Annotated in this window: 57 protein-coding genes (2 of these 57 running past the window's edge); 39 read left to right on the plus strand and 18 right to left on the minus strand. The window is 68.7% G+C overall.

The genetic code is table 11. The features are described 5' to 3' along the window. The 4 genes from rplU to proB all read left to right on the plus strand — a co-directional run. Nucleotides 1–248: the 3' portion of a 50S ribosomal protein L21 gene (gene rplU / locus QM841_RS22380; protein ID WP_005248081.1), read on the plus strand. Its footprint begins 64 nt before the window's first position; only the last 248 of its 312 coding nucleotides appear in the window; its start codon lies off the left edge, out of view; it ends in the stop codon at nt 246–248. A 42-nt stretch (nt 249–290) separates the two neighbouring features. Then, nucleotides 291–554 carry a 50S ribosomal protein L27 gene (gene rpmA / locus QM841_RS22385; protein WP_005248077.1) on the plus strand — a complete coding sequence of 88 codons (264 nt, stop codon included), beginning with the start codon at nt 291–293 and terminating at the stop codon, nt 552–554. A 143-nt stretch (nt 555–697) separates the two neighbouring features. Continuing rightward, the gene (gene obgE, locus QM841_RS22390; protein WP_280782391.1) at nt 698–2158 is read left to right on the plus strand and encodes a GTPase ObgE; all 1461 of its coding nucleotides are present in this window, start codon (nt 698–700) and stop codon (nt 2156–2158) included. Continuing rightward, nucleotides 2155–3255: a glutamate 5-kinase gene (proB, locus tag QM841_RS22395; RefSeq protein WP_105415002.1), complete on the plus strand. Its 1101-nt coding sequence runs from the start codon at nt 2155–2157 to the stop codon at nt 3253–3255. Before obgE ends, proB begins: the two co-directional genes overlap by 4 nt. 3 nt (nt 3256–3258) lie before the next feature. Here the strand turns inward: proB and QM841_RS22400 are convergent, their stop codons facing one another. The 9 genes from QM841_RS22400 to QM841_RS22440 all read right to left on the minus strand — a co-directional run bounded on the left by QM841_RS22400 (nt 3259) and on the right by QM841_RS22440 (nt 13273). Next, complete coding sequence (locus tag QM841_RS22400) at nt 3259–4086, minus strand: NAD-dependent protein deacetylase (protein ID WP_280782392.1); 828 nt, start codon at nt 4084–4086, stop codon at nt 3259–3261. 21 nt (nt 4087–4107) lie between these two features. Then, entirely contained in the window at nt 4108–5043 is a 936-nt protein-coding gene (locus QM841_RS22405; RefSeq protein WP_105415006.1) for a D-isomer specific 2-hydroxyacid dehydrogenase family protein, read from the minus strand. Between the two features lie 10 nt (nt 5044–5053). After that, nucleotides 5054–5452: an ectoine synthase gene (locus QM841_RS22410; RefSeq protein ID WP_005248060.1), complete on the minus strand. Its 399-nt coding sequence runs from the start codon at nt 5450–5452 to the stop codon at nt 5054–5056. Between the two features lie 19 nt (nt 5453–5471). Next, complete coding sequence (gene ectB / locus QM841_RS22415) at nt 5472–6734, minus strand: diaminobutyrate--2-oxoglutarate transaminase (protein WP_283333612.1); 1263 nt, start codon at nt 6732–6734, stop codon at nt 5472–5474. 27 nt (nt 6735–6761) lie between these two features. Next, the gene (ectA, locus tag QM841_RS22420; RefSeq protein ID WP_009474013.1) at nt 6762–7274 is read right to left on the minus strand and encodes a diaminobutyrate acetyltransferase; all 513 of its coding nucleotides are present in this window, start codon (nt 7272–7274) and stop codon (nt 6762–6764) included. Between the two features lie 151 nt (nt 7275–7425). Continuing rightward, nucleotides 7426–9525: a RecQ family ATP-dependent DNA helicase gene (locus QM841_RS22425; protein WP_283333613.1), complete on the minus strand. Its 2100-nt coding sequence runs from the start codon at nt 9523–9525 to the stop codon at nt 7426–7428. A 58-nt stretch (nt 9526–9583) separates the two neighbouring features. After that, complete coding sequence (locus QM841_RS22430; protein ID WP_283333614.1) at nt 9584–10450, minus strand: ribokinase; 867 nt, start codon at nt 10448–10450, stop codon at nt 9584–9586. Between the two features lie 9 nt (nt 10451–10459). Further along, on the minus strand, nt 10460–11929 hold the full coding sequence (locus tag QM841_RS22435) for an MFS transporter (RefSeq protein WP_283333615.1): 1470 nt from the start codon (nt 11927–11929) through the stop codon (nt 10460–10462). 243 nt (nt 11930–12172) lie between these two features. Further along, nucleotides 12173–13273, minus strand: coding sequence for an NADH:flavin oxidoreductase/NADH oxidase (locus QM841_RS22440; protein WP_283333616.1), 1101 nt, complete (start codon nt 13271–13273; stop codon nt 12173–12175). A gap of 114 nt (nt 13274–13387) precedes the next feature. Between QM841_RS22440 and QM841_RS22445 the strand changes: the two genes are divergently transcribed. The 12 genes from QM841_RS22445 to QM841_RS22500 all read left to right on the plus strand — a co-directional run bounded on the left by QM841_RS22445 (nt 13388) and on the right by QM841_RS22500 (nt 24446). After that, complete coding sequence (locus QM841_RS22445) at nt 13388–14668, plus strand: glutamate-5-semialdehyde dehydrogenase (RefSeq protein ID WP_283333617.1); 1281 nt, start codon at nt 13388–13390, stop codon at nt 14666–14668. Between the two features lie 63 nt (nt 14669–14731). Next, on the plus strand, nt 14732–15613 hold the full coding sequence (locus QM841_RS22450; RefSeq protein WP_005261286.1) for an AAA family ATPase: 882 nt from the start codon (nt 14732–14734) through the stop codon (nt 15611–15613). Nucleotides 15614–15624: 11 nt separating this feature from the next. Next, on the plus strand, nt 15625–17085 hold the full coding sequence (locus QM841_RS22455; protein ID WP_283333618.1) for a vWA domain-containing protein: 1461 nt from the start codon (nt 15625–15627) through the stop codon (nt 17083–17085). 64 nt (nt 17086–17149) lie between these two features. Beyond that, nucleotides 17150–17800, plus strand: a complete 651-nt coding sequence (nadD, locus tag QM841_RS22460; protein ID WP_005261284.1) for a nicotinate-nucleotide adenylyltransferase — start codon at nt 17150–17152, stop codon at nt 17798–17800. A 35-nt stretch (nt 17801–17835) separates the two neighbouring features. Continuing rightward, nucleotides 17836–18261 carry a ribosome silencing factor gene (gene rsfS / locus QM841_RS22465; protein WP_105415022.1) on the plus strand — a complete coding sequence of 142 codons (426 nt, stop codon included), beginning with the start codon at nt 17836–17838 and terminating at the stop codon, nt 18259–18261. Further along, nucleotides 18258–18917 carry a histidine phosphatase family protein gene (locus tag QM841_RS22470; protein WP_280782402.1) on the plus strand — a complete coding sequence of 220 codons (660 nt, stop codon included), beginning with the start codon at nt 18258–18260 and terminating at the stop codon, nt 18915–18917. The genes rsfS and QM841_RS22470 overlap by 4 nt, the downstream gene beginning before the upstream one ends. Beyond that, complete coding sequence (gene octT / locus QM841_RS22475) at nt 18904–19701, plus strand: diglucosylglycerate octanoyltransferase (RefSeq protein WP_283333619.1); 798 nt, start codon at nt 18904–18906, stop codon at nt 19699–19701. The genes QM841_RS22470 and octT overlap by 14 nt, the downstream gene beginning before the upstream one ends. Before the next feature lie 4 nt (nt 19702–19705). Then, nucleotides 19706–20572, plus strand: coding sequence for a DegV family protein (locus tag QM841_RS22480; RefSeq protein WP_283333620.1), 867 nt, complete (start codon nt 19706–19708; stop codon nt 20570–20572). A 70-nt stretch (nt 20573–20642) separates the two neighbouring features. Continuing rightward, a complete protein-coding gene (locus QM841_RS22485) occupies nt 20643–21503 on the plus strand; it encodes a ComEA family DNA-binding protein (protein ID WP_283333621.1) in 861 nt (286 codons plus the stop codon). Next, nucleotides 21503–23062 (plus strand): ComEC/Rec2 family competence protein, encoded by a 1560-nt coding sequence (locus QM841_RS22490; RefSeq protein ID WP_283333622.1) that lies wholly within the window; start codon nt 21503–21505, stop codon nt 23060–23062. The genes QM841_RS22485 and QM841_RS22490 overlap by 1 nt, the downstream gene beginning before the upstream one ends. A gap of 52 nt (nt 23063–23114) precedes the next feature. Further along, nucleotides 23115–24080, plus strand: coding sequence for an LLM class F420-dependent oxidoreductase (locus tag QM841_RS22495; RefSeq protein WP_283333623.1), 966 nt, complete (start codon nt 23115–23117; stop codon nt 24078–24080). A gap of 195 nt (nt 24081–24275) precedes the next feature. After that, nucleotides 24276–24446 (plus strand): hypothetical protein, encoded by a 171-nt coding sequence (locus QM841_RS22500; protein ID WP_198602055.1) that lies wholly within the window; start codon nt 24276–24278, stop codon nt 24444–24446. A gap of 6 nt (nt 24447–24452) precedes the next feature. Here the strand turns inward: QM841_RS22500 and QM841_RS22505 are convergent, their stop codons facing one another. Further along, nucleotides 24453–25181, minus strand: coding sequence for a GAF and ANTAR domain-containing protein (locus tag QM841_RS22505; protein ID WP_283333624.1), 729 nt, complete (start codon nt 25179–25181; stop codon nt 24453–24455). A gap of 133 nt (nt 25182–25314) precedes the next feature. Between QM841_RS22505 and QM841_RS22510 the strand changes: the two genes are divergently transcribed. Both QM841_RS22510 and QM841_RS22515 read left to right on the plus strand, forming a co-directional pair. Further along, complete coding sequence (locus QM841_RS22510; protein WP_283333625.1) at nt 25315–26865, plus strand: carboxylesterase/lipase family protein; 1551 nt, start codon at nt 25315–25317, stop codon at nt 26863–26865. Nucleotides 26866–26914: 49 nt separating this feature from the next. After that, nucleotides 26915–28024, plus strand: a complete 1110-nt coding sequence (locus tag QM841_RS22515) for a carboxylate-amine ligase (RefSeq protein WP_283333626.1) — start codon at nt 26915–26917, stop codon at nt 28022–28024. Here QM841_RS22515 and QM841_RS22520 read toward each other — a convergent pair. After that, entirely contained in the window at nt 28017–28772 is a 756-nt protein-coding gene (locus tag QM841_RS22520) for a hypothetical protein (RefSeq protein ID WP_280782411.1), read from the minus strand. The genes QM841_RS22515 and QM841_RS22520 overlap by 8 nt on opposite strands. A gap of 118 nt (nt 28773–28890) precedes the next feature. Here QM841_RS22520 and holA point away from each other — a divergent pair, with 118 nt between their 5' ends. Further along, on the plus strand, nt 28891–29868 hold the full coding sequence (gene holA / locus QM841_RS22525; RefSeq protein WP_280782412.1) for a DNA polymerase III subunit delta: 978 nt from the start codon (nt 28891–28893) through the stop codon (nt 29866–29868). A gap of 72 nt (nt 29869–29940) precedes the next feature. Here holA and rpsT read toward each other — a convergent pair whose 3' ends face one another. Then, the gene (rpsT, locus tag QM841_RS22530; RefSeq protein ID WP_005248015.1) at nt 29941–30201 is read right to left on the minus strand and encodes a 30S ribosomal protein S20; all 261 of its coding nucleotides are present in this window, start codon (nt 30199–30201) and stop codon (nt 29941–29943) included. A gap of 305 nt (nt 30202–30506) precedes the next feature. Between rpsT and QM841_RS22535 the strand changes: the two genes are divergently transcribed. The 5 genes from QM841_RS22535 to QM841_RS22555 all read left to right on the plus strand — a co-directional run bounded on the left by QM841_RS22535 (nt 30507) and on the right by QM841_RS22555 (nt 35664). Next, nucleotides 30507–32123 (plus strand): circularly permuted type 2 ATP-grasp protein, encoded by a 1617-nt coding sequence (locus QM841_RS22535; protein ID WP_283333627.1) that lies wholly within the window; start codon nt 30507–30509, stop codon nt 32121–32123. Beyond that, nucleotides 32123–33094 carry an alpha-E domain-containing protein gene (locus QM841_RS22540; RefSeq protein ID WP_283333628.1) on the plus strand — a complete coding sequence of 324 codons (972 nt, stop codon included), beginning with the start codon at nt 32123–32125 and terminating at the stop codon, nt 33092–33094. The genes QM841_RS22535 and QM841_RS22540 overlap by 1 nt, the downstream gene beginning before the upstream one ends. Nucleotides 33095–33102: 8 nt before the next feature. Beyond that, nucleotides 33103–33933: a transglutaminase family protein gene (locus QM841_RS22545; RefSeq protein WP_280782415.1), complete on the plus strand. Its 831-nt coding sequence runs from the start codon at nt 33103–33105 to the stop codon at nt 33931–33933. 64 nt (nt 33934–33997) lie between these two features. After that, on the plus strand, nt 33998–34771 hold the full coding sequence (locus QM841_RS22550; RefSeq protein ID WP_011594352.1) for an aquaporin: 774 nt from the start codon (nt 33998–34000) through the stop codon (nt 34769–34771). 131 nt (nt 34772–34902) lie between these two features. Then, nucleotides 34903–35664 carry an SGNH/GDSL hydrolase family protein gene (locus tag QM841_RS22555; RefSeq protein ID WP_283333629.1) on the plus strand — a complete coding sequence of 254 codons (762 nt, stop codon included), beginning with the start codon at nt 34903–34905 and terminating at the stop codon, nt 35662–35664. 5 nt (nt 35665–35669) lie between these two features. Here the strand turns inward: QM841_RS22555 and QM841_RS22560 are convergent, their stop codons facing one another. Then, nucleotides 35670–36233 (minus strand): type II toxin-antitoxin system PemK/MazF family toxin, encoded by a 564-nt coding sequence (locus tag QM841_RS22560; RefSeq protein ID WP_283333630.1) that lies wholly within the window; start codon nt 36231–36233, stop codon nt 35670–35672. Nucleotides 36234–36298: 65 nt separating this feature from the next. Here QM841_RS22560 and lepA point away from each other — a divergent pair, with 65 nt between their 5' ends. Beyond that, nucleotides 36299–38191 (plus strand): translation elongation factor 4, encoded by a 1893-nt coding sequence (lepA, locus tag QM841_RS22565; protein WP_283333631.1) that lies wholly within the window; start codon nt 36299–36301, stop codon nt 38189–38191. 57 nt (nt 38192–38248) lie between these two features. Continuing rightward, entirely contained in the window at nt 38249–39184 is a 936-nt protein-coding gene (locus tag QM841_RS22570) for an NAD(P)H-dependent flavin oxidoreductase (RefSeq protein ID WP_283333632.1), read from the plus strand. A gap of 25 nt (nt 39185–39209) precedes the next feature. Here QM841_RS22570 and QM841_RS22575 read toward each other — a convergent pair whose 3' ends face one another. Beyond that, nucleotides 39210–41165 (minus strand): glycoside hydrolase family 15 protein, encoded by a 1956-nt coding sequence (locus QM841_RS22575; protein ID WP_283333633.1) that lies wholly within the window; start codon nt 41163–41165, stop codon nt 39210–39212. 86 nt (nt 41166–41251) lie between these two features. Here QM841_RS22575 and QM841_RS22580 point away from each other — a divergent pair, with 86 nt between their 5' ends. From QM841_RS22580 to QM841_RS22610, 8 genes are all read left to right on the plus strand, one after another. After that, the gene (locus QM841_RS22580) at nt 41252–41434 is read left to right on the plus strand and encodes a hypothetical protein (RefSeq protein WP_005247996.1); all 183 of its coding nucleotides are present in this window, start codon (nt 41252–41254) and stop codon (nt 41432–41434) included. 87 nt (nt 41435–41521) lie between these two features. After that, the gene (locus tag QM841_RS43440) at nt 41522–41650 is read left to right on the plus strand and encodes an Ms4533A family Cys-rich leader peptide (RefSeq protein ID WP_368681004.1); all 129 of its coding nucleotides are present in this window, start codon (nt 41522–41524) and stop codon (nt 41648–41650) included. 181 nt (nt 41651–41831) lie between these two features. Continuing rightward, on the plus strand, nt 41832–42863 hold the full coding sequence (locus tag QM841_RS22585) for a sulfate ABC transporter substrate-binding protein (protein ID WP_283333634.1): 1032 nt from the start codon (nt 41832–41834) through the stop codon (nt 42861–42863). A 49-nt stretch (nt 42864–42912) separates the two neighbouring features. Next, nucleotides 42913–43752, plus strand: a complete 840-nt coding sequence (gene cysT, locus QM841_RS22590) for a sulfate ABC transporter permease subunit CysT (RefSeq protein WP_280782465.1) — start codon at nt 42913–42915, stop codon at nt 43750–43752. After that, a complete protein-coding gene (gene cysW / locus QM841_RS22595) occupies nt 43749–44555 on the plus strand; it encodes a sulfate ABC transporter permease subunit CysW (RefSeq protein WP_009473976.1) in 807 nt (268 codons plus the stop codon). Before cysT ends, cysW begins: the two co-directional genes overlap by 4 nt. Continuing rightward, nucleotides 44552–45565, plus strand: a complete 1014-nt coding sequence (locus tag QM841_RS22600) for a sulfate/molybdate ABC transporter ATP-binding protein (RefSeq protein WP_009473975.1) — start codon at nt 44552–44554, stop codon at nt 45563–45565. The genes cysW and QM841_RS22600 overlap by 4 nt, the downstream gene beginning before the upstream one ends. A gap of 25 nt (nt 45566–45590) precedes the next feature. Next, complete coding sequence (locus QM841_RS22605; RefSeq protein ID WP_283333635.1) at nt 45591–46970, plus strand: sulfatase family protein; 1380 nt, start codon at nt 45591–45593, stop codon at nt 46968–46970. Between the two features lie 56 nt (nt 46971–47026). Further along, nucleotides 47027–48520: a UDP-N-acetylmuramoyl-L-alanyl-D-glutamate--2,6-diaminopimelate ligase gene (locus QM841_RS22610; RefSeq protein WP_283333636.1), complete on the plus strand. Its 1494-nt coding sequence runs from the start codon at nt 47027–47029 to the stop codon at nt 48518–48520. On the opposite strand, the gene cysC is transcribed toward QM841_RS22610, so the two are convergent. From cysC to QM841_RS22630, 4 genes are all read right to left on the minus strand, one after another. Then, entirely contained in the window at nt 48517–50400 is a 1884-nt protein-coding gene (gene cysC / locus QM841_RS22615) for an adenylyl-sulfate kinase (RefSeq protein WP_283333638.1), read from the minus strand. The two genes, QM841_RS22610 and cysC, sit on opposite strands and share 4 nt — an antisense overlap. After that, complete coding sequence (cysD, locus tag QM841_RS22620) at nt 50400–51338, minus strand: sulfate adenylyltransferase subunit CysD (protein ID WP_280782425.1); 939 nt, start codon at nt 51336–51338, stop codon at nt 50400–50402. Before cysD ends, cysC begins: the two co-directional genes overlap by 1 nt. Beyond that, the gene (gene stf0, locus QM841_RS22625) at nt 51335–52138 is read right to left on the minus strand and encodes a trehalose 2-sulfotransferase (RefSeq protein ID WP_283333639.1); all 804 of its coding nucleotides are present in this window, start codon (nt 52136–52138) and stop codon (nt 51335–51337) included. Before stf0 ends, cysD begins: the two co-directional genes overlap by 4 nt. A gap of 247 nt (nt 52139–52385) precedes the next feature. Further along, entirely contained in the window at nt 52386–53246 is an 861-nt protein-coding gene (locus QM841_RS22630) for a universal stress protein (protein WP_283333640.1), read from the minus strand. Between the two features lie 182 nt (nt 53247–53428). On the opposite strand from QM841_RS22630, the gene QM841_RS22635 reads away from it, so the two are divergent. From QM841_RS22635 to QM841_RS22655, 5 genes are all read left to right on the plus strand, one after another. Further along, a complete protein-coding gene (locus QM841_RS22635) occupies nt 53429–53830 on the plus strand; it encodes a DUF1801 domain-containing protein (RefSeq protein WP_280782428.1) in 402 nt (133 codons plus the stop codon). Nucleotides 53831–53951: 121 nt separating this feature from the next. Continuing rightward, complete coding sequence (locus tag QM841_RS22640; RefSeq protein WP_280782429.1) at nt 53952–54458, plus strand: sigma-70 family RNA polymerase sigma factor; 507 nt, start codon at nt 53952–53954, stop codon at nt 54456–54458. Continuing rightward, the gene (locus QM841_RS22645) at nt 54455–55207 is read left to right on the plus strand and encodes an anti-sigma factor family protein (protein ID WP_283333641.1); all 753 of its coding nucleotides are present in this window, start codon (nt 54455–54457) and stop codon (nt 55205–55207) included. The genes QM841_RS22640 and QM841_RS22645 overlap by 4 nt, the downstream gene beginning before the upstream one ends. A 187-nt stretch (nt 55208–55394) precedes the next feature. Further along, entirely contained in the window at nt 55395–57107 is a 1713-nt protein-coding gene (locus QM841_RS22650) for a thiamine pyrophosphate-binding protein (RefSeq protein ID WP_283333643.1), read from the plus strand. Further along, on the plus strand, nt 57104–57671 hold the 5' portion of the coding sequence (locus QM841_RS22655) for an SRPBCC family protein (RefSeq protein ID WP_280782432.1). The gene runs 92 nt beyond the window's last position; only the first 568 of its 660 coding nucleotides appear in the window; it begins with the start codon at nt 57104–57106; its stop codon lies off the right edge, out of view. Before QM841_RS22650 ends, QM841_RS22655 begins: the two co-directional genes overlap by 4 nt.

Genomic DNA, 57671 nt, shown 5'->3' on the forward strand with positions numbered 1-57671 from the left:
TCAAGGTCGAGAAGATCGAGGGTGAGCCCGGCACTGCTGTCTCGCTTGCTCCCGTTCTCGTCGTCGACGGATCCGATCTGACGACCGACGCCGACAAGCTGGCCAAGATCTCGGTCACGGGTGAGGTCGTCGAGCACACCAAGGGCCCGAAGATCCGGATCCACAAGTTCAAGAACAAGACCGGCTACCACAAGCGTCAGGGCCACAGGCAGAAGCTGACGGTCCTCAAGGTCACCGGCATCAAGTAGCTAGAGCTTCAGAGCTGATTTCACCCGAGGAGGGTCAAGAACATGGCACATAAGAAGGGTGCATCCAGCTCCCGTAACGGTCGCGATTCAAATGCTCAGCGACTCGGCGTGAAGCGTTTCGGCGGCCAGTCCGTCAGCGCCGGCGAGATCCTGGTGCGTCAGCGCGGAACCCACTTCCACCCCGGCGTCAACGTCGGTCGTGGCGGCGACGACACGCTCTTCGCGCTCTCTGCCGGTGCCGTCGAGTTCGGCACCAAGCGTGGACGCAAGACCGTGAACATCGTTCCGGCGGCGGCAGAGGCCTAGTCCTGCCGCGAGTATGCATCGTCCCGTGAGGGACGTTTCAAGCTCCCAATAGGGGCGGACCTGGGTCGTGATACCCGGTCCGCCCCTATTGTTTTTTTCACGAGTGAGATCAACACAATTGACTGAGGAAGGATCCGGCAGTCATGTCCCGATTCATTGACCGCGTCGTGCTGCACGTCAGCGCCGGAAAAGGCGGCAATGGCTGCGCCTCCGTACACCGGGAGAAGTTCAAACCGCTCGGTGGCCCGGACGGCGGCAACGGCGGGCGTGGCGGTGACGTCGTGCTCGAGGTGGACGGCAACGTCCACACCCTCCTCGACTTCCATTTCCACCCCCACGCGAAGGCCACCAACGGCAAGCAGGGGATGGGTAGCAACCGTGACGGCGCCCAGGGCGACGACCTGATACTGAGGGTCCCCGACGGCACCGTCGTCCTCGACGAGGACGGCCGGATTCTCGCCGACCTCATCGGTGTCGGCACCCGCTTCGAAGCCGCCCAGGGTGGCCGCGGCGGACTCGGCAACGCGGCCCTGTCCTCGAAGGCGCGCAAGGCGCCGGGTTTCGCGCTCCTCGGTGAGGACGGCGTCGAGCGGGAACTGGTCCTCGAACTGAAGTCCGTGGCCGATGTCGGGCTGGTCGGGTTCCCGTCGGCGGGCAAGTCCTCGCTCGTGTCGGTGCTGTCGGCGGCGAAGCCGAAGATCGCCGACTACCCGTTCACGACCCTCGTGCCGAACCTCGGTGTGGTGTCGAGCGGCGACACCACGTTCACGGTGGCCGACGTGCCCGGGTTGATCCCCGGCGCGAGCGACGGCCGCGGGCTCGGACTGGACTTCCTGCGCCACCTCGAGCGGTGCGCCGTGCTGGCGCACGTCGTCGACTGCGCGACGCTCGACCCGGGCCGCGACCCGATCTCCGACATCGACGCACTCGAGGCGGAACTCGCCGCGTACAAGGGCGCGCTGTCCGGCGACGCCGGGCTCGGTGACCTCGCGGACCGGCCGCGCATCGTGATTCTGAACAAGGCGGACGTGCCGGAGGCGGCCGAGCTGGCCGAGATGGTCACCCCCGACCTCGAGGCCCGCGGCTGGCCGGTCTTCACGATCTCGGCCGTCAGCCGAGAGGGATTGCGCCCGTTGACGTTCGCGCTCGCGAAGCTGGTTGCGGACTACCGTGAGGCGCACCCGAAGGCCGAGCCGAAGCGTCAGGTGATCCGCCCGGTGATCTCGAACGAGAACAGCTTCAGCGTCGTCGCCGACCCCGAGATTCCCGGTGGGTTCATCGTCCGCGGCACACGGCCGGAGCGCTGGGTGCGGCAGACGCAGTTCGACAACGACGAGGCCGTGGGTTACCTCGCCGACCGCCTCGCGCGGCTCGGTGTGGAAACCGAGCTCGTCAAGCAGGGTGCGGAGCCGGGCGCGTCCGTCACGATCGGCAACGTGAGCTTCGACTGGGAGCCCCAGACACCGGCCGGCGTCGATCTCACCCGCACCGGTCGCGGCACCGACCCGCGTCTGGATCAGGTCGAGCGCATCGGCGCGACCGAACGCAAGCACGCATCCAGGGTCCGTCGCGGTCTCGAAGGCCTCGACCCCGAAGACCAGTGAGCGCCACCCGGCGCACGATCGCGTCGGCGGGCAGCATTGTCGTGAAGATCGGATCGTCCGCGCTGACCAGCCTGGTCGGCGGGCTCGACGTCGGTCGACTCGACGCGCTGGCCGATGCGATCGAGGAACGGATGCGTGCCGGTTCCGATGTGGTCGTCGTGTCGTCCGGGGCCGTGGGTGCGGGTCTGGCCCCGCTGGGGCTGACGAAGCGGCCACGGGACCTGGCGACGAAGCAGGCCGCCGCGAGCGTGGGCCAGCTGGCGCTGGCCCACGCCTGGGGCACGTCGTTCGCCCGGTACGGCCGGACCGTCGGGCAGGTGCTGCTCACCGCGGACGACATCGCCCGCCGCGCGCAGCACCGCAACGCGCAACGCACCCTCGACCGTCTGCGCGCGCTGCACGCGGTCGCGATCGTCAACGAGAACGACACCGTCGCCACGGCGGAGTTGCGATTCGGTGACAACGACCGGCTCGCGGCGCTCGTCGCGCACCTGGTCGGCGCCGATGCCCTGGTCCTGCTGTCGGATGTCGACGGGCTGTACGACGGCGACCCCCGCAAGGGCAATGCCACGCTGATTCCCGAGGTGAACAGCCCCGAGGATCTCGACGGGGTGGTCGCGGGCTCGGGCGGCGCTCTCGGCACCGGCGGGATGGCGTCCAAGCTGTCGGCAGCGCGCCTCGCGGCCGATGCCGGTGTGCCGGTGCTGCTCGCCGCCGCCTCGGACGCCGGGGCAGCGCTGCGGGACGCCGGGGTGGGGACGGCGTTCGCGGCCCGGCCGTCGCGGTTGTCGGCGCGCAAGTTCTGGGTACGCCACGCCGCGGACGAGCAGGGGATCCTGCACATCGACGAGGGCGCTGTGCGTGCCGTCGTCACCAAGCGGCGGTCGTTGCTGCCCGCGGGGATCAGCGCGGTGTCGGGAAGGTTCTACGGCGGCGACGTCGTGTCGCTCCTCGGCCCCGACGAGCGTCCCGTGGCCAGGGGAGTGGTGGCCTACGACTCGGCGGAGATCAGCGACATCCTGGGCAAGTCGACCCAGGAACTGCCCGCGGAGATGCAGCGTCCCGTCGTTCACGCGGACGATCTGGTGCCGCTCTGACGGTCACGCGGGCAGCGCGGAGGACGCGTCGAGCAGTGCGGTGAGTGCTTCCGAACAGCCGGCGTGGAGCGTGAGGGTGGCGAACTCGTCGCCGCGCGTGGTGCCCCTGTTGACGATCACGATGGGGATTCCGCGTTTGGCGGCGTGCCGGACGAACCGCAGTCCCGACATGACGGTGAGCGACGAGCCGGCCACCAGGAGTGCCTCGGCTTCGTCGACCACGTCGTAGGCGGCGGCGACCCTCGGTTTCGGGACGGATTCGCCGAAGTACACGATGTCGGGTTTGAGCAGACCGCCGCACGTCTCGCAGTCGACCATCCGGAAATGCTCGGTGCTGGTGATCACCGCGTCGGCGTCCGGTGCGATCTCCACTCCCTGTGCGGCAGCGACGGTTTCGGCGAAACCGGGGTTCGCGCGCTCGAGCCGGTCGGCGAGCGTGGCCCGCGAGATCAGGGTGCCGCACGTCAGGCACCGGACCTGGGCGTACGTGCCGTGCAGGTCGATCACCCGGCGACTGCCTGCCTTGGTGTGCAGCAGGTCGACGTTCTGGGTGATGACGGCACTCACGGCACCCGCCCGCTCGAGCCCCGCCAGGGCGCGGTGGCCGGTGTTGGGCCGGGCGGCGTCCATGTGGCGCCAGCCGAGGTGGTTCCGCGCCCAGTAGTGGCGGCGGAAATCGGGATCACCGGTGAACTGCTGGTACGTCATGGGATTGCGCGGTGGCGAATCCGGACCCCGGTAATCGGGGATCCCGGAATCCGTCGAAATGCCGGCGCCGGTGATCACACACAGGCGCCGGCCACCGAGTACGTCGATCAGTCGGGCGAACACGCACTCCAGGGTAGCGCCGGCTCAGTACCCGACGACAGGATCGATCAGAGCGGTGAGATTCTCACCGGCGACGAAGCGGGTGACGTTCAGCGCGACGTGCTCGGCGAATGCCGGGGGGCGCACCGACGGCGGGTTGGAATCGTGGGGGGTGATGATCACGTTGGGCAGATCCCACAGCGGGTGGCCGTCGGGAAGCGGCTCGGGATCGGTGACGTCGAGTCCCGCTCCGCCAATCGTGTTGTCCCGCAGCGCTTTCACCAGTGCATTGGTGTGAACGAGCGAGCCGCGCGCGACGTTGATCACCCACGCGGTCGGCTTCATCTGCGCGAATTCCGCCGCCCCGACCAGATGGTGCGTGGCGTCGGTGGCGGGAGCCCCGATCACGAAGTGATCCGCGCGGGCCCACACCTCGCCCAGGCGGGTGGTGGGAAGCGTCTCGATCGCGCCCGGCACCGGGCTGCCGGAGCGATTGACCGCGATGACGTCGGCCCCGACGCCCGCGAGCATCGGGATCAGTGCCCGGCCGATTCCGCCGGCACCCACGATGGCCACGGTGGTGCCCCGTAGGGTGCCGATCTTCGAATAGAACTCCTGCTGCCGCCAGGTCTTCGCCTCGAGGTGCTCCGGGAGTGCCCGCACCCCGGCCAGCAGCAGCGTCAGCGCGTGCTCGGCGACGGTGGCGGCGAACGCGCCCGCCGCCGACGTCCACAGCACGGTGGTGTCGGGTCTGATCACCTTCGCGGCGAACCACTCCTCGACACCCGCGGAGTTCAACTGCACCCAGCGGATGTTCTCGGGAAGCGGGTCCGGGAACCCGATCGGACCCGTGGTCCAGACCAGGGCGTCCGCGGAGTCGAGGGGGGCCACACGGGCACCGCCCCGGCGCACCGCATCCTCGAGGAGCGGGTCCGGGGCGGGTCCGATGGCTATAGCTGGAACAGCAGCGTCGTCGGCCATGGGGTCGAACTTACGCGGGAACCTCGATCAACGGGTAGACACCGTTTTCGTCGTGGACCTCACGCCCGGTGACGGGCGGGTTGAAGACGCACAGCATGCGCATTTCGGTGTCGGGCTCGACACGGTGACGCTCGTGACCGTTGAGCAGATACATCGAACCGGGGCCGAGTTCGTAGACCTTGTCGTTGTCGAGGTCGATCAACTTGCCGGTTCCCTCGACGAGCCAGACGGCCTCGACGTGGTTGGCGTAGTGGAACTCGTTGACCGAGCCCGCTTTGATCGTGGTCTCGTGGAACGAGAAGCCCACTTTGTCGCCGCCGAGGATGATGCGCTTGCTGCGCCAGTTTCCGTCCTCGCTGGTGATGTCGCGCTCGGTGTCGGTGATTTCTGCGGTGGTACGAACGATCATGTGAGTGTCAGTCCTCTCTCTAGCTGCAAACCTTGCCGGTGGCGTCGGCGAGAATCGCGAGTCCGTGGTCCAGTTCCTCGTCGGTGATGGTGAGCGCCGGCAGGAGCTTGACCACCTCGTCCGACGGTCCGGAGGTCTCCGCGAGCAGGCCCTCGTCGAAGGCGAGCTTGCAGACCTTGCCCGCGTTCTCCGGCTCGTCGAACACGAGACCCTGGACGAGGCCGCGACCGCGGGTGGAGACGGACCCGTCGAACTGGTTCGCCAGATCGGTGAACGCCTGGTGGATCTTCTCGCCCTTCTTCAGCGTCGACTTGTGAAGGGTGTCGTCGGACCAGTAGTGGTCCAGGGCCACCTTCGACGTGACGAACGCCGGGTTGTTGCCGCGGAACGTGCCGTTGTGCTCGCCCGGGCCCCACACGTCGAGCTCACGCTTGAACAGCGTCAGCGCCATCGGGAGGCCGTAGCCGCTGATCGACTTCGACAGGCAGACGATGTCCGGGGTGATGCCGGCGACCTCGAAGGAGAAGAACGGTCCGGTGCGTCCGCAGCCCATCTGGACGTCGTCGACGATCAGCAGGATTTCGCGCTCGGCGCACAGGTCCGCGAGGGCGCGCAGCCACTCTGCGCGGGCGACGTTGACGCCGCCCTCACCCTGCACGGTCTCGACGATCACAGCGGCCGGACGGTTCAGGCCACTGCCCGAGTCGTCGAGCACGCGGCGGAACCAGTGGAAGTCCTCGGTGACTCCGTCGAAGTAGTTGTCGAACGGCATCGGGGTGGCGTGCACCAGCGGGATTCCGGCGCCGGCGCGCTTCATCGAGTTACCGGTGACCGACAGGGCGCCGAGCGTCATGCCGTGGAAAGCGTTGGTGAAGTTGATGATCGACGAACGACCCGTCACCTTGCGCGCCAGTTTCAGTGCGGCCTCGACCGTGTTGGTGCCGGTGGGGCCGGGGAACTGGACCTTGTAGTCGAGACCGCGGGGTTTGAGGATCTTGTCCTGGAAGGTCTGGAGCAGGTCGCGTTTGGCCACGGTCGACATGTCGAGACCGTGCGTGATGCCGTCGCTGACGATGTAGTCGACGAGCGCCGACTTCAGGACCGGGTTGTTGTGGCCGTAGTTCAGCGAACCGGCACCGGCGAAGAAGTCGAGGTAGTCGCGGCCGTTCTCGTCACGGATCCACGATCCGGACGCCGACTCGAAGACGGCGGGCCAGCCGCGGCTGTAGCTGCGAACCTCGGATTCGAGGTTGTCGAAGATGTTCGTATCGAAGTTAGTCATGTTGCTGCATTCCTCCGGGGCATGCTCTTAGCCGATCGTGTACAGATCTTCGGCTTCGTGTCCATCGGGAAAATCGTTAGGGGAGAACAATTCTTGCTTGTTGATCGCCGTATCTCGGCGACGCGCCAATGCTGTGAACAGCGCGATCGAGGCCTCGTTGTCGGGGCTGATCGTCGTTTCGAGATGGGTAATCCCTTCGGGTGCAAGTCGGTCGAGCAGCGCGCTCAGCATGCGACCTGCAATTCCCTTGCCGCGCTGGTCTGCGTCTACGGCGACTTGCCAGACGAACAGCGTCGCTGGGGATTCGGGGCGGATGAAGCCCGATACGAATCCCACGACGCGCTCGTCGACGACTGCGACGACCGACGAGCGGCTGAAATCTCTACACCACAACAGGTATGCGTAGCTCGAATTGAGATCGAGCACTTCCGTGTTCCTGGCGATCTCCCAGAGCCGGACTCCGTCAGTGATCTCTGGACTTCTGAACAACACCGCGTCCGGCGCGGTGGTCGGGATGGCACTCTTCTGAACAGGCGTCATTGGAAATTCGAACCTAACAACCATCCCCTTCGATTTCACGTGCCTCGCGAAATTGGACAGCTCAGGTGGCGGAGCTTTGCAGGTGAGACGTGCAAAGTGATGCTCATCACATTATGTAACTTTTGGGTGAACCGCAAGCGACACACTTCGCCTATTTGAGACTCGCGAGCGCGAAAGGGAGGACCGACGCGGCACCCGCCGCGCGGAGCGTCCGGGCGGCCATCGTGAGGGTCCAGCCGGTGTCCGTGAGGGTGTCGACGAGCAACACCGGTCCGGCGCCGGCAGGAAGGTCGGGGACCTCCCAGGCGTCGACGAGCCCGGCCACCCGGTAGGCGGAGTTGGCCGCGGACACCGGCGGATGCTCCGGGCGCAGCCGCAGAACTCCCAGGTCGGTGAGGCGTCCGACAGCGGCGAGCTGCCCCGCGATCGACGCCGACAGAAGGGGATGGGTGGCGGATTCGACCGCCATGACGGCGGTGGGCCGCTCGGCCCAGTCCCAGGAGGCCAGCACCTGGATGCAGGCCTTCAGGACGGCGTCGGGGGCAGGTCCGTCCGGTTCGTCGAGCAGGGAACGCAGCCGCTGTCCCCAGCCCAGGTCGGACAGCCTGCCCAGGACGCGCCCCGGCTCGGGGCCGTCCGTGATCTTCCCGGACAGCGCCACGCCGAGCTTCGCGAGGCCCGTAGGCCACTGTTTACGGGGCGCGAGGTCCACGCCTGGCCGCTCGAGACGCGTTCTGGTCTGTTGCACCGCCTCGGCGTCCACGGTCGCGTCGTGGCGCACTCCGGTGCAGTTGTCGCACCGGCCGCACTCCGAGGTCCCCGCCGCCAGACCCGGATCGTCGAGCTGCTCGCGTAGGAACGCCATCCGGCACGTGCTGATCCGCTGGTAGTCGATCATCGCCTGCTGCTCGGACTCGCGGGCGCGTTCGAGGCGCTCGTAGCGGTCCGCGTCGTACGTCCAGGGCTCCCCGGTGCCCACCCAGCCGCCGCGCACCCGGCGGACAGCACCGTCCACGTCGAGCACCTTCAACACCATCTCCAGCCGGGTGCGGCCCAGCTCCACCAGCGGCTCGAGCGCCTGCGTGGACTGCGGCCGGTCGGTGTCGAGGACCTCGATCACCCGGCGCACCACGTGCTCCCGTGGGAACGCCACGGACGCGAAATAACTCCAGATCTGCTTGTCCTCGGACCCGGGCAGCAGGATGACCTCGGCGCGGTCGGTGGACCGTCCGGCACGCCCGACCTGCTGGTAGTAGGAGATGGGGGACGACGGCGCACCGAGGTGCACGACGAACCCCAGGTCGGGCTTGTCGAACCCCATGCCGAGCGCGGACGTCGCCACGAGGGCCTTGACGCGGTTGCCGAGCAGGTCCTGCTCGAGGGTCTCGCGCTCGGCGGCGTCGGTTTGCCCGGTGTACGCGGCGACCGTGTGGCCCTGCTCGGACAGCAGGCTCGCCAGATCCCGCGCCGCCGACACGGTGAGTGCGTAGATGATGCCCGAGCCGGGCAGGCTGTCGAGCTTCTGGGCGAGCCACGCCGCCCGGGCGGTGGCCTCCGGAATCTGCACGACCGACAGGTGCAGCGACTCCCGTTCGAGGCCGCCGCGGAGGACGAGCGTTTCGGCGCCGCCCACCCCGAGCTGCGTGGAGACGTCGGAGACGACGCGGTCGTTCGCCGTGGCCGTGGTGGCCAGCACGGGGATGCCCTCGCCCAGTTCGGCGATCAGTGTGCGGATCCGCCGGTAGTCGGGGCGGAAGTCGTGACCCCAGTCCGACACGCAGTGCGCCTCGTCGACCACGACGAGGCCCGCGTCGGCGGCGAGGGAGGGAAGGACCTGGTCGCGGAAGTCGGGATTGTTGAGACGCTCGGGGCTTACCAGCAGCACGTCCAGTTCGTTGTCGGCAACCCGGGCGTGGATGTCGTCCCACTCGGTGACGTTCCCGGAATTGATGGTGGCGGCGCGCACACCCGCCCGCTCGGCCGAGGCCACCTGGTTCCGCATGAGTGCCAGGAGCGGCGACACGATGACCGTGGGGCCGTGCCCGTGCGCCCGCAGGAGCTTCGCGGCGATGAAGTAGACCGCCGACTTGCCCCAGCCGGTCCGCTGGACGACCAGCGCCCGTCTGCGGCCCACCACGAGCGCCTCGATCGCCGTCCACTGGTCGTCGCGGAGGGTGGCGTGCTCGCCTGCCAGCTCGCGGAGCAGCCGTTCGGCCTCGTCACGGAGTGCGGGTTCGGTGGCGGTCGTCATGCCCCCATGGTGCACGACACGGGTGACACGCAGGATCCGGGCGACCGCAGGAGTTCGCTCAGGCGGGCAGCGCCGCCTCGATCTCGGCACGGGTGGGCGACGAGGTGGAGGCGCCTCGGCGGGTGGTGGCGAGAGCGCCCGCCGTGCACGCGAACGGGACGGCGGTCGCGGGCCCGCGTCGCCACGAGACGGCCAGGGCGCCGGCGAACGCGTCGCCCGCCCCGGTCGTGTCGACCACCTCGACCTCGGAGGAGTCGGTGTGGAGCGTTGTGCCGTCGCTGCCCGCGTAGTCCGCGCCCGACGGCCCCAGCGTGGTCACGACGTGGGAGACGGCGCCGGTGACCTCGGCGCCGAGTTGCGCAGCCTCGGTCTGATTGACGAGGAGCACGTCGACCAGCTTGACGAGTTCGGCCGGAAGTGTCTGCGCCGGTGAGGGATTCAACATCACGACGGTGTCGTGTGCCGCGGCGTGTGCCGCCGCGGCAACGACGGTGCCCAGGGGGATCTCGAGTTGGCAGAGCAGGACGTCGGCGTCCGCGACGGCCGCGAGTTCGGCGGGGGTCAGATCCACCACGGTGCTGTTGGCGCCCGGAACCACGACGATGCTGTTCTCGCCGGCGGCGTCGACGGTGATAGCCGCGATCCCGCTCGGCCCGTCCACCTCACGCAGGTACCGCGTGTCGACCTCGGCGTCCACGAGGGCCTCCCGCAAGTCGAGAGCGAACACGTCGGAGCCGACGGCACCGATGAACGTCACGGCTCCGCCGGCCCTCGCGGCCGCGATCGCCTGGTTGGCGCCCTTGCCGCCGGGGGTGGCGGCAAAGGCGCTGCCCAGGATCGTCTCTCCCGGCGCGGGCAACCGTTCGGTCGCGGTCAGTAGGTCCATGTTGACGCTGCCGACCACGGCGACCCTGGGAGCGGACATACTCCGAGACTAGCCCGCGTCGGCGGCCGCCGTCTCCTGTGCGGGTGCTGCGGATGCGTCGCCCTTGGTGCGGCGGAGGCGCTTCAGGATGCGGCGGGCCTCGGCGTCCGTGGCCACGGCGGGCGGTGAACCCTCCAGCGGCTTCCGGGCGGTCTCGGAGATGAGCAGGACCGCGATACCGCCGACGACGGCCGCGACCATCATGTACATCGGCGCGACGAGGTCGCTGCCCGTCGCATCCTGCAACGCCGTGAGGACGAGGGGTGTGGTGCCACCGAAGATCGACACCGCGAGGTTGTAGCCGATCGCCAGGCCGCCGTAGCGGATTCCGGTGGGGAACAGCGCGGGAAGGACCGACGGGAAGACGCCGACGAACAGCAGCAGCAGCCCGCCGAGCATCGCGAGGCCGAGGAAGACGGTGAAGTAGTGCCCGACACCGATCAGCAGGTACGCGGGCAGCGACAGCGCGAAGAATCCGACGAAACCGGCCAGCAGCAACGGTTTACGCCCGACCCGGTCGGACAGCTTCCCGACGAAGCTGATGCACACCATCATGATGAGCATCACGATGATCATGAGGACGAGGCCGTGCGACTCGTCGTAGCCGAGCGTGTTCGACAGATACGTCGGCATGTAGCTGAGCAGGCCGTAGTGCGCGATGTTGTAGGTGGCGACCAGGATGACGCACAGCACCAGCGGGCGCCAGTTCTCCACCAGGGTCTCGCGCAGTTTGCGTCCCGTGGATTCGTCTGCGAGCGAACGCTCTTCGGCCTGCTCCATCTGCTGGAACGCGGGCGTCTCCTCGAGCCGCAGCCGCAGGTACAGGCCGATCAGGCCCAGCGGACCGGCGAGCAGGAACGGAATTCGCCACGCCCAGTCCACCAGAGCGTCGGCGCTGACCACGGTGCTGATGATGGTGACCAGACCCGCGGCCGCGACATACCCCGCGAGGGTTCCGAATTCGAGGAAGCTCGAGAAGAACCCGCGGCGCTTGTCCGGCGCGTACTCGGCGACGAACGTGCTGGCGCCGCCGTACTCGCCGCCCGTGGAGAATCCCTGCACGAGCCGGAACAGCACCAGCAGAATCGGCGCTGCGAGCCCGATGGATCCGTAACTCGGGATCAGGCCGATGGCGAAGGTGCTGCCCGCCATCAGGATGATCGTGGTGGCGAGCACCTTCTTGCGGCCGATCCGGTCACCGAGCGGACCGAAGAACAGTCCACCGAGGGGACGGACGATGAACGCCGCGGCGAAGATCGCGAACGTCGACAGCAGCTGTGCGGTGCCGCTCGCCTCGGGAAAGAAGACCTTGCCGATGGTGGTCGCGAGGTAGGCGTACACGCCGAAGTCGAACCACTCCATGGCGTTACCGAGCATGGTCGCCTTGACGGCCCGTTTGACGGAGGCCTCGTCGGTGACCGTGACATCAGGTGATTCGGCCACCTCGGCCGACGTGATCGAGTGATCTGGTGCATTCATGTCGTGCGCTCCCCAGCGCAGTTATCACCCGCGCGGGGCACGTACCTGATGCACGCATCTTTTCGTCGCCCGCACGGCGATTGCTGGTCGGGTTCGGCAACCCACGGCCCTTCGGCGCGATGCGGCCCCCGCCGATCGGCTCTGGCTCGTGGCTCGGTCCCGCCCCACCGTCCGGGGTGCGGGACTACCAGCTGTAAGAGCGATTACCGTAGCAAAGGATACCGGGGCTTGTCGGCCCGAGCCTCAGTACGCCCGGGCGTACTGCGCCGGAATCTGCGGCGTCACCTGGGCATTCAATACCAGTGCGGCTTTTCGCGGCCAATACGGGTCGCGCAGCAGTTCGCGCCCGAGGAACACGGCGACGGCTTCTCCCGACTCCACGATCCGCTCGGCCTGCTCCGGCTCGGTGATGAGCCCGACGGCGGCGGCCGGGACCGTGGTCTCGTTCTGGATGCGACGGGCGAACGGGACCTGGTAGCCGGGCCCGATCGGGATCCGGGCGGAGGCGACGCCGCCGCTGGAGACGTCGACCAGGTCGACGCCGAGATCGGCGAGGGCCTGCACGAGGGAGACGGTCTGATCCGGCGTCCAGCTGTCCGCGTCGAGGCCGGGCTCCTCGGACAGCCAGTCGGTGGCCGAGACCCGGACGAACACGGGCAACTCGGCCGGCCACACCCCCCGTACCGCCTCGACGACCTCGAGCAGGAGGCGAATACGGCCCGCGAAGCTGCCGCCGTACTCGTCGGTGCGATGATTGCTGACCGGTGAGAGGAACTGGTGCAGCAGATAGCCGTGTGCCGCATGGATTTCCACCACCTTGAAACCAGCACGCGACGCCCGCTCGGCGGCGGCCGCGAAATCGGCGACCACCTTCCGGATGTCGTCGGTCGTCGCCGCGGCCGGCGGGGTGTGGTCGCCGAAACCGATCGCGCTCGGCGCCACCGTCTGCCAGGACAGCCGATCGTCGCCGTCGAGGCTCCCGCCCCCGCGCCACGGGACGTGCGCGGAGCCCTTGCGCCCGGCGTGACCGAGCTGGATGCCCGGGACCGCGCCGAAGTACTCGAGCTGTGCGTTGATCTCCGCGAAGGCCTCGGTCTGGGTGTCGTTCCAGATGCCGAGGTCGGCGGGACTGATGCGGCCCTCCGGGCTGACGGCCGTCGCCTCGGTGAGGATCAGGCCGGCACCGCCGATGGCGCGCGTCACGAGGTGCGTCCGGTGCCAGTCGTTGGGAACTCCCACGTCGCGGCCCGTCACGTCGGCCGAGTACTGGCACATCGGCGCCATCCACACCCGATTGGGGATGGTGACTCCGCGGAAGGTGATGGGTTCGAACAGCACGCTCACTACAGCACTCCTGCCTCTGATGGTCTCGACCAGTCGCAACCTGCGCGGGGGACCAAATCATTCCCAGTCGTTCCCGCTCCGCGGTGTACAGGCCCCGGTATATAGGCTGTCTTCATGACTGCAGTGACCTCCACCTCGTCGGCCGGTGCCGCGGTGGATACCCGTGAAGCCGTCCACGCAGCGGCCCGTCGCGCCCGCACCGCGTCGCGGGTCCTCGCGCTGCTCACCACCGCGCAGAAGGATGCGGCGCTCCATGCGGCGGCCGATGCCGTGGTCGCCGCCTCCGCCGACATCCTCGCCGCCAACGCCGCCGACATCGAGACGGCCAGGGCGTCGGGCACCGAGGACTCCCTGCTCGACCGCCTGCGGCTGACCCCGGAGCGCATCGAGGGGATCGCGTCCGGGCTGCGTCAGGTGGCCGGTCTGCCCGACCCGGTCGGTGAAGTGGTGCGCGGTTCGACCCTCCCGAACGGTCTCGAACTCCGTCAGCTGCGGGTTCCGCTCGGCGTGGTGGGCATGGTGTACGAGGCCCGCCCCAACGTCACCGTCGACGCGTTCGGGCTGGCACTCAAGTCCGGCAACGCAGCACTGCTGCGCGGCTCCTCGTCCGCGGCGAAGTCGAACGCGGCGCTGGTCGTGGCGTTGCGGGCGTCGCTGGCGGCGCAGCAGCTGCCGGAGGACGCGGTGCAGTTGCTGCCGAGCGACGACCGCTCCAGCGTGACGCACCTGATCCAGGCCCGCGGCCTCGTGGACGTCGTCATTCCCCGCGGCGGCGCAGGCCTGATCAGCGCCGTGGTGCGCGATGCGACCGTCCCGACGATCGAGACGGGCGTCGGCAACTGCCACGTCTACGTCCACTCGGCGGCCGACCTGGAGATGGCCGAACGGATCCTGCTCAACTCCAAGACGCGGCGACCGAGTGTCTGCAACACCGCGGAGACGGTGCTGATCGACGCCGCGATCGCCGAGACGGCGGTGCCGAAGCTGCTGCAGGCCCTGCAGACGCACAGCGTGACGGTCCACGGGGATCTGCCGGGTCTGGTGCCCGCGACCGAGTCGGACTGGTCGGAGGAGTACCTCACCCTGGACGTGGCGCTCAAGGTGGTCGACGATCTGAACGCCGCGGTCGAGCACATCGACCGCTACGGGACCGGCCACACCGAGGCCATCGTGACGTCCGACCTCGCGGCCGCCCGCGAGTTCACCGCCCGGGTCGACGCCGCCGCCGTCATGGTCAACGCGTCCACCGCCTTCACCGACGGTGAACAGTTCGGATTCGGCGCCGAGATCGGGATCTCCACGCAGAAGCTGCACGCGCGCGGCCCGATGGGGCTCCCCGAACTGACGTCCACCAAGTGGATCGTCTGGGGTGACGGGCACACCCGCCCGGTCTAGGCGTTTCGCCCACCCCCTTTCCCTCAGCCCCTCTGCCCGTCACCCCTTCTGAAAGGAGCGAGCGTGGATCGCGCACTGCCCACCACGACGCCGTTCTTCGCGAGCGTCGACGACGTCATCGCTCGGCTCGCCGAAACCGGCTACCTGTCCGACAAGGGCACCGCGACCGCGGTGTTCCTCGCCGACAGGCTCGGAAAACCCCTGCTCATCGAGGGTCCCGCCGGCGTCGGCAAGACTGAACTCGCCCGCGCCGTCGCCGAGACCACCGGCGCCGAACTGGTGCGGTTGCAGTGCTACGAGGGCGTCGACGAGGCGCGCGCGCTGTACGAGTGGAACCACGCGAAGCAGATTCTGCGCATCCAGGCGGGCAGCGACCACAGCTGGGACTCCACCAAGGCGGACGTCTTCTCGGAGGAGTTCCTGCTGTCTCGGCCGCTGCTGACCGCGATCCGGCGCGAGGACCCGACGGTGCTGCTGATCGACGAGACCGACAAGGCCGACGTCGAGATCGAGGGTCTGCTCCTCGAGGTGCTCAGCGATTTCGCGGTCACCGTCCCCGAACTGGGCACCATCACGGCCACGCGCAAGCCGTTCGTCGTCCTCACCTCGAACGCCACCCGTGAACTGTCCGAGGCGCTCAAGCGCCGCTGCCTGTTCCTGCATCTCGACTTCCCCGACGCCGAGCTCGAGCGGCGGATCCTGGCGAGCCGGGTGCCGGAGCTGCCCGAGGCGGTGGCCGAGCAGCTGGTCAGGACCATCCGCGTGCTGCGCGGCATGCAGCTGAAGAAGCTGCCCTCGGTTGCCGAGACCATCGACTGGGGCCGCACCCTCCTGGCGCTCGGGCTCGACACCCTCGACGACGACGCCGTGCGCGCCACGATGGGCGTCGTCCTCAAACACCAATCCGACCAGCTACGGGCCGCTGCCGAGCTGCGACTGAACTGAAGGACTTCCCCATGGCTGCTGGTGGTCCACTCGCGTCCCGGTCGAAGCCGGGCGGTCCCGCGGCGCCGCACGGGCTGCCGGGGCATCTCGTCGACTTCGTCGAGGCGTTGCGGCGGCGCGGCATCACGGTCGGTCCGTCCGAGACGGTCGACGCCGGTCAGGTGATGTCGGTCCTCGATCTGCTCGACCGCGAATCGTTGCGCGAGGGGCTTGCGTGCGCGCTGCTGCGGCGGCCCACCCACCGACCCACGTTCGACGCGTTGTTCGAACTCTGGTTCCCGGCGGCGGTCGGAAGCCGGGCGGACGGGGCGATCGACACGAGTCTGCCGCGGAACGGGAAGGGTGAGATCGACTACGAGGCGCTGCGCGAGCTGATCGTCGAACTCCTCACCGACGGATCACCGGAGGCGATCGAGCTCACCGAGCTCCTGACCGCGCAGATGGTCGAGGAACTCGGCCAGTACCAGTCGGCGAACGGCCCGTCGTTCTCCGCGTACCAGGCGCTGCGGGACGTCGCGCCGGAAACCCTGCTGAAGAAGATCCTCGACGGACTCCTGGGGAATCAGCAGGACGGCGAAGCCCGAACGACGGAAAGCTACGAATCCGAGGTGGCCAAGCGCACCGCCGCCCAGCGGATCGCCGACTTCCGGAAGATGATCGAGAAGGAGACGCGGCGACGGTCGGCCGAGAACCTCGGCAAGGAGCGGGTGGCGTCGTACGGCGTGCCCCGGTTGGCCGAGGAAGTCGACTTCCTCCGCGCGTCCGACGCCGAACTGACGGCACTGAAACGCAACGTCACCCCGCTGGCCCGGCTGCTCGCCAGCCGCCTCGCCGTGCGGCGCAGCCGCAACCGGGCCGGTTCGATCGACCTGCGGCGGACCCTGCGCAAGTCGATGTCCACCGGCGGAGTGCCCATCGACCTCGTCCAGCGCAAGCCCCGCCGGGCGCGTCCCGAACTGGTCGTGATGTGCGACGTCTCGGGTTCGGTCGCCGGTTTCAGCCACTTCACCCTGTTGCTCGTCCACGCCCTGCGCGAACAGTTCTCCCGGGTGCGGGTGTTCGCGTTCATCGACACCACCGACGAGGTCACCCGCTTCTTCGATGCGGGGGCCGACCTCGGCAGCGCCATGTCGCGGATGATCCGGGAAGCCGACCTGGTCGGCTACGACGGGCACTCCGACTACGGCAACGCGTTCGGGGTGTTCGCCGAGCGGTTCACCCAGAGCATCACCTCGCGGACATCGCTGCTAGTGCTCGGCGACGGCCGCAACAACTACCGCGACCCGAATCTGGAGGCCCTGGCCCGCCTCGTATCGGTGGCGAAACACGCGCACTGGCTCAACCCGGAGCCCCGCGGCCAGTGGGGAACGGGCGACTCGGCGGCCAAGGTGTACAACGAGGTCATCAGCATGCACGAATGCCGATCCGCTCAGCAGCTGGCGTCGGTGGTCGCCGGGTTGCTGCCGGTGTGAACACGTAAGCTCGTCACTCGTGGAACAGGGAGCAGCGGGCGCGCGTCGGCGCCGCCTCGGAGTCATGGGCGGCACCTTCGACCCCATTCATCACGGTCACCTCGTGGCGGCCAGCGAGGTGGCGGATCGATTCAGCCTCGACGAGGTCGTCTTCGTGCCCACCGGACGTCCGTGGCAGAAGCAGGGCAAGGGCGTCAGCCCCGCCGAGGACCGGTACCTGATGACGGTCATCGCCACCGCGTCGAACCCGCGTTTCTCCGTCAGCCGGGTGGACGTCGACCGGGAGAAGGTCACCTACACCGTCGACACTCTGCGTGATCTGCGCAGCTACCACCCGGACGCCGAGCTGTACTTCATTACCGGTGCGGACGCCCTGGCGAGTATCCTGTCCTGGCAGGACTGGGAGGAACTGTTCTCGCTGGCGAAGTTCGTCGGGGTGTCGCGCCCGGGATTCGATCTCAACACCGAACATCTGGCCGGTCACCTGGACGCATTGCCGGAGGACGCGGTCACGCTGATCGAGATCCCGGCTCTGGCGATCTCCTCGACGGAATGTCGGCGGCGGGCCAGTCGACACCGTCCTGTGTGGTACCTCGTGCCGGACGGTGTGGTCCAGTACATCTCCAAACGGAACCTGTACAGGCCACCGGACTCCGAGCGTCTCGACGGCGCGACGACGATGTCCGAACCGGCCCCGGACAAGACCAAGAGTTAGTCAGCACTTTTCGAACCGAACTGGGAGAACATCGCGTGAGCGCAACGACCGAAGCCATCGAGATGGCACGCATCGCGGCAGTGGCTGCCGACGAGAAGCTGGCCTCCGATGTGGTGGTGCTCGATGTTTCCGAGCAGCTGGTCATCACCGACTGCTTCGTCATCGCCTCCGCCCCCAACGAGCGACAGGTCAACGCGATCGTCGAGAACATCGAGGATCGGCTGCGTGAGGCAGGTCACAAGCCGGTGCGGCGCGAGGGCACCCGCGAAGGCCGTTGGGCACTGCTCGATTTCGTCGACGTCGTGATCCACGTCCAGCACAACGAGGAGCGCAACTTCTACGCACTCGACCGGCTGTGGAAGGACTGCCCGACCGTGCCCGTCGAGGGTCTCGGGCAGCACGGCCCGGCCGACGCGAACGGTGCGGGCACCGCCGCCCAGGCGGAGGAGTCCGAGCTGTGACGGATGCCCCCCGTGCCCCGCGACGTCTGATCCTGCTCCGCCACGGGCAGACCGAGTACAACGCCGACAACCGCATGCAAGGACAGCTCGACACCGAACTGTCGGAGCTGGGTCGGTCGCAGGCCCGCGCCGCCGCCGGCGCGCTCGTCGGTCGCAGACCGATCTCCATCGTGTCCTCCGATCTGCGGCGGGCCTACGACACCGCAGTCGAGGTCGGCGACAACGCCGGTCTGCCGGTGCAGATCGACGAGCGCCTCCGCGAGACGCACCTCGGTGACTGGCAGGGGCTCACGCACCTCGACGTCGACGCGCGTGCACCCGGCGCCCGCGCCACGTGGCGCGGCGACGCGACGTGGGCACCGCCCGGCGGGGAGAGTCGCATCGACGTCGCACGCCGCAGCAAGCCGGTGGTCGCCGAACTCGTCGAGAAGCACGAGGACTGGGCGGAGAAGCCGGTGGTCCTGGTCGCGCACGGCGGTGTGATCGCCGCGCTGACCGCCGCACTGCTGGATCTGCCCGTCGACCGCTGGCCGGTGCTGGGCGGGCTGGGCAACACCAGCTGGGTACAGCTGAGTGCGTACGGAAACCCCGATTCGCTCAACTGGCGCCTCGACGTGTGGAACGCTTCTGCGAGTGTGGCCAGTGACGTCCTCTGACGCGGGTGCCGGTCCCGGGGAACGCCCCGTACTGCTCGTGCTCGCCGACTCGCTGTCGTACTACGGTCCCAAGGGCGGTCTCCCGTCCGACCACCCCGACATCTGGCCCAATATCGTTGCACGTCAACTTGGTTGGGATGTCGAGTTGGTGGCGCGGATCGGGTGGACCAGCCGCGACGTGTGGTGGGCGCTGACCCAGGACCCACGCGTGTGGTCGGCGGTTCCCCGCGCCGGTGCCGTCGTGTTCGCGGTCGGCGGCATGGACTCCCTTCCGTCCCCGCTCCCGACGGCACTGCGGGAACAATTGCGTTACGTCCGCCCACCCGCGCTGCGCCGCGTCGTGCGGACCGGCTACCAGTGGCTTCAGCCCAGGCTGTCCCCGCTGGGGTGGCCGGTGGCGTTGCCCCCGCGGCTGAGTGTCGAATATCTGGAGAGCTCCCGGGCGGCGCTCGAGTACATGCGTCCCGAGCTGCCCGTCATCGGCACCCTGCCGTCCGTGCATCGCAGCGAGGCCTACGGCAAGGTGCACGCGGGTCGCCCCGGTGCCGTTGCCGCCATCACCGCGTGGTCGGAGGAGAAGAACGTGCCCCTCGTCGACCTCGCGGAGGCGGTGCGCGCCAACGTCTTCAGCGATCAGGGTAATCCGGACGGCATCCACTGGGGCTGGGACGGACACACCGAGGTGGCTGCGTCGATGCTGACCGCGCTCCGCGCGGCGGGAGTCGTTCCGGACTCCGCCGAGGGTGCGGTTCCGGCCGACCCGGTGTCGAGCGGAGCCGAGTAGTCCGATGCCCGTCGTCGTCGTCACCGATTCTTCGGCCTCGATCCTGCCCGAACTCGTCGAGCAGTACGGGATCCAGGTGGTCCCGCTCCACGTCCTCAGCGGTGGCCAGGATTTCCGGGAGGGAATCGACCAGCTCCCCGACGACCTTGCCGGTGTCACCACGTCGGGCGCGTCGCCGAGCGAGCTGTCCGAGGCATACGCGACAGCGCTGGAACTCAGTGAGGGCGCAGGCGTTCTCGCGGTGCACATCTCCCGCCAGCTGTCCGGCACGTGGGAGGCGGGCCGCCAGGCGGCGCAGGAATTCGGCGGGCGGGTGCGGATCGTCGACTCCCAGTCTGCCGGAATGGGATTGGGCTACCCGGTCCTCGAGGCCGCGCGGGCCGCGAAAGATGGTGCGAACCTCGAGACCGCGTACCGGCGGGCGGTCGACGTCGCGAGCCGCGGGCGTTGCCTGATCGTGGTGGACAGGCTCGATCAGTTGCGTCGCGGAGGCCGCATCGGCACCGCCGCCGCGCTGCTCGGCACCGCACTGGCGATGAAACCGGTGTTGCATCTCGTGGACGGCCGGCTGGTTCTGAAGGAGAAGACGCGCACCTCGACCAAGGCGATGGCCAGGATGGTCGACGCCGCGGTGGAGCTGGCAGGTCTGGACAGGACGGCCGTCGCTGTGCATCACATGCATGCCCGGCAGCGCGCCGAGGCGGTGGCACAGCACCTGAAGGACCGGATTCCGCAGGTCAGTGATCTCGTCGTCACCGATTTCAGCTCGGTGATCGGTGCCCACGTCGGGGTGGGCGCCATCGGCATCGTGCTGTGCCCGGAACCCACCCTGCACCACGAAGACCGCGATTCATCCACAACGTCGCACTGATCCACAGGCCGATTCGGAAAGCCTGGTCGTCGCGGCAATTCGGTGGGCGGCGCACTCTACCGTCGCGTCCATGGGCATCAGGGAAGAACGTTCGAGGGGCCGGACGCGGCTCGCGTTCCTGACGTCGGGGGAACGCGATGCGGCGCCGCCCGACACACCGTCGGAGCCGGAGTGGCTGGCCGAGCCGATCGGGACCGTCCTCGACGGCGACACGACGTGGTCCGCCGAACGCCGGGGTGGATTCTCGCTGCCGGACCGGTGGCGGGACGCACGATTCGATCCCGGGCGTTCCGGGGCGCTGGTGCTCGTCGTGGTGGGGATCGTCGTTGCGACGGCCGCTGTGCTGGGAGTGCGCAGCGATCGGCCGGAGACACAGGCCGTTCCGTCGCTACCCGCAGCCGGGGTGCATTCCCTGACTCCGGCGCCGGTGACGACGGCTCCCGCCCCGGCGGCGTCGGCACCCGCGCCGGCGGAGGAGATCGTCGTCAGCGTCGTGGGACTGGTGGCGTCGGCCGGTCTCGTCCGGCTACCGCCGGGCTCCCGGGTCGCGGATGCCCTCGCTGCTGCCGGGGGAGTGCGCGACGGCGGTGACACCCTCGGATTGAATCTGGCTCAACGACTTTCGGACGGCGACCAGGTGCTGGTGGGTGCCGCGACCACCCAGGCGCCACCGAGCGCGGTGGGCGGCGCCGCCGCGGGATCGCCGGGGACCGCAGGCGCAGCGGCCGCCACGGGCGGAGGGCTCGTGAACCTCAACACGGCGACCGAGACGGAGCTCGACGCACTTCCCGGTGTCGGGCCCGTCACGGCGGCGGCGATCGTCGCGTGGCGCACGACCAACGGCACGTTCACCGACATCTCGCAACTGGGGGAGGTGGACGGGATAGGGCCGGTGCGGCTGGAGAAACTGCGCGGCCAGGTCACCCTGTGATGCCCGACGACGAACCGCGTCTTCTCGATCTGCGGCTACTGCCGTTCGCCGGGATGTGCTGGGCGGCAACGCTGATCGGCATCCTCGGAGGCTCCCGGGCGGCATGGGTCCTCGTGGCGACCCTGTCGGGAGCGGCAGTTCTCCTCGCCGCGGGACGCGCCCTGCGGGGACCGGGCCGGTGGACGGCCGCGACGTTGGCGGTCCTGCTGTTCGGGTCCTGCTGCGCCGCCGGGGTGGCCTGGCGGGTTCAGGCCGTGGAGCGGCACCCGATGACCGAACTCGCCCGGAACGAGACGTGGGTGACGCTCGTCGTCACCCTCGTCGACGATCCCCGGGAGATCGCCGGCTTCGGACGGCACGTCCTCGTGAACGCGAACGTCGTCGAGATCCGCCGGGCCACCGAGACGATCCACTCGGGCGGTGCGGTGGTCGTCCTGGCCCCGGCGGAGGGGTGGCTCGGACTGTTGCCGGGGCAGGACGTGGTCCTGCGCGGGCAGGCGAGCCCTCCGCGGCACCGGGATCTGAGCCTGGCCACGGTCCGGGTGTCCGGACCGCCCGCGGACGTCGGTCCCGCGCCCTCGCATCAGCGGTGGGCCGGCGCCCTGCGTGCGCGGTTCGCCGCTGCCGCCGCCGTCCTGCCTGCCGACGAGGCAGGACTGCTGCCGGGGCTGGTGGTCGGCGACACCTCCGCGCTGTCCCGGGAGGTGAAGGACGACTTCACCGCGTCCGGGTTGACGCATCTCACGGCGGTGTCCGGGGCGAACGTCAGCATCCTGCTGGGAGCGGTGCTGCTCCTGGTCCGAGCGGTGGGGCTCGGTCCCCGCGCGGGTGCGGCGCTGGCCGCCGCGGCCCTGATCGCATTCGTGGTGATCGCGCGACCGTCACCCAGCGTGCTGCGCGCCGCGGCGATGGGCTCGGTCACCCTGCTGGCGCTCGTGACCGGACGGCGGAAACAGGCGATGCCCGCGCTCGCGGCCGGGGTCATCGCCCTGCTGGCGTGGTCACCGGAGTTGGCGGTGAACTTCGGCTTCGTTCTCTCGGCGACCGCCACCGCAGGATTGATCGTGATCGCGCCGGTCTGGGTCGACATGCTGGTGGGCCGCGGCTGGCCGCGGGCGGTGGCCGAGACGGTGGCGGTGTCCGTCGCCGCCTTCGCCGTCACCGCTCCGATCGTCGCCGCGATGGCCGGGACGGTGAGCCTGGTGTCCGTCTGCGCGAACATCCTGGTCGCCCCCGTGGTCGGCGTGATCACCGTGGCCGGAGCGATCACCGCGCTGATCGCGGGGGTCAGTGTTCCCGTCGCGGAAGTGGTGGTGCGCGTGACCCAGTGGCCGCTGTGGTGGCTCGTCACCGTCGCCGAGCGGGGCGCGCGGATTCCCGGAGCCTCGATTGCGGTGCCCTCCGGGCCCGCCGGTGCGGCGATCGTGCTCGGTGCCGTCGCGGCGCTCGGTGTGACGCTGCGCAGACGCGGACCGCGGCTGGTGCTGGCGGGGATCGCGATCGGTGTGCTGGTGCTGTGGGCGCCGGTCTGGCCGTCGTCGCTGGGTCGCCTTGTGTGAGCGCGCCCGAATCCGGGAAACCTTCGCAGAACTCGAGGAAAGGGACGACGACATGCAGGTGGGGTTCAAGCTGATGGCCGAGACGTTCGATCCGCGGGAGATCGTGCGGCAGGCGGTGGAGGCCGAACGCGCCGGCTTCGACTTCGTCGAGGTGAGCGATCACTATCACCCCTGGCTCTACAGCCACGGTCATTCGGGATTCGTGTGGTCGATGCTCGCGGCCGCCGCGGCACGGACCGACCGGATCGGTCTGGCGACCGGCGTCACCTGCCCGTTCGTCCGATATCACCCCGCGATCATCGCGCAGGCCGCGGCCACGACCGCCGTCCTCAGCGAGGGCCGGTTCACCCTGGGACTCGGTTCGGGGGAACGGCTGAACGAACATGTCGTCGGTGGCGGTTGGCCGTCGGTGACCATCCGGCACCAGATGCTCCGTGAGGCGATCGACATCATCCGCCTGCTGTGGTCGGGCGGCTACCACTCGTACGAGGGCAAACACCTCACTCTCGACGACGCCCGCGTGTTCGATCTCCCCGACGTGCCGCCCACGATCGCCGTCGCGGCCGGCGGCACGGAGGCCGTCGGGATCGCCGCGGAACTCGGCGACGGACTGTTCGCCACCGAAGCGGATCCGGACCTGGTGAAGGCCTACGCCGGGGCCGGTGGGTCGGGGCCCAGATACGGGGAGGTGCCCCTCGCGTGGGCTCGTGACGAGGAATCTGCGGTCGAGTCGGCGCACCGGTTGTTCCGGTTCGGGTTGACCGGATGGAAGGTTCAAGCGGAACTGCCGAATCCGATCAACTTCGAGGCAGCAGCGTCGTCGATCCGCACCGAGGACGTCCGCGACGCCATGGCCTGCGGGCCGGATGTCCGGCGGCACCTCGAGGTGGCAGGCACCTTCGTCGATGCCGGTTTTGATCATCTGGCGCTGATCAACGCGGGGCCGGACGTCGACGGCTTCTTCGAGTTCTTCGCCAACGAGTTGAGTGAGCCGCTGCGGGCGCTGACGGCTTCCTGATATCGGCTGTGCTGCTGCAACTTTCGTCTCGTGGGCGCGCCGCTCGACACGCTCGGCGCGACCGGGGCGGAACGGGTTCTGTATCGTTTCGACTTCGATTCCCGATGTGCATATGCGACACCGAAACACCGACTACCATCCGGTGGCAGATGCCTGAGGTGAACGGTCTTGGAACGCACCCGCATTGGAGGGCGAATGTCGGAATCGGAGCGGACAGATCTCGATGTGGACGACGAGCTCGACGCCGGACAGGTGTGGAGAGCGCAGCGGGTCGTTGCCGCCCAGTCACTCGACGCCGAAGACTGCCGCATGCTCCTGTCCATGCTCGGCATCGCGGGTAACCCCGATGCACCGGAGGCGGACTGACGGCGGTCAGGTCACCTTCCGGTGATGGTGAGTGACGATTTCCTGCGCCACCGTCGCCAGTTTGAGATTCATGTCCTGCGAGGTGGTGCGGAGAATCTCCATCGCCTGAGTCTCGGGAATGTTGTGGAACGCCATCAGCAGTCCCACCGCCTTCCCGATTTCACGGTTGCTGGCCAGGCCTGCCCGCAGTGTCTCGGCCTCGGCGTGCTCGTGGACGGCCGCCAGCGCCACCGCCGCGAACGATGCGAGCATGATGCCCTGATCGACGGACGTGGTGTTCAGCGCTCCCGCCGTGTCGGAGAACAGATTGAGGGCGCCGACCTTGCGTCCGAGGATGACGAGTCGGAATCCGGCGGCACCGCGCACCGGTGTGTGGGCCAGCACCCGCGCCGACAGCCGCGGCCACTGCGACGTGGTGGCGAGGTCCGTCTCGAACTGGGGAGTGTCGCTGACGATGGCATCGACGCACGGTCCCTCGTTCTCGATGCGCTCGAACTCGTCGACACGGAAGGCCACGTCGTCGCTCGCCGCGGCCGTCACATAGCGGGATCCCTCCCGGAGCATCAGGCTCGCGTGGTCACAGCCCTCGACGAGCAGCGGCGCGGCGTCGCAGATGGCTTGGTGGACGTGCCCGAAATCCTGGCCTGCGTAGAGAAGATCGGCGAGGGTCGCGAACGTCGCGGCCGACCTGCCGACCGCCTGCGAGCGCGTCGTCTCGGGCACTGTCTCTCGCATCGGTTCCTCCAGCGTGCGGGCATGCGCCCGGTTCACCGATTCAGTCTGCCAGAGAGGGCGGTCCCCGCAGGTCCCGGCCGCAGGAATTCCCGATCGGACTCCGGCGACAGTCGTCCCGGGCGAAGATGACGTCATGGTTTCGCGCACCGAGGACCCACAGGTGACCATCGGCCAGGGAAGGCTGCGGGGCGTCCGCCTGGGCGGCGTTCGGTCCTGGAAAGGCATTCCCTACGCCGCGCCGCCGGTCGGCGAGTGGCGGCTCCGCGCCCCGCGCCCGCCCGAACCCTTCACCGGCGTTCGCGACTGTTCCCGGTTCGGTCCGATCGCACCGCAGAACGAGCACGGCCCGCTGCCCATCGATCCCGGTCTGACCATCGACGAGGACTGCCTCACCGTGAACGTCTTCGCCCCCGCGACGGACACCGAGCGACCGTGGCCGGTGATGGTGTGGATCCACGGCGGGGCGTATTACCTCGGTTCGTCCGGACAGCGCATGTTCGATCCGACCCGTCTGGTCGAACGCGGCGACGTCGTCGTGGTCACGTTCAACTACCGGCTCGGTGCGCTGGGCTTCCTCGACTTCTCCTCGTTTTCGACCGGGGAGCATCCGTTCGACACGAACCTGGGCCTGCGCGATCAGATTGCGGCACTGACCTGGGTTCGCGACAACATCGCGACATTCGGCGGCGACCCGGGCGACGTGACCCTGTTCGGGGAATCCGCCGGTGGCGGCGCGGTCACCACGCTGATGACGTCCCCACCGGCGGAGGGACTGTTCCATCGCGCGATCGCCGAGAGTTCCCCCGCGACATCCGTGTACGGCGGTGACCGCGCGGCGAGCATCGCCGAGTCGTTCCTCGAGCTGCTCGACATCGCGCCCGCCGACGCGGGCCGTCTCCGCGACCTGCCCGTCGACGTGCTGACGAAGGCCTGCGTCGAACTCGTCCAGCAGGTGCCCGCGCGGGTCCCCGGCACCCTGGCGGTTGCCCCGACCGTCGACGGCGACGTGGTCCCGCACTACCCGGTGGCGGCATTCCGCAAAGGCCTCGCACACCGAATTCCGCTGCTGATCGGGACGAACAAGGACGAGGCGTCGATGTTCCGGCTCATGAAGTCGCCCCTGATGCCGATCACCCCGGACGCCGTGCATCAGATGTTCGTGGCGATCGCCGCCGACCATCCCGACCTCCCGGCGGACGAGGAACAGGAGGTGGCGGCCGCGTACCCCGACTACCCGAAGAAGCGCTCGGCCATGGAGATCTCGCGGGATGCCGCGTTCCGGATGCCGACGCTGTGGATCGCGGAGGCGCACAGCCGCGTCGCCCCGACCTGGCTGTACCGCTTCGACTACGCGACACCGTTCCTGCGCGCCGCGCGGATCGGCGCCACCCACGGCACCGAGGTGCCGTACGTCTTCGGGAACTTCGGCGTCGTCCCGCACGACCCCACATTCAAGCTCGGGGGGCACCGAACCGCCGGGCACGTGTCGGAGCGGATCCAGCGACGGTGGCTGTCGTTCGCCACCGAGGGCACCCCGGACGGAACGGGCGCTGAGGTCGGCTGGCCGCGGTACGACGAGGCGGATCGCACGACCCTGCTGATCGGCAAGTCCGACGCGGTCGTCGCCGATCCGGACCGGGAACTCCGCCGGGCCTGGGGTGAGGAAGTCATCGGTTTCACCTGAGCGGCGGTGCCCCGGTTTCGTATCCGCGGAACGCGGGGATACCTCCTGAATGAGACCTGCAGCAACGGAATCGGGTCGCGACCTCAGTGTGGGGGTCGAGGAGGAGTTCTTCCTCGTCGACGAGTCCGGTCACCTCTCCGCCGCGGGACCCGACGTGGTCACGGAGGCCGGCCACGACATTCACGGGCTTCAGCGTGAACTTGCCCGATGCCAGATCGAGACGGCGACGGGCGTGTGCCACACCGGGGAGGAACTGCACGAGGAGCTGCGCAGCCTGCGACGCCGGCTGGCGAAGGCCGCCGCGGGCCGCGATCTGCTGCTGCTACCCAGCGGGACGTCCCTGATCGTCGAGGGATTGCCCCCGGCGATCACCCCGAGCCCGCGGTACGAGCAGATGGCCCGCCACTTCGGGTCGATCGTGGACACGGTGACCACGTGCGGCTGCCACGTGCACGTGGGGGTCCCGAGCCGCGACGTCGGTGTGCGGGTGAGCAACCTGGTTCGCAGTTGGCTGCCCGTACTCCTCGCGCTCGCCGCGAACTCGCCGTTCCACAGTGGGCACGACACCGCCTATCACAGTTGGCGGCACATCATGTGGTCGCGGTGGCCGTCGGCGGGACCGCCGCCGCACTTCGACTCCGCGGACGAGTACGAGGCGATGGTCGGCGCCATGATCGGAACCGGTGCCGCCATGGACCGGGGAATGATCTACTGGCACGTCCGGCTCTCCGACAAGCAGCCGACCATCGAGGTCCGGGTCGCGGACGTCGCCATGACCGCGGCGCACGCGGCGCTCTACGCGGTGGTCGTGAAGGGTCTCGTCGGGTGGGCGCTCCAGTCGCTGGACGACGGTCTCACCGTGCCGTGGCTGCGCGCCGAGCTGCTGCGGGCGCAATTGTGGCGCGCGGCCCGTGACGGACTCGACGGGGAATGCACGAGCCCGGCCACGGATCGGGCCCTGCCGGTCCGCCGGCAACTGGAATTGCTGAACGACTGCGTGGCCCCGGGGCTCGGCGCGAGTGATCGGGCGTTCCTCGAGTCGGGGCTCGACACCGTGTTGCGCGAGGGCACGGGCGCCGAGCGGCAACGGGCCGAGTTCACGCGCGTCGGCACGCTGGCGGCGGTGGTCGACCTCCTGACGCGCGAAGTGGTCAGCTGACCGGAGGTGGCGGAGTCAACTCGGCGACGCCGGCGGTGGTGGAGCCGATGTAGCCGGGATGCAGCAGTCCGGCGGATCCGACACCCGTGAGCAGGGCACCTGCGCTGGTGTCCGGTCCGGTACGCAGCGGACCGGGGTCGTCGATCAACGCTTCCACGGTCGCGGTGTCGACGAGGCTGAGGTCGATGCGCTGCCCGGCGGGCTGGTAGACGGCGAGGACGACCGGGTCGGGGTAATGCGCGGCGGTGCGGCGCATGACGTGGAACGCGGGGTCGGTGCCCAGGGCGAGCACGGTGACATTCGCGAACGATGCGAGTCGGTCGGCGACCGCACGGCCTGCCCCGCTGCGCCACGTACGCCCGTACAGGGTGAGCGCGTCGGACAGGTGGCGCTGCTCGGTGGCACCTCGCGGGCTGCCGCCCGTCGGGTCGAGCAGGGCCCGCCACCGTTGTTCATAGAACTCGCACGCGGTGTCGAAGTCGTCGTCGGACCCGGCCGCCGCGACGTCGCCGCGCGAGGGCGCTGCGGGTTCGAGGACGGATCGACCACCGGCGAACAGCGTCTCGGCGTGGCCGGAGGCAGAACAGCGGGCGACCAGTTGCACCGACCATCGGAGGAGCAGCCCGTCGCGGCAGGTGTACCGGAAACTCAGCTCATACCGTTGCCCTGCCGTGCGATCGTCGTCTAGGTCGATCATGTGCGCGTAGTCCGCGCGGATGACGCCGTCCACCTCGGTTTCCGCGGTCATATGATCGAGTGTCCACCGCCGACGCGGCCGCTGCGTGGCGATCGCCCGTGTTCGGCCTGCTCGGTCCCGGTTCCGGGGTGTCGGCGACCGTGTCCGCCACACGTGGCACGATCTTCGCGTGAGCACACCAACTCAGCTCGAACAGCTCCATCTCGTCCTCGGTGACGAGGAGTTCCTCGTCGAACGTGCGGTGGCGCAGGTCATCAGCCACGTTCGCGCGAACGCGGACGTGGCCGCGGGCGCGGATCTTCCCGTCAACCGGTTGAGGGCGGGGGACGCCGGGGCGGCCGAACTCGCCGAACTGCTCAGCCCCTCCCTGTTCGCCGAAGACCGCGTGGTGGTGCTCGAGGCCGCGGCCGAGGCAGGCAAGGACGCCGTGGCACTGATCCTCGACGCAGCCGGGGACCCGCCTCCGGGCGTCGTCCTCGTCGTCCTGCACTCGGGCGGCGGACGGGCGAAAGCGATGACCGGGGCGCTGGAGAAACTCGGAGCGGTGGTGCACCCGTGCGCCAAACTGAAGTCCGGCGACCTCATCGGGTTCATCCGCGGCGAGTTCCGCACCCTCGGCGTCCGGGTGTCGCCGGAAGTGGTGCAGACCGTGTTCGAGGGGGTCGGCTCGAATCTGCGCGAACTGGCGGCCGCGTGCTCGCAGCTCACCGCAGACACCGGCGGAAAGATCGACGTCGCCGCCGTTCAGCGGTACTACTCGGGCAAGGCCGAGGTGAGCGGTTTCGACGTCGCGGACAAGGCCGTCGCAGGCGACACCGCAGGCGCGATCGAGGCGCTGCGCTGGGCGATGCTGCGCGGCGTACCCCACGTGCTGCTGGCGGACGCGCTGGCCGACGCGGTGCACTCGATCGCCCGGGTGGCCCCGGCTGGACGGGGAGACCCGTTCCGGATGGCGTCGGAACTCGGCATGCCACCCTGGAAGATCAAGAAGGCGCAGGCCCTCGCGAAGGGATGGACACCCACGTCGGTGGGGGAGGCGCTGCGTATCGTGGCGTCCCTGAACGCCGACGTCAAGGGCGCGTCGGCCGACGCGGACTACGCCGTCGAGAGTGCCGTCGGACGCGTCTCCCGGCTACGCCAGGTCTGACACGCAGACACGACAACAGCCGCTCGATCCGAGGATCGAGCGGCTGTTGGAGAGCCTGCGACGGAAGAACCGTCAGATCTTGTTGATCGCCTGCGCGAGAGCAGACTTCTTGTTGGCAGCCTGGTTGGCGTGAATGACGCCCTTGCTGGCTGCCTTGTCGAGCTTGCGGCTGGTGGCGACGAGGAGCTCGTTGGCCTTGTCCTTGTCACCGGCCGCCGCAGCCTCGCGGAACGAGCGGATCGCCGTGCGCAGCGAGGACTTCACCGACTGGTTACGGAGTCGGGCCGCCTCGTTGGTACGGATCCGCTTCACCTGGGACTTGATGTTGGCCACGCGTAAAATCCTGTCGTCTTAAGCTGGTTACGGTCGAGAAAGCTCTGGGCGCACACATATGCACCGACAGGCGAGATTACCAGTGATCGCTGTCCGATCTCAAACCGGCGCCGGACGCGCCGGGAAATCCTGCGGCTGTGCTGCTGAACGGGTGTGCATGTAGCAGCATGTCTGGGATGACGCCCCCAGCATCGAAGTCGTCAACAGTAACGAAATCGTCGGCAACCTCGAAAGCCCCCGTCCGGAAATCGGGGGGAAGCACGCAGGCGGGTGCGAAGGCATCGGGAACCCAGCCGCGGACACGGGTGACCGCTCGGCCGCGCAAGCCCGCCCACGTGTTCGACGGGTACACCGACGTCGGGCGCTACGGGCTGGCGTTCGACGAGATGTTCGACCGCGACGGCACCGTCCGCCCGCCGTACAAGGGCGTCTTCAAGGCGCTCGAGCCCGCGGACCGAGCCGACCTCGCCGCCCGATCCGACGCCCTGGGCAGGGCGTTCATCGACCAGGGCGTGACGTTCTCGCTGTCCGGTCAGGAACGGCCCTTCCCGCTCGATCTGGTCCCCCGGGTCATCGCCGCTGCCGAGTGGACGCGTCTCGAGAAGGGCATCAAGCAGCGCGTGCAGGCGCTCGAGATGTTCCTCGACGACGTGTACGGGGAACAGCGCATCCTGCGTGACCACGTGCTGCCGAAGCGGTTGGTCACCTCGTGCGAGCACTTCCACCGGGAGGCATCGGGGATCGTCCCGCCGAACGGGGTGCGGATCCACGTCGCCGGCATCGACCTCGTCCGCGACGAGAACGGGGTGTTCCGCGTACTCGAGGACAACCTGCGTTCGCCGTCGGGGGTGTCCTACGTCATGGAGAACCGCCGCACGATGGCGCGGGTGTTCCCCGACCTGTTCATGTCGCACCGCGTGCGGTCCGTCGGCGACTACGCCTCCCATCTGTTGCGGGCGCTGCGCGCGTCCGCCGCCCTCAACGAGGCCGACCCGACCGTCGTGGTGCTGACACCCGGTGTCGCGAACTCCGCGTACTTCGAGCATTCGCTGCTCGCGCGCCAGATGGGTGTCGAACTGGTCGAGGGGCGTGACCTGTTCTGCCGCGACAACATGGTCTACATGCGCACGACCGAGGGCGAACGCCAGGTCGACGTCATCTACCGCCGCATCGACGACGACTACCTCGACCCGATGCACTTCCGGCCGGACTCCGTGCTCGGGGTGGCCGGCGTCCTGAACGCGGCCCGGGCGGGCAACGTCGTCATCTCGAGTGCCGTCGGGAACGGGGTCGGCGACGACAAACTCGTCTACACGTACGTCCCGCAGATCATCGACTACTACCTCGGCGAGAAGCCGTTGCTTGCGAACGTCGACACGTTCCGGTGCTGGCTCGACGAGGAGTGCGAGGAGGTCCTGGACCGGGTCGACGAACTGGTGATCAAACCGGTGGAGGGGTCCGGCGGCTACGGCATCGTCTTCGGCCCCGACGCGTCACCCAAGGAACTGAACACGATCGCCCGGAAGATCAAGGCCGACCCGCGCGGGTGGATCGCGCAGCCCGTCGTCCAGCTGTCCACGGTGCCGACCAAGGTCGGAGACGAATTGGTGCCGCGGCACGTCGATCTGCGGCCCTTCGCGGTCAACGACGGTGACGACGTGTGGGTGCTGCCGGGCGGGCTGACCCGTGTGGCCCTGCCCGAGGGGTCCCTCGTCGTGAACTCCAGCCAGGGAGGCGGAAGCAAGGACACGTGGGTGCTCGCGAGCCGGAGTTCCGACGAGGAGCGGGAACTCGCCGGTGAGGAGCTCGTGACCGAGCCGGCGCAGTCCGCCGAGGCCGAGCAGGGACCCGAACTCAGTACGACTCAACTGCAGCAACAACAGCAACAGCAGCAGCAACAGGGCCAGGGAGGTGATCGCTGATGCTGGCGAGAAACGCGGAATCGCTGTACTGGATCGGCCGGTACGTCGAGCGGGCCGACGACATGGCCCGCATCCTCGACGTCGCCGTGCATCAGCTGCTCGACGACGCCTCGGTGGACCCCGACCGCACGTCCCGGTTGCTGCTGCGGGTGCTCGGCATCGAAGCTCCCGACACCCAGCTCGACGTCCGGTCGGTGACCGAACTGGTGGCGTTCAGCCGCAACCAGGTGGGCTCGATCATCGACTCCCTCGCCAGCGCCCGCGAGAACGCGCGGGGAGCCCGGGAGGTCACGTCCAGCGAGATGTGGGAGTGCCTCAACACCACGTACAACGGCCTCGCCGAACGGGAACGGGCGTCCAAGCGTCTCGGGCCGCACGAGTTCTTCCGGTACGTGGAGGAACGCGCGGCGATGTTCGCGGGTCTGGCCGACTCGACGATGAGCCGCGACGACGGATACCGCTTCCTGCTGCTCGGCCGCTCCATCGAGCGCGTCGACATGCTCGCGCGGATGCTGTTGTCCCGTGCGGGCGACCGCCCGTCCTCGCCGGCGTGGGTGACGGTGCTGCGTTCCGCGGGAGCTCACGACACCTACCTGCGCACGTACCGCGGCGCGCTGGACGCCAACCGGGTGGTCGAGTTCATCCTGCTGGACCGGCTGTTTCCGCGGTCGGTGTTCCACGCCATCCGGCAGGCGGAGTTGTGTCTCGCCGAGCTCGACCACCAGCCCGACAGCCGCGTCGGACCGAGAGCCGAGGCGCAGCGCCTCCTCGGCCGGGCCCGGAGCGAACTCGAGTTCCTGCCGCCCGGCGTGCTCCTCGAGGATCTCCAGGATCGGCTCGCGGGGTTGCAGGAAACCTGCCGCGAGCTCGGAGAAGCCATCGCACTGCAGTATTTTCACGCCGCGCCGTGGGTGGCGTGGACCGATGCACGGGCCGTCGGCGGCGACGCCGTCGTGGAGGGAGAGCTGTGAGCTGGCGTATGAGAGTCGTGCACACCACCGGGTATGCCTACGACGCACCGGTCACGTCCTCGTACAACGAGGCGCGACTCACCCCGCGCGGTGACAGCAGGCAGACGGTGATCCTGAACCGGGTGGAGACGACGCCGGCGACGCGGTCGTACCGCTACACCGACTACTGGGGCACTGCCGTCACCGCATTCGATCTCCATGCGCCGCACAGGGAACTCGAGGTAACCGGGCTGTCCGTGGTCGAGACCGAACCGTTCTGGGAGCCGGAGGAGAAGGTGGACTGGGACGAGCTGGCCAGCCCTCCGCTCACCGACCGGTTCAACGAACAGCTGAGCAACACCACGTTCGTGCCGCGCAGCCGAAAGCTCGACACCATCGCCCGGGACCTCCGCAAGGGCCGCACCCCCGACGAAGCCGTTGTCGCGGCGGCGGACTGGGTGCATCGGGAGATGGATTACGTTCCGGGCACGACGGGCGTCCACACGTCCGCGGTCGACGCCTGGGCCGAACGGCAGGGTGTGTGCCAAGACTACGCGCACCTGACGCTGGTTCTTCTGCGCAGCATGGGAATTCCGAGTCGCTACGTGTCCGGCTATCTGCACCCGAAACCCGATGCGGCGGTGGACGACACGGTGGCGGGGGAGAGTCACGCGTGGGTCGAGGCGTGGACCGGTGCGTGGTGGGGATACGACCCCACCAACGCCGTCGCGGTGAACGAACAGCACGTGTCGGTGGGTATCGGACGGGACTACGCGGACGTTCCGCCGCTCAAGGGCATCTTCTCCGGGGGCCGCGCGACAGATCTCGAAGTCGTCGTGGAGATCACACGCCTGGCGTAAAGTGCCAGCCAGATCTATCTGTGGAAAGCAGGACTAACGATCCATTTCGACGAAGGTGGGTTCAATGTCTCCAACCGCACAGGAATACGTAGAAGTCGAACCGATCTCGGATCTCAAGAAATACGTAGCTGAGGCGGTTGGAACGTTCGTACTGGTCTTCGCGGCGGTGGGTACGGCGGTCTTCGCCGGAGCCAAGGTCGGGAACCTCGGTGTGGCACTGGCATTCGGACTGACGCTCCTCTTCCTCGTCTACGCCATCGGCCCCATTTCGGGCTGCCACGTCAACCCGGCCGTCACGGTCGGACACCTCGCTCTCGGCCGGTTGTCCGTCGTGAAGGCGGGGTTGTACGTCGTCGCCCAGGTCATCGGCGGTCTCGTCGCCGGTGTGGTGGTGTACGCGATCGCGCAGAGCCTGCCCTCGTACAACCGGGCCGACGACGGTCTCGGCGCCAACGGCTGGGGCGCCCACAGCCCGTCCGCCATCAAGGGACCGCTCGGCGGGGTCATCGAGAACGGTTACGGCATCGGTGCGGCGATGATCGTCGAAGTCCTGCTCACCGCGCTGCTCGTGTTCGTGGTCCTCGCCTCCACCGACCAGATCTCCGACGTCCCCCTCGCCGGTGTCTCCATCGGGTTCACGCTCGCCGTGATCCACCTCGTGTCGATCCCGATCGACAACACGTCCGTCAACCCCGCCCGCAGCCTCGCCGTCGCGCCCTACCAGAACGGCGCGCTCGCCCAGGTGTGGCTGTTCATCGTGTTCCCGTTGATCGGTGGCGCGGTGGGAGCGCTCGTCTACCGGTCACTGTTCGGCCGGTACGACCGACTGCAGAGCTGACAACCGGCCGACCCGTCCCGGACCGGCGCGACCTGCGAGCCGCACTTCTCGCGTGCGTCGTTCTCGCGCTCACCGGGGCGGTCCCTGCGACCGCGACCGCCGAGGACGCACCGCGGCCGGGACCGACCTACGTGGCCCTCGGCGACTCCCGGGCAGCCGGGCCGCTCATCGACTTCACCGAGCACCGCGACCTGTGCCTGCGATCACCGGACCTGAACTACCCGGCGAAGCTGGCGCGGCTGATCGGCGCGACCACCGTCACCGACGTCACCTGCTCCGCCGCGAAACCCGCCCACGTGATCAGCACCCCGCAGTTCGTGGGGACGGGATTCGCTCCACCGCAGATCGAGGCGCTCCGCCCGGACACCGACGTCGTGACGCTCAGCATCGGCGGGGGCGGTTCCCATCACCTGCCCGTGTCGGTGCGCTGCGCCGCTGTCGTTCCCGGCGCGGATGCCGGTTGCCGCGACAACCCACGGGCGGAGCAACTGGCGGTCGAGGGGATCGCGACGATGGCACCCCAGGTCGACGCCGTGGTGGCCGCGATCGTCGCGAAGGCACCGAACGCCGAGGTCTTCCTGATCGGGCACGGCGGTTCCATCGGACGGCGTGGCTGCTGGCCGAACATGCCCGTGTCCGACGCGGACGCGGTTTGGCTCGAGCGATACTTCGCCCGCTTCAACCAGATCTACGTCGATGCCGCGGCTAGATACGGCGTGCACTACGTCGACATCGCGAAGGCCGCCGTGGATGGTGGGCACGACGCCTGCGCGCCGGCGGGGCAGCGGTGGTTCGAGGGCATCCTGCCGCAGTCACCCGCGGAACCGGCGCATCCCAACGCGCTCGCGATGACTGCGATCGCCGAGATGATCGCCGACGATCTGCGCCGGTGACGGCGTCACTGCCAGCTGAAGTCCGCCCGCAGTCGACGCGCCACGATCTCGAACGTGTCCTGTGCCATCACGGCGCCCTCGCGGCGGATCCCCGCCTCCGGCACGTCCAGCACCCGGTCCAGGCGGATCCAGCTCGGACGACCCTCCGCATCCCACGCCCCCGAGCCGACCGCGATCCAGTCCCGGTCGCCGTCGTGCTTGCTCTGCGAGGACAGCATCAACCCGAGCAGGGTGTCGCCGTCACGTCCGACGACGAGCACGGGCCGGTCCTTGCCCTGGCTCGGATCCTCCTCGTATGCCACCCACGTCCAGACGATTTCGCCCGGATCCGCGCGACCGTCCAGGTCGGGGGAATACTCCACCTTCCGTGCCCGATGGGCCGTCGGGGCGGAATTCGCGGTGACCGGACGACCCGGGGCCGGCTTCGGCGCGGCGGCCGTCGACCCGGTCAGGACACCGGCCGCGCGGTCCAGCGCGCCGGACTTCTGCAGCGCCTGGATCAGCTGCGGGCCCTTGTCCCGTGCAAGTCGGCCCAACGTCTTCCCGATGCTGCTCCACGTGCTCGCCATGGCCGCCGAGCCTAGTCCGTGTATGCCGCGGCAGCCGCAACGCGGTGGCTTGGATATCCTGACAGGTGACAGTGGCCCGGAACCGGGCCGGTGCCGGTCCAGGTAAGGGGTCCCCCATCAGCAGCTTCGCCGACAAGACGTTCACGGATCCTGCCCGGATCCGGAATTTCTGCATCATCGCGCACATCGATCACGGCAAGTCAACCCTGGCCGACCGCATGCTTCAGCTCACCGGTGTGGTCGAGGAGCGGCAGATGCGCGCCCAGTACCTCGACCGTATGGACATCGAGCGCGAGCGCGGCATCACGATCAAGGCGCAGAACGTCCGGCTGCCGTGGAAGGTGGGCGACGAGGAGTTCGTCATCCACCTCATCGACACCCCCGGGCACGTCGACTTCACGTACGAGGTCTCCCGCGCACTCGAGGCCTGCGAGGGTGCGGTCCTGCTGGTGGATGCCGCGCAGGGCATCGAGGCCCAGACGCTCGCCAACCTGTACCTGGCGATGGAGAAGGACCTCACCATCATCCCGGTGCTCAACAAGATCGACCTGCCCGCCGCCGACCCGGACCGGTACGCCGAGGAGATCGCACACATCACCGGGTGCGAGCCGGGTGACGTGCTGCGCGTGTCCGGCAAGACCGGCATCGGGGTGAAGGAACTGCTCGACGAGGTCGTGCGGCAGATCCCCGCCCCCGTCGGCGACCCCGACAGTCCGGCGCGCGCCATGATCTTCGACTCGGTGTACGACGCCTACCGCGGAGTCGTCACCTACGTGCGCGTCGTGGACGGCCGGATCTCGCCGCGCGAGAAGATCACCATGATGTCCACGGGCACTACCCACGACCTGATCGAGGTCGGCATCATCTCGCCCGAACCGAAGGCCAGTATCGGCCTCGGCGTCGGCGAGGTGGGGTACCTCATCACCGGTGTGAAGGACGTCCGGCAGTCGCGAGTCGGCGACACGGTCACCGCGGCGCGCGGCGGTGCGACCGAACCCCTCGTGGGCTACCGCGACCCCAAGCCGATGGTCTACTCCGGCCTCTACCCGCTCGACGGTTCGGACTACCCGGTGCTGCGCGACGCCCTGGACAAGTTGCGTCTCAACGACGCCGCCCTGGCCTACGAGCCGGAGACGTCGGTGGCGCTCGGATTCGGATTCCGCTGCGGATTCCTCGGACTGCTGCACATGGAGATCACCCGCGACCGCCTCGAGCGCGAATTCGGGCTCGAACTGATCTCGACGTCGCCGAACGTGGTGTACCGGGTGGTGATGGAGGACGGCTCCGAGCACGTCGTCACCAACCCGTCGTACTGGCCGGAGGGCAAGATCCGCGAGGTATACGAGCCGATGGTGAAGTGCACCGTCATCGCGCCGAGCGAGTTCATCGGCGCGATCATGGAGCTCTGCCAGAACCGGCGCGGCGAACTCGGCGGCATGGACTACCTGTCCGAGACCCGGGTCGAGCTTCGCTACGAGATGCCCATGGGCGAGATCATGTTCGACTTCTTCGACGCCCTGAAGTCGCGGACAAAGGGGTACGCCAGCCTCGACTACGAGGAGGCCGGCGAGCAGCAGGCCGATCTGGTGAAAGTGGACATCCTGCTGCAAGGCGAGGCCGTCGACGCGTTCTCCTCGATCGTGCACCGATCCGCGGCCGGCGCGTACGGCGGACGGATGACGTCGAAGCTGCGTGAGCTGATTCCCCGCCAGCAGTTCGAGGTGCCGATCCAGGCGGCGATCGGCTCGAAGATCATCTCGCGTGAGAACATCCGCGCGATCCGCAAGGACGTGCTCGCCAAGTGCTACGGCGGCGACATCAGCCGTAAGCGCAAGCTGCTCGAGAAGCAGAAGGAAGGCAAGAAGCGGATGAAGACCATCGGCCGGGTCGAGGTTCCGCAGGAGGCCTTCGTGGCCGCGTTGTCGTCCGAATCGGTCGGGGACAAGCCGAAGAAGTAGCACCGACCGCTCGGTTGTTCTCCTCCGTCGACGTCTGATCGAAAGTAGGTGCGGCACGTGGCCCTCGAAACCTGGCTCACCCGGACACTGGGAATCGAGGTGCCGATCCTCGGCGCCCCGATGGGCGGACGGGCCGGCGGGGCCCTCGTCGGCGAGGTGTCGAAGGCGGGTGGGCTCGGCCTGCTCGGCGCGGCGCGCTACGCCACCCCGGAGTGGGTGGCGAAGGAGGCGGCGGTCGCGCGGAGCATCGGCGGCGACGCCTTCGGCATCGGGTTGATGACCTGGGCGCTCGACGACGACGCCCTGCTCGACGCCGCGCTGGCGGAGAACCCGCGGATCGTGTCGCTGTCGTTCGGCGATCCCGCGCCCTATGTGGAGCGGGTGCACGCTGCCGGGGCGCTCGTGGTGTCGCAGGTGAACACGATCGACGATCTGCGGGTCGTGGAGGCGGCGGGCGTCGACTTCGTCATCGCCCAGGGCGGCGAGGCGGGCGGCCACACCGGCCGGATCGGGACGCTGCCGCTGCTGCAGGAGATCCTGGACTCCACCGCGCTGCCCGTGCTCGCCGCGGGCGGCATCGCGACCGGCCGTGGTCTCGCCGCCGTTCTCGCTGCCGGCGCGGAGGGCGCGATGATCGGGACCGCGCTGCTGGCCAGCCCCGAGACCATCGGGCCGGAGTACGCCCGCGGCAGGCTGATCGCGGCGGGCAGCGCGGACACCGTGTACACGTCGGTGTTCGACCAGGCGCGCAGCCAGCCGTGGCCGGCCCGGTGGGGTGGCCGGGCCCTGAGCAACGCGTTCACGTCCCGCTGGCACGGCGAGAACGCCCCGGACACCGAACTCGCCGCCGCCTACGACCCCGCGGATCCCGACCTCGGTGTCGTGTACGCCGGGGAGGCGGCTGGTCTCGTCACGTCTGAGCGGCCGGCGGGTGTCGTGGTACGGCAGATCGCGGCCGACGCGGAGCGGTTGCTGCACCGTTTCGCGGAGTAGTCCGGAGTCGCAGGTCTCGGCCGGATCACCCCGTGTAGTGGGCAGGGTGGAAGCCGCTCGCCGCGGCCTTCTCGGCGCGGATGACGTGGACGACCGCGTTGATCAACGCCAGATGGGTGAACGCCTGCGGGAAGTTACCCAGGTGCCGACCCGACTCGGGATCGATCTCCTCCGCGTACAACTCGAGGGGGCTGGCGAACCCGAGGAGCCGCTCGCACAGGCGCTTCGCGCGGTCGAGTTCGCCGATCTCCACGAGCGCCGACACGAGCCAGAACGAACAGATCGTGAACGTGCCCTCCTTGCCCGTGAGCCCGTCGTCCGTGGTCTCCACCCGGTAGCGCAGCACCAGCCCGCCCTCGGTCAGCTCGTCCGCGATGGCGAGCACGGTGGCGCGGATGCGCGGGTCGTCCGAGGGCAGGAACCGCAGGAGCGGAGCGAGGAGGAGTGAGGCGTCGAGTTCGTCGCTGCCGTAACGCTGGGTGAGGACTCCGCGTGCGTCGACGCCGTGCTCGAGAATGTCGGCCTTGATCTCGTCGGCGAGGTCGGCCCACCGGTCCGCATAACTCGTCTCGCCCTGCTGCTCGGCGAGTTTCGCGCCCCGGTCGAGCGCCACCCAGCACATGATCTTCGACGACGTGAAGTGCTGCGGCTCGCCGCGCACCTCCCAGATGCCGCGGTCGGGGAGCTGCCAGTGCTCGATCGCCTCCTCGACCTGACGTTTGAGCATCGGCCACAGCGTCTCCGGCACCCGCTCACGCGATCGCACGTGCAGGTACACGGAATCGAGGATCGTTCCCCAGATGTCGTGCTGGTCCTGGTCGTACGCACCGTTTCCGATCCGCACCGGACGCGCGCCGTCATAGCCGGACAGGTGCGGCAGTTCCTCCTCGACGAGTTTCCGCTCGCCGCCGACGCCGTACATCACCTGCAGCGGCCGGTACTTGCCGTCGTCGGCACTGGACACGTCGTAGAGGAACGCGAAGAAGTCGTCGGCCTCCCGGTCGAGTCCGAGGCTGTACAGCCCCCACAGTGCGAATGTCGAATCGCGCACCCATGCGTAGCGGTAGTCCCAATTTCGTTCGCCCCCGGGGGTTTCCGGAAGCGATGTGGTCGACGCGGCGAGCAGCGCGCCGGTGGGGGCGTACGCCAACCCCTTCAGCGCCAGGGCGCTGCGCTGCAGGTAGCCACGCCACTTGTGGTCGGGGAAGCGGCCGGTCGTGATCCATTCCCGCCAGAACTTCGCCGTCTGCCACATCTTCTCGGCAGCCTCGTCATAGGTCTGCGGCGCAGGCATGTGCGACCAGGACAGTGCGACGAACACGTTGTCGTCCTCGACCATCCGGGTCCGGGCCCGGGCCTCGCGCCCTTCCAGCCCGAGCTTCATGTTGCTGGTCAGCCGGAGTGTGGGGTGGTCGCCCGCACCACTCGACTTGCAGGTGGCGGTGGCTTCCTCGTAGACCTTGCCCGTGTACTCCCACACCGCGTCGCCGCGGTGGTAGTCGAACGCGGGCTCGCAGCTCATCTCGAGATCCACGGTGCCGTTCACGCATTTGACGGTCCGCAGCAGGACATGTTCGGCATCCCAGTCCGTGGGGGTGCGGCGATGGGAGCGGGACCGCTGCTCCACGTTGTGCCACGGGCCGAGCACGAGTGCGTCGCGGACGATGAGCCACCCCGTTTCGGTCTGCCACGTCGTTTCGACGATCAGTCCGCCCGGCAGGTAGCGGCGGGCGGCGGGCACGTTCTGCCCGTACGGCGCGATCCGGAAGTGGCCGGCGCTGCGGTCGAGGACGGCGCCGAAGACGCTGGGGGAGTCGGGCCGGGGGATGCACATCCACTCGACCGCCCCGTTCCGGGCGATCAGGCACGTGGTCTCGCAGTCCGACAGGAATGCGTAATCGTCGATCGGCGGAAACGCGCGACGGTGACGATGCGCGGCAGAGCGGGGCTGGTCGTCCGAGTGCGCATCGAGAGACACCATCTGCTCATCATCGGCCGTCGTCGTCGCGGCGTCCACCTGTGCGCCGACCACGTGCCGGCGAACGATAGGGTGGCACGGTGGACCGGATGGCGAGTTGGTGGGACGGCTTCGAGCTGTGGATCGCCGGGCTCCCGTTCGTTCCGCAGGTCGCCCTCGTGCTGCTGGTGATGGTGCCGGTGTGCCGGGGACTGGCGTGGCTGCTCGATCGTGGCCTGGCCGCAGTCTTCGTCCTGCTCAGGCGGGACGTGTCGAAGGTGGAGGAACCCTGATGCCGCGCTCACGCGTCACACTCGCGCTGCTCGCGCTGCTCGTCCTCGTCGTCGTCGCATGGCTGGTCACCCGGTAAATCCCGTTCGATGTGGGCGGTTGGTTCAGCCTCTGCTACAGTCCACGGCGTGTCTGAAGCTGCTGTACACCAGGTCCGCCATGAATTGGCGTTGATCGCTGTCGGCATGCTCGCAGTCGCCGACATCGACTGTTGTTGATTTTTCCTCGCACACAGCACTGCGCGCGAGTGACACCGTGCACGCTCGACCGGTCTCGCGCTGCTGATTTTCGTTCGCATTCCTGATTCCGCTCGGGCGATCCCTGCGTTCCTCCTCTCGCACCCCCTCCCACGTTTTTCGCACCACCCCTCTGTGACAGATCCCCAGGAAGGTTTCTCCCATGAAACGCCGTTCTCGTAGTCTTCTCACGGCCCTCGTGACGCTCGGAGCTGTGGCGCTGACCGCGTGCAGCGGCGGCGCCAGCGACACCGTCGGTGGCGACTCGGCCGGTGCCGACGGCAGTGCGGGCACCATCAACCTGTACGCGTACGCCGTGCCGAAGCCGGGCTTCGACAAGCTGATCCCCGCGTTCAACGCCACCGACGAGGGCAAGGGTGTGGCCTTCCAGCCGTCCTACGGTGCCTCCGGTGACCAGTCCCGCAAGGTCAAGGACGGCGCCGAGGCCGACTTCGTCAACTTCTCCGTCGAACCCGACATCACGCGGCTCGTCGACGCCGGCCTGGTGGACAAGAGCTGGAATCAGGACGCCTACAACGGGATTCCGTTCGGTTCGGTCGTCACCATCGTCGTGCGTGAGGGCAACCCGAAGAACATCCGCGACTGGGACGACCTGTTGCGGCCCGACGTCGAGGTCGTGACCCCCAACCCGTTCAGCTCCGGATCCGCGAAGTGGAACCTGCTGGCACCGTACGCGGCGAAGAGCAACGGCGGCCAGGACCCGGACGCCGGTCTGGCCTACATCACGTCGCTGGTGAACGACCACGTGAAGATTCAGCCGAAGTCGGGCCGCGAGGCGTCGGAGGCGTTCCTGCAGGGCACCGGTGACGTGCTGCTCAGCTACGAGAACGAGGCGCTGTTCATCGAGGGCAACGGTGACCCCGTCGAGCACGTGACCCCGCCGACCACGTTCAAGATCGAGAACCCGGTCGCGGTGCTGTCGAACAGCAAGAACCTGGAGAAGGCCAACGCGTTCAAGGACTTCCTCTACACCACCGAGGGCCAGAAGCTGTGGGGAGAGGCCGGATTCCGCCCGGTCGATCCCGCGGTGGCAACCGAGTTCGCCGACAAGTTCCCCGAACCGGCCAAGCTGTGGACCATCGCCGATCTCGGCGGCTGGTCCAAGGTCGACTCCGAGGTGTTCGCCAAGGACACCGGGTCCATCGCAGTGATCTACGACAACGCAACCAAGTAAGACCGACGTGAGCGACACGACGACGGCGACGGGCGGACGCGGCACCACGGTGCCGTCTCCGCCCGTTCCGCCTACGCGCAAGAAGGTCGCCCGGGTCACCGGTGCGGTGGGACCGCTCGGCATCGGAATCGCGACGCTCTGGCTGAGCATCATCGTGGTCCTGCCACTCGCCGCGCTCACCGTGGCCTCGTTCGGCGACGGAATCGGCGGCTTCGTGGACGCGATCACCTCGCCCGTGGCGGTGGCGTCCCTGCGCGTCACCGTCGTGGTGTCGGTGGTGGTGGCCGTGATCAACGTGATCATGGGCACGCTCATCGCATGGGTGCTGGTGCGCGACGAATTTCCCGGCAAGCGGGCCGTCAACGCGCTGATCGACCTGCCGTTCGCGCTGCCGACCATCGTGGCCAGCATCGTGCTGCTGTCGCTGTACGGCCCGGAGAGCCCGATCGGCGTCCACCTCAACGCGACGCAGCCCGGTCTGATCGTGGCACTGGCATTCGTGACATTGCCGTTCGTGGTCCGCTCGGTGCAGCCGGTGCTGATCGAGGTGGACAGGGAAGTCGAGGAAGCCGCGGCCTCACTCGGCGCGGACAACTGGACGATCTTCCGGAGCGTCGTGCTGCCCACCCTGACTCCGGCCATCATCAGCGGCGCGGGGCTCGCATTCGCCCGCGCGATCGGCGAGTACGGGTCCGTCGTCCTGATCGGCGGAAACATTCCCCGAGAGACCCAGGTCGCTTCCCAGTACATTCAACAGCAGATCGAAATCGATCGGCCGGCCGCCGCGGCGGCCGTGTCGGTGGCTCTCCTGGCCATCGCGTTCGTGACGTTGTTCGCCCTCCGGGTCTTCGCCAGCCGGGGGCAGCGTCGTGAGGAGCAGGCGGAATGAAGCTCTCGGGGTCCACCCGGATCACCCTGCGCGCAGTCGCGCTGCTCTATCTGTTCGGCCTGCTGGTGGTGCCGATCGTCATCATCCTGTTCCGCACGTTCGAGAACGGGATCGGCGCCTTCATCGAGTCGATCAGCACCCCCGCCGCGATCTCCGCACTCAACCTGTCCCTGCTGATCGTGGCCATCGTCGTCCCGGTCAACGTGGTCTTCGGGATCGTCACCGCCCTCGCGCTGGTCCGGGGCCGCTTCCCCGGCCGCGGCCTGGTGCAGGCGGTGGTCGACCTGCCGTTCGCCGTCTCACCCATCGTCGTCGGTGTGTCACTGATCCTGCTGTGGGGTGCCAACGGCTGGTTCGGCGGGCTCGAATCGCTGGGGTTCAAGGTGATCTTCGGGCTTCCCGGCATGGTCATCGCCACCCTCTTCGTGACGTTGCCGTTCGTCGTGCGGGAGGTGGAGCCCGTCCTGCACGAGATCGGCGAGGAGCAGGAACAGGCCGCCGCGACGCTCGGTGCGAGCCGCTGGCAGACGTTCTGGCTGATCACACTGCCCGCCATCCGCTGGGGCCTCACCTACGGTGTGGTCCTGACCGTCGCCCGCTCGCTGGGCGAGTTCGGTGCGGTGATCATGGTGTCCTCGGGCTTCCCCGGTGTGTCGCAGACCCTGACCCTGCTCGTGCACTCGCGCTACATCGACGACCACAACACGTTCGGTGCCTACTCCGCAGCCACCCTGCTGATGGGGATTGCGCTGATCACCCTGCTTCTGATGACCCTGCTCGACCGCAAGAGGAGCACCACATGATTACCGTGACCGGCGCCCGGAAGAACTACGGGTCCTTTGCTGCTCTCGACGACGTCACGATCGACATCCCCTCGGGTTCGCTGACCGCGCTCCTCGGGCCCAGTGGTTCGGGCAAGTCGACGCTGCTCCGATCCATCGCCGGGCTGGAGTCCCTCGACTCCGGCACCGTCGTGATCGGCGGGAACGATGTCACCGACATCTCCCCGCAGAAGCGGGACATCGGCTTCGTGTTCCAGCACTACGCGGCGTTCAAGCACATGACGGTGCGCGACAACGTCGCGTTCGGCCTGAAGATCCGCAAGCGGCCCAAGCCGGAGATCGACAAGAAGGTCAACGAGCTTCTCGAGATCGTCGGCCTCGACGGCTTCCAGCACCGTTATCCGGCGCAACTGTCCGGCGGTCAGCGTCAGCGGATGGCGCTCGCGCGGGCCCTGGCCGTGGACCCGAAGGTGCTTCTCCTCGACGAGCCGTTCGGCGCGCTCGACGCGAAGGTCCGCACGGACCTGCGCACCTGGCTGCGCCGGTTGCACGACGAGGTGCACGTGACCACCGTGCTGGTCACCCACGACCAGGAGGAGGCGCTCGACGTCGCCGACCGGATCGCGGTCCTCAACAAGGGCCGGATCGAGCAGATCGGTGAACCGGAGGACCTCTACGACCGCCCCCACAACGATTTCGTGATGTCGTTCCTCGGGTCGGTGGCCAAGCTCAACGGTCAGCTGGTCCGGCCGCACGACATCCGCCTCGGCCGCGATCCCGACCTCGCCCTCGCCCAGGAGGCAGGCACGGCCGAATCGCTCGGCGTCACCCGGGCCACCGTGGAGCGAGTGGTGCACCTGGGATTCGAGGTGCGGGTGGATCTGCGTAACGAGGCGACCGGCGAACCCTTCTCGGCGCAGGTGACTCGCGGCGACAGCGCGGCACTCGGCCTGCAGGAAGGCGAGACCGTGTACGCGCGGGCCACGCGGGCTCCCGAACTCCCGGAGGCCGAAGTTCCGGTCTCCCTGTAACTCCCCGCCGATGTAGGAGGCGACTGTGGCGACCCCGGTGAATCCCGTCCGTGACAACGTTCTCATCGTGCACTGGCACGATCTGGGCCGTCACCTCGGGTGTTACGGCGCGTCCGGGGTACGTAGTCCGAACCTCGACCGGCTCGCCGCGGAGGGTGTGCTGCTGACGGACTCGCATGCGGCGGCGCCGCTGTGCTCGCCGTCGCGTGGCGCCCTGTTCTCGGGCCGGTACCCGCACAGCAACGGGCTGATCGGCCTCGCACACCACGGCTGGCAGTACCACGACGACGTCCGCACGCTGCCGTCCCTGCTGGCGGAGGCGGGCTGGTACACGTCCCTGTTCGGGATGCAGCACGAGACCGCGTATCCCAAGCGGCTCGGCTTCCACGAGTACGACGTGACGAATTCGTACTGCGAATACGTCACCGATCGGGCGTCGAGGTGGCTGTCGCGGTTCCCTCCGCAACCGTTCCTGCTGACCGCCGGCTTCTTCGAGACGCACCGCCCGTACCCGGTCGACAGGTATGTCCCCGCCGATCCCGAGGGTTTCGACGTTCCGTCGTACCTGCCCGACCGGCCGGAGGTCCGTGAGGATCTGGCCGGATTCCACGGGTCGATCGAGGTGGCCGACGCGGCCGTCGGCAGGTTGCTGCAGACGCTGGACGCCGAGGGGCTCGACGAGAGCACGTGGGTCGTGTTCCTCACCGACCACGGCGAGGCGTTCCCCGGTGCGAAGTCGACACTGTATGCGCCGGGCACCGGAATTGCGACGCTCATCCGCCCACCGCGGAGGCTGCGGGCGTCGCCTCGCGTCTACGACGACCTGTTCAGCGGGGTGGATCTCGTACCCACCCTTCTCGAACTGCTCGGCGTCCCGATCCCCGCGGCCGTGGAGGGTGTCTCCCACGCCGGGCAGTTGCTGGGCCGGTCGGAGTCGACGGCACGCGACGTCCTGTTCACGGAGAAGACGTTCCACGACAGCTTCGATCCCATTCGCGCGGTGCGCACCAAGCAGTTCAGCTACATCGAGAATTACGCGCCTCGGCCCAAGCTCGATCTTCCCCTCGACATCGAGAACAGCCTGTCCGGTGCGGCGCTGGGCACCGAGCATCTCCGGCCGCGTCCGAGCCGGGAACTCTACGACCTGGTCGCCGACCCCGGCGAACGCGACAACCTGGCCGACACCGAGGACTTCGCCGGGACGCAGGCCGAATTGGCGCTGGAACTCGCGACGTGGCGACGGGCCACGGGCGACTCGATCCCGAGCGAGGAAGAGGGAACGGCGTACGCCCGGAAGGCCATGGAGGAATACCTCGCCACTCTCGAGCGGGTGCCGGACGTGCGTTCGGCCTACAGTTCGGACCGCGGAATTCTCGACGAGCCGCGGAGCGGTGTAGCCACGTAGGGGCGGATGATGCGGTTCCGTGCTCGCGACCTGCGCGGCAGTGGTGCACTGGAAGTGTGAGCGTCGACTGCCCGCGGTGCACTCCGCCGAAGCTGCTGCGCGAGATGGTGCGCCGCCTCGGCTGCTCGGCAACACTCTCCGGGTCCGGCGAGGCAGCGGTGACGGGTATCAGCCAGGACTCTCGTCTCGTCCGGGCCGGCGACGTGTACGCGGCGCTGCCGGGGCGGCACCGGCACGGGATCGAGTTCGCGGTCGAGGCCGCGGCGCGCGGTGCTGTCGCGATGCTCAGCGACCGCGGGTCGGACATCCTGCCGACGATCGTGGTGGACGATCCGCGTCGTGCTCTCGGTCCGTTGGCAGCGTGGGTGTACGGCAATCCGTCCGAGGCACTCGACGTCTACGGTGTGACGGGGACGAACGGGAAGACCAGCACCGCGTACCTGCTGGACGCGGGACTGCGTGCGGCAGGTGTCGGCACCGGCATGATGACGGGGATCGCCGTCCGGGGACCGAACGGGTCACGCACCGCGACCCGGACCACGCCCGAGGCATGCGAGCTCCAGCAGACCCTCGCCGCGTTCGCCGAGCACCGGATCGGGGCCGTCGCGATGGAGGTGTCGAGCCACGGCCTCGCCCTGCACCGAATCGACGGAACGTCGTTCCGGGTGGGGGTGTTCACCAACCTCGCCCGCGACCATCTGGACTTCCACCCCGACATGGACGCGTACTTCGCGGCGAAGGCGCGATTGTTCGAACCGGGGCGCTGCGCCGCGGCAGCCGTCGGCGTCGACGACGAGTTCGGACGCCGCCTCGCCGCCACCGTCACCGTGCCCCGCGTGACGTTCTCGTCGAGGACGACCGCGGCCGACTTCTCCGCGTCCGCCGTGCACGCGGACGAGGGCGGTACGTCGTTCACCCTCCACGGCGCCGGGGCGCCGAAACCGGTGCGGCTCCGGCTGCTCGGAGTGCACCAGGTGGACAACGCACTCGCGGCGATCGCCGCCCTCGCGGTTCGCGGGGTGGACCTCGACTCCGCGGTCGCCGGGATCGAGAACCTCGACACCGTGCCCGGACGCCTGGAGGCGGTGGACGCGGGCCAGGCATTCCTCGCGTTCGTCGACTACATGCACAACACGGCCGGTCAGCGACGTCTGTTTCCGTACCTCCGCTCGCTGACGCGAGGCCGGGTCATCGCCGTCGTCGGGGCGACCGGTGAGCGCGACCTCGGCAAGCGGGTGCCGCTCGGCGCGACCGCGGCCCGTTTCGCCGACACGGTCATCGTCACCGACGAGAGTCCGTACTCCGACGACGCGCAGCGCCTGCGTGAGGACGTGGCGCGAGGTGCACGCAGTGGTGGCGACGCCGAAGTGCTCGTCGTCCCCGACCGCGCCGAGGCGATCGTCGCCGCCGTCACCCTCGCCTCGCCGGGCGACGTCGTGGTGGTCGCAGGCCGTGGGCACGACCGGGTTCAGGCATACGGGCCGCGCCGACGTGTGTTCGACGACCGGATCGCACTCCACGAGGCACTCCAGCGGCTCGCCGCCGGCTAGACCAGTGGCATCTCGTGCCGGGCGAGTTCGGCGAGAATCCGCGCGACGAGATCGTCGAGATCGGCGCCGGTGGTGTCGAATGCGAGATCCGGGTTCTCGGGGGCCTCGTACGGGGCGTCGATCCCGGTGAGGCCGCGGAGTTCGCCTGCGCGCGCCCGGGCGTAGAGCCCCTTGGGGTCACGCCGTTCGCACTCGTCGACCGGCGTGCTCACGTGGATCTCGAGAAACGGCAGTCCCGCGGCCTCGTTGAGCGCCCGTGCGATCGCACGGTCCGAGCGCAGCGGCGACACCATCGACGCGATGGCGACCACCCCGGCGTCCGCGAACAACCGGGTGAGGTGACCGACGCGGCGGATGTTCTCGGCCCGGTCGCCGGGCGAGAACCCGAGGTCGTCCGAGATGCCGTGCCGTACGTTGTCGCCGTCCAGCAGGTACGCGGTTCGTCCGGCGTCGACGAGGGTCCGCTCGAGTGCGACCGCCACCGTCGACTTCCCGGACGCCGGCAGCCCGGTGAGCCAGATGGTGGCGCCCCGCTGCCCGGTCGCGGACCAGCGCCGATCCCGTTCCAGTGATGACGGGTGCCACTTGATGTCGTGCCGGGTCTGTTCGCCGGGCACGACTTCCCGGGCTTCGCCGACGGTTCCGGCGCCGACGGTGTCGTTGCTCTGCTCGTCGATGAGGATGAACGCGCCGGCGTCGCGATTGGTGGCGTAGGGGTCGGGGAGCACCACCGTGCTCGTCCGGAGCGTGATCCGGCCGATGTCGTTGAGGGCGAGTTCGCTGGGGGAGTCGTGCTCTTCGAGGGTTTCCGGATCGAGCCGGGTGTGCAATTCCTGAACGGTGGCGCGCACGGTGCGGGAGGTGTGCTTGAGCGCCACCCGGTCGCCTGCCCGCAGCGGTGTCTCGCTCAGCCAGCACACGGTCGCGTCGATCTCGCGGGCCGGGACGGGTGCGGTCGCGTCGGCGGCGGCGCTCACGACGAGATCGCCGCGGGCCACGTCGAGGTCGTCCGCGAGTTCGAACGACACCGACAGCGGGGCGACCGCGACGGACCGGTTCGGATCGAGGGTGTCGAGGATGGTGACCGTGCTGCGGGAACCCGCAGGCAGGACCACCACCTCGTCGCCGACGGACAGGGTGCCCGCGGACAGCCGGCCGGTGTAGCGGCGTCGCCGATCGTCCGTGGGACGCGCCACCCACTGGATCGGCAGTCGCAGCTCGGACGGGACCGCGGACGGTGCGGCGAGTTCGACCTCTTCGAGATACTCGAGGATCGTGGGCCCGTCGTACCAGGGTGTCGAATCCGACCGTGTGACGACGTTGTCGCCGCGGGTGGCGGACACCGGGATCACCGTGAGGTCGCGGCCGCCGAGCCGCTGCGCGAGCAGGCCCAGTTCGGATTCGACTTCCTTGAAACGGGTCTCGTCGAAGTCGACGAGGTCGATCTTGTTGACCACCGCGACCAGGTGCGGCACGCCGAGCAGGTCGGCGATCCGGGCGTGGCGTCGGGTCTGCCGGAGCACCCCGGTGCGGGCGTCCACGAGCAGCACGGCGACGTGGGCGTTCGACGCACCGGTGAACATGTTGCGGGTATACCGTTCGTGCCCCGGCGTGTCCGCGAGCACGAAACTGCGGGTCGGCGTGGAGAAGAACCGGTACGCGACATCGATGGTGATGCCCTGTTCGCGTTCGGCGCGCAGCCCGTCGGACAGGGCGGCGAGGTCGGCCTCGCCGTCGGCGTTCGTCACCGCCTCGAGGTGGTCGGTGGGCAGGCTGCCCGTGTCGTGGAGGAGCCGTCCGATCAGGGTGCTCTTGCCGTCGTCGACGCTGCCCGCGGTGGCGAGCCGCAGCAGCTGACGGGGCCGGCCGGTGGTGGTCATCAGAAGTACCCCTCGCGCTTGCGGTCTTCCATCGCGGCAACGGAAGTTCTGTCGTCGGCCCGGGTCTCGCCGCGTTCGGAGACCGTGGCCGCGGCGATCTCCTCGATCACGCCGGCGACGTCGCCGGCGTCCGAGCGCACGGCGCCGGTGATCGTCAGGTCCCCGACCGTGCGGTACCGCACCCGGAGCCGTTGCACCAGTTCGTCTTCGGTGGGCAGCGTGTACTCGGACAACCCCAGCAGGATGCCGTCGCGCTCGAACACCTGCCGCTCGTGGGCGAAGTAGATCGACGGCAGCGCGAGGTTCTCCAGTTCGATGTAGCGCCAGATGTCGAGTTCGGTCCAATTGCTCAGCGGGAACACACGGACCTGCTCACCTCGGCGAATCCGCCCGTTGTACAGCGACCACGGCTCGGGCCGCTGCGAACGCGGATCCCACTGCCCGAACTCGTCGCGGAAGCTGAGCACCCGCTCCTTCGCGCGGGCGCGTTCCTCGTCGCGGCGCGCGCCGCCGAACGCGGCGTCGAAACGGTGCGCCTCCAGGGCGTCGAGCAGGGTGCGGGTCTGCAGCCGGTTCCGGGACGTGCCGGGCCCGCCCGATTCGGTGACGCGACCCCTGTCGATCGACTCCTGCACCGACGCGACGATCAGCCGGTGACCGTCCTCGGCGAGCCGGCGATCGCGGAACTCGATCACCTCGGGGAAGTTGTGCCCGGTGTCGACGTGCAGGACGGGAAACGGCAACGGGGACGGCCGGAACGCCTTCTCCGCCAGCCGCAGCAACACGATCGAGTCCTTGCCGGCCGAGAACAGCAGAACCGGCCGCTCGAGTTCGGCGACCACCTCGCGGATGATGTGCACGGCCTCCGCCTCCAGCGCACGGAGTTCGTCCACCCGTGCGGCGCTGTCCAGCGGCGCCGCGGCGCCGATGGCGGTCACAGCGGAAGTCCGTTCGCGGCGGCGTCGGACCGATACCGCAGAACCCATTCCTTGGAGCGGCCGTCGCTCTGCCGCTTCAGCGGCGGCGGGGGCGCGAGATCGGTGTCGAGGCCGAGTTCGACGAGCACCTTCGCCACCGTCGCCTGCGGCGCCGCGACGAGATCGTCGAAACCGATGTCGATGTGGTCGAGTCCCTCGACCTCGAACCAGTTGCGCCACTGCTCATCTTGATCGCGCAGAATCCGGACGAGGTGGGCGATGCCGCCCGCGTGGTACTCGGCGCCGTCGTGCGGGGCGGGTGGGGTGGCGTCGTCGCGCCACACCTGAGTCTGCACCGCCCGCCACATCGACACCGCCTGCGCGACGACGTCACGCCGGTAGACATGGATGAAGGCGAGGTCGCGGCCCAGGATGTCGTCCAGGGCGGACCGCAGGTCGTCACCGGAGCGGTCCGGAAGTCCGGCGGCGCGGTCGAGGACGAGCGGCACCTGGTTCCACATCAGCTTTCCGCCCCACACCCCGTTGGGAGTGCGACCGAGGCTGAGCAGTTGATCGCGCCACTGCTCCGCGGTGCGGGTGTCGGCGGTCCCCGGTTCGAGCGGGGCGAGCAGCGAGAGCACCGCCTCGTCGGTGACACCCTCGAACCACTGCCGCGGCTGCGGTGATCGACTGGTGGACGGCAGGTATTGGAAGAACTCCTCGGGGTTGCCGGCGACGGTCGTGGCGCGAAGAGATTCGACGAGCAGAGTGCTGCCGCTGCGCTGTGATGCGCAGACGAGATATGAGCGTGGCTCCGACATGCCGGAAACTATAAACGCGAAATTCGGTGCCGAAATCTGGAGGAAATCGAATTAGCGTGATTGAAACACTTGGCATTTTCTGCTGCGTGTGAGTCTGCGATATCAGCGCTGTGGCGTTGTGTATTTGAGCAGGTCGGAGCAGTGTTCTGACGTAGAAATTCGGTTCGCGCCGTGCCCCGGGAATGGGCCCGCGAATGGTGAATATGAATCAGGCTGATCGAAAGAGTGAAACGGACGCTTACGGTATTCAGCCTTTTCGGCAGATGAGTACCGGACACCGGGCGTGGTGGATGAGACTCTGGCTCGTCGAGCCCACGATCGACGCGGTGAACGGATTTCGCCCGTGGCTGCCGACGGCGATCAACTGCGCACCGAACGAGTATTCGAGGAGCACTTTCATCGGCCCACCACGCTCGAGGCAGCGCGTGACTTCGACATCGGGGTACTTCTCGCGCCACCCGGCGAGGCTCTCGGCGAGCCACGCCTCCTCGTGCTGGACCAGATCGGACCAGTCGGTGAAGCGACGTTCCTCCGAGTACCACGCACCGAGGGTGGAGTGCTCGGCCCATGTGTGCACCGCGACGAGGGGAGCGCCGAAGAATGCCGCGAACTCGAACGCGTGGGCCACCGCCATGTCGCTCAGTTCGCTGCCGTCCACACCCACCACGACGGGGCGGGTTTCGCTGACCTCGTGGCCCTGGATGCCGCGCCAGACGGCCACCGGACATTCGGCTCGGTTCGACACCCGCACGACATCGGAACCGGCGACCACCGATTTCATCTCACTCGTGGCCGCGGGCCCGAGAACCAGCATCCGGGCCGTCTTGGACAGTTCCACCAGCGCGTGGGCGGGCGGACCGGGGTGGGTGCTGCGCTCGACTTCCAGGTCTTGCTGCCCGTCCAGGACGATGCGCTCGGCGGCGTCGAGGAACTCATCGCCTTCGGGGTGACCGTCCGCGGAATTCGGATGCTTGGGTAACACGTGGACGAGGCGCAGCGGCTCCTCGAAGCGCCTCGCGGCGGATGCAGCCCACGCCGCCGCCTCCAGCGCGCCGTCCGATCCGTCGATGCCTGCCACGATGCCGCGTCGAATCCGTGCTGTGCTCATGGGGGTGCTCCTCACCTCCATTCCAGTTTGGTCCAGGACGGCGGCGACGCGCCAGAGGTAAATCGGTCGGCAGCCGATCCCGGCGCGATCTCGATGCGATCGACGCGGTCCGCGAGGATACTCGAGTGAACGGCGAGCGACGACAGCCAGGACGACAGCCAGAAGGAGAGCGACAGCCCACCATGAAGACGCGGACGAGCGGCTCGGGAGAGGGAGGCGAAGGTGACACTCCCTCGCAGTTGATAGATGCGCGAATCGAGGAGCTGGGTGATTGGCGGGGCGAGACGCTCGCCCGGATCCGTGCCCTCGTCACGCAGGCCGACCCCGACGTCGTCGAGGAGTGGAAGTGGCGAGGGGTGCCGGTATGGTCGCACGCCGGAATGATCTGCACCGGTGAGACGTACAAGAATGCGGTGAAGGTGACGTTCGCCCAGGGCGCTTCGCTGAACGACCCGTCAGGCCTCTTCAACTCCAGCCTCGAAGGCAACACTCGGCGTGCCATCGATTTCCACGAGGGCGACACGATCGACGCCGAGGCGTTCCAGGCGCTCGTCCACGCCGCCGTGGCGCTGAACATCTCCTAGCGTACGGGCCAAGGGTTTTCGGCCGCTGCGACCCGTTTCACCTGGGGTTTCCCTGCGTTTCGGTGGCGCGGTGAACCGGAGGCACGGGTGAACCGTGTGTACTGCTGAGAGGTGGTGACCGATGCCGGATGCCCAGACCGAGCTGATGCACGCCCTGTACGAGGAGCATGCCCCCGCGGTGTGGCGGTATGCCCTGCGGCTGACCGGCGACCGCGCCCGCGCCGACGACATCGTGCAGGAGGTCCTGCTGCGAGCCTGGAAGCATCCGAACGTGCTCGACCAGTCGGAGTCGTCGGCCCGGGCGTGGTTGTTCACGGTCGCCCGGAACCTCGTGTTCGACGAGCACCGCAGCGCCCGCTCCCAGCGTGAGATCGGGATGAGCTCGACACCCGAACGCGCCGCCCCGGACAGCTCGGACGGCGCACTCGACGCCTGGATGATGGGTGATGCGCTGGCCCGGCTCAGCCCCGACCATCGTGCGGTTCTCGTGCTCGGCTACTACCGGGGAATGTCGACCCACCAGATGGCCGACGAACTCGGAATACCGGAGGGAACGGTGAAATCCCGCATGCACTACGGATTGCGGGCCCTTCGATTGGCTCTGCAGGAAATGGGGGTGACCCGATGACGTTCGACGACTTCGAGTCGCACGAGGATCCCTACGTCCGCTGGGACGCCGCATATGTGCTCGGTGCGATGTCCCCGAGCGATCGGCGCGAATACGAGGCGCACCTCGCCCACTGCGCACAGTGCTCGCAGGCCCTGTCCGAACTGGCGGGCATGCCCGGGTTGCTGGCCCTGATCACACCGGAAGAGGCGTTCGGCACGCTGCCTGGGAACGCCGCGCCCGCGGATGCGGAGACCCCCCCACCACGTGTGCTGACCCAACTGGTGGGGACGGTACAGCGGCGCCGACGGCACCGGCGAGCGGCGACGGCCCTCGCGGCGGCGGCCGCCGTGATCGCCGTCGCCGTCCCGGTGGGGGTGCTGGTGACGCAGGACCGGACCCCGGCCGCCCCGGTCACGGCCATGCCCGTCCCGGACCACACCACCGAGGCGGTGTTCACCCCCGTGGTTCCGACGACGATCACCGCGAGCGCATCCGTCGCGTCGACATCCTGGGGCACCGTCGTCTTCGTCGAGTGCTCCTACGAGGACACGTGGCCCGGCGACGGTCGCTACGGCGCCGACACCGAGGGCTACGCGCTGACCGTCACCGACCGCACTGGAATCGTCACCACACTGGCCACCTGGACCGGTGAGGCCGGCACGACGGTGCGGCCCACGGCCACCACCAGCCTGCCCGTCGACGCGATCGCGAGCATCGACGTGCGATCCGACGACGACCATGAGGTACTGCTGACCGCGGCGTTGTGAGCGAGCCGCCAGGGAGTCGGGTCGGTTTTCATACCTCCTGCACGCTCCACCGTCGTGTTTCGTTCGTCACGAACGTTTCCGGAAAAATGTTCTGCCACCGGTGAACCCGACCGGTACGTGGTTCGTGTGTATATCCAGTGGGTGACCGCAGGTCGCCCCACCCGATCCACGACACGGGGGTCTGCCGATGAATCTCACGGATCACGAGCCACGGACAACCGGTCGGAACATGCGCGTCGCCGACTACATCGTCGCGGCGCTGGCCGCAGAGGGGGTCGAACACGTCTTCGGTGTGGGAGGCGCGAACATCGAGGACCTGTACGACGCGCTGCACCGCTCCCACGACGTCGAGGGCGTCGTCGCCAAACACGAGTTCTCGGCGACGACGATGGCCGACGGGTACGCCCGGACGTCGAACCGGATCGGTGTTGTCGCGGCGACGTCGGGCGGGGGTGCGCTCAATGTGATCGCCGGTCTCGGTGAAGCATTCACGTCGCGTGTGCCGCTTCTGGCGTTGGTCGGGCAACCACCGACGACGCTCGAAGGGATGGGCGCATTCCAGGACACGAGTGGACTGGCGGGGTCGATCGATGCGACCCGGTTGTTCGGTGAGGTGTCCGTGTACTGCGCGCGCGTCGAGTCGCCGCTCGACCTCGAACGCCAACTCGCCGAGGCGCTGGCCGCCGCGCGACGCGGCGGGCCCGCGGTTCTCCTGTTGCCGAAGGACATTCAGCAGTCGCTCGGTGAGTTCCCGGAACCACGTCGAGCGGTCCCGACCGCACCACGCACCACCGCGGCGGAGATCGCACGGCTCGCCGAGGCCCTCCGCGACGACTACGGCCGCGTCACCGTCATCGCCGGAGACGAGGTCGCGCGAGCCGGCGCGCGAGGGGAACTCGCGGAACTCGCGCACGTGCTCGGCGCCCGGGTGGCCGTCACGCCCGACGCGAGGGACGTGCTCGATCCCGCGGCGCCCGGTCGGCTCGGGGTCACCGGCGCGATGGGGAATCCGGATGTCGTCGACGCACTGCAGGATTCCGACGTCTGCCTGCTCGTCGGCACGCGACTGCCGGTGATGGCACGCGGAGGTCTGGACGGGGCGCTCGAGAAGACGCTGGTGTACAGCGTGGGCTCGGCGAAGCCGTATCTGCATGCCCATCACGTGCCGACGCGGGATCTGCGGGCGACGCTGCGCGGGCTCGTCACCGAAATCGGGTTTGCGGCCTCGCGGGCGCCCGTCGCGCAGAGCGAGCCGACCCCGATCGACGTGCCGTCGTCCGGCACGTCGGGCCTGGGCTACACGGACGCGGTGAAGGCGCTCGCCGCGGTGATGCCAGCGGGCGCCGACGTGTTCGCCGACGCGGGAAACACGGGTGCCGCTGTGGTGCATCATCTTCCGGTTCCGAGCGGAGGCCGGTTCGTGGTGGCGCTGGGAATGGGCGGGATGGGCTACACGTTCGGCGCCGCGATCGGTTCCGCCTTCTCACGGGGCCGCCGCACGTTCGTGATCGCAGGCGACGGTGCGTTCTACGCACACGGGCTCGAGATCCACACGGCCGTCGAGTACGACGTGCCGGTCACGTTCGTCGTGTTCAACAACAACGCCCACGCGATGTGCCTGACCCGCGAGCAGGTGTACTTCGAGGGCGCATACACGTACAGCCGGTTTCGTCCCGCCCACATCGCGGCGGGAGTCGGCGCACTGTTTCCCGGCTTGCCGTCCCACACGGTCGACACGCACGCCGGCCTGGCCGACTCGCTACGCGCCACGGCCGGCTCGGCGGGGCCCGCTGTCATCGAAGTCGCCTGCGACGCCGACGAGTTGCCGCCGTTCCTGCCGTTCCTGCCCGCACGACGCCCGACCGAGAGATCCGAATCCCGAGAAGGAGCACGCAGATGACCGCTCGAGAGATCGCCCCGCTGCCCGACCTTCCCGCCGACCTGCCCGGCCTCGTCCGCATCGAGACCTCCGACCGTCAGGCGACGACACCGATCATCATGGACATGCTGAGGTCGGTGTATCCGCACGACCAGGTGTTCGGAAAGTACTGCACTGTCAACGAATACATCGACTGCCCGCCGGACGAGGTGTTCCGTTATCTCTCCCACACCCGCAGCCTCGCGGAATGGACGTACAGCCTCCGCGGATTCACCCCGGCCGGAGAACCCGGGCTGTGGCTCGCGTACGACCGCCTGGGCGACACCACCGAGATCTACACGCGCACCGTGGCACACCCGGCCGCGATGACCGTCGACTATCACTGCGCCTGGGACCAGGGCAAACACCTGTGGATGGTGTATCTGATGCGGGTGGTGGACGCGCGCACGGTCCTGGACGTCGACGGATCCGTCGTGCTGTGGACCAACTGCCACCATCCGTTCTACGACGACAATCCCTACCCCGAGACCGCTCCCGCGGACCGGGTTCCGTGGGTGGGCGACTTCTGGGACATGTTCGCCGCCG

It is taken from the genome of Rhodococcus sp. IEGM 1307 (assembly GCF_030056915.1).
Lineage (GTDB): Bacteria > Actinomycetota > Actinomycetes > Mycobacteriales > Mycobacteriaceae > Rhodococcus_F > Rhodococcus_F opacus_D.

Coding starts and splice junctions, on each gene's coding strand:
- QM841_RS22540 (WP_283333628.1), top strand. CDS start 32,123: ATGCTGGCGAGAAACGCGGAATCGCTGTACTGGATCGGCCGGTACGTC.
- QM841_RS22575 (WP_283333633.1), bottom strand. CDS start 41,165: ATGGTGTCTCTCGATGCGCACTCGGACGACCAGCCCCGCTCTGCCGCG.
- nadD (WP_005261284.1), top strand. CDS start 17,150: ATGGGCGGCACCTTCGACCCCATTCATCACGGTCACCTCGTGGCGGCC.
- QM841_RS22490 (WP_283333622.1), top strand. CDS start 21,503: ATGCCCGACGACGAACCGCGTCTTCTCGATCTGCGGCTACTGCCGTTC.
- QM841_RS22645 (WP_283333641.1), top strand. CDS start 54,455: ATGACGTTCGACGACTTCGAGTCGCACGAGGATCCCTACGTCCGCTGG.
- QM841_RS22550 (WP_011594352.1), top strand. CDS start 33,998: ATGTCTCCAACCGCACAGGAATACGTAGAAGTCGAACCGATCTCGGAT.
- QM841_RS22445 (WP_283333617.1), top strand. CDS start 13,388: ATGACTGCAGTGACCTCCACCTCGTCGGCCGGTGCCGCGGTGGATACC.
- stf0 (WP_283333639.1), bottom strand. CDS start 52,138: ATGTCGGAGCCACGCTCATATCTCGTCTGCGCATCACAGCGCAGCGGC.
- QM841_RS22430 (WP_283333614.1), bottom strand. CDS start 10,450: ATGTCCGCTCCCAGGGTCGCCGTGGTCGGCAGCGTCAACATGGACCTA.
- QM841_RS22505 (WP_283333624.1), bottom strand. CDS start 25,181: ATGCGAGAGACAGTGCCCGAGACGACGCGCTCGCAGGCGGTCGGCAGG.
- QM841_RS22495 (WP_283333623.1), top strand. CDS start 23,115: ATGCAGGTGGGGTTCAAGCTGATGGCCGAGACGTTCGATCCGCGGGAG.
- QM841_RS22500 (WP_198602055.1), top strand. CDS start 24,276: ATGTCGGAATCGGAGCGGACAGATCTCGATGTGGACGACGAGCTCGAC.
- QM841_RS22585 (WP_283333634.1), top strand. CDS start 41,832: ATGAAACGCCGTTCTCGTAGTCTTCTCACGGCCCTCGTGACGCTCGGA.
- QM841_RS22485 (WP_283333621.1), top strand. CDS start 20,643: ATGGGCATCAGGGAAGAACGTTCGAGGGGCCGGACGCGGCTCGCGTTC.
- QM841_RS22410 (WP_005248060.1), bottom strand. CDS start 5,452: ATGATCGTTCGTACCACCGCAGAAATCACCGACACCGAGCGCGACATC.
- QM841_RS22425 (WP_283333613.1), bottom strand. CDS start 9,525: ATGACGACCGCCACCGAACCCGCACTCCGTGACGAGGCCGAACGGCTG.
- QM841_RS43440 (WP_368681004.1), top strand. CDS start 41,522: ATGTGGGCGGTTGGTTCAGCCTCTGCTACAGTCCACGGCGTGTCTGAA.
- QM841_RS22560 (WP_283333630.1), bottom strand. CDS start 36,233: ATGGCGAGCACGTGGAGCAGCATCGGGAAGACGTTGGGCCGACTTGCA.
- cysW (WP_009473976.1), top strand. CDS start 43,749: ATGAAGCTCTCGGGGTCCACCCGGATCACCCTGCGCGCAGTCGCGCTG.
- QM841_RS22435 (WP_283333615.1), bottom strand. CDS start 11,929: ATGAATGCACCAGATCACTCGATCACGTCGGCCGAGGTGGCCGAATCA.
- cysC (WP_283333638.1), bottom strand. CDS start 50,400: ATGACCACCACCGGCCGGCCCCGTCAGCTGCTGCGGCTCGCCACCGCG.
- obgE (WP_280782391.1), top strand. CDS start 698: ATGTCCCGATTCATTGACCGCGTCGTGCTGCACGTCAGCGCCGGAAAA.
- QM841_RS22405 (WP_105415006.1), bottom strand. CDS start 5,043: ATGGCCGACGACGCTGCTGTTCCAGCTATAGCCATCGGACCCGCCCCG.
- QM841_RS22650 (WP_283333643.1), top strand. CDS start 55,395: ATGAATCTCACGGATCACGAGCCACGGACAACCGGTCGGAACATGCGC.
- ectA (WP_009474013.1), bottom strand. CDS start 7,274: ATGACGCCTGTTCAGAAGAGTGCCATCCCGACCACCGCGCCGGACGCG.
- QM841_RS22545 (WP_280782415.1), top strand. CDS start 33,103: ATGAGAGTCGTGCACACCACCGGGTATGCCTACGACGCACCGGTCACG.
- QM841_RS22635 (WP_280782428.1), top strand. CDS start 53,429: ATGAAGACGCGGACGAGCGGCTCGGGAGAGGGAGGCGAAGGTGACACT.
- rpmA (WP_005248077.1), top strand. CDS start 291: ATGGCACATAAGAAGGGTGCATCCAGCTCCCGTAACGGTCGCGATTCA.
- QM841_RS22480 (WP_283333620.1), top strand. CDS start 19,706: ATGCCCGTCGTCGTCGTCACCGATTCTTCGGCCTCGATCCTGCCCGAA.
- QM841_RS22510 (WP_283333625.1), top strand. CDS start 25,315: ATGGTTTCGCGCACCGAGGACCCACAGGTGACCATCGGCCAGGGAAGG.
- ectB (WP_283333612.1), bottom strand. CDS start 6,734: ATGACTAACTTCGATACGAACATCTTCGACAACCTCGAATCCGAGGTT.
- QM841_RS22630 (WP_283333640.1), bottom strand. CDS start 53,246: ATGAGCACAGCACGGATTCGACGCGGCATCGTGGCAGGCATCGACGGA.
- QM841_RS22580 (WP_005247996.1), top strand. CDS start 41,252: ATGGCGAGTTGGTGGGACGGCTTCGAGCTGTGGATCGCCGGGCTCCCG.
- QM841_RS22455 (WP_283333618.1), top strand. CDS start 15,625: ATGGCTGCTGGTGGTCCACTCGCGTCCCGGTCGAAGCCGGGCGGTCCC.
- QM841_RS22600 (WP_009473975.1), top strand. CDS start 44,552: ATGATTACCGTGACCGGCGCCCGGAAGAACTACGGGTCCTTTGCTGCT.
- QM841_RS22515 (WP_283333626.1), top strand. CDS start 26,915: ATGAGACCTGCAGCAACGGAATCGGGTCGCGACCTCAGTGTGGGGGTC.
- QM841_RS22640 (WP_280782429.1), top strand. CDS start 53,952: ATGCCGGATGCCCAGACCGAGCTGATGCACGCCCTGTACGAGGAGCAT.
- QM841_RS22520 (WP_280782411.1), bottom strand. CDS start 28,772: ATGACCGCGGAAACCGAGGTGGACGGCGTCATCCGCGCGGACTACGCG.